Source organism: Streptosporangium nanhuense (assembly GCF_059358815.1).
Genome location: NZ_JCADBG010000027.1, coordinates 1 through 57,076, shown reverse-complemented (window position 1 = coordinate 57,076; position 57,076 = coordinate 1). Strand labels below are relative to the sequence as shown.

At 72.2% G+C, this 57,076-nt stretch carries 49 protein-coding genes, 2 tRNA genes and 2 riboswitches (1 of these 53 cut by a window edge); of the genes, 10 read left to right on the top strand and 41 right to left on the bottom strand.

Features of this window, described 5'->3' with window-relative positions:
• Both ybiA and AC5L38_RS37135 read left to right on the top strand, forming a co-directional pair.
• On the top strand, positions 1 to 323 hold the 3' portion of the coding sequence (ybiA, locus tag AC5L38_RS37140) for a riboflavin biosynthesis intermediates N-glycosidase (RefSeq protein WP_495247492.1). Its footprint begins 250 nt before the window's first position; only the last 323 of its 573 coding nucleotides appear in the window; its start codon lies beyond the left edge, outside the window; the stop codon is at positions 321 to 323.
• Positions 324 to 416: 93 nt separating this feature from the next.
• Positions 417 to 2,030, top strand: a complete 1,614-nt coding sequence (locus tag AC5L38_RS37135; protein WP_495247491.1) for a tannase/feruloyl esterase family alpha/beta hydrolase — start codon at positions 417 to 419, stop codon at positions 2,028 to 2,030.
• 288 nt (positions 2,031 to 2,318) lie between these two features.
• Here the strand turns inward: AC5L38_RS37135 and AC5L38_RS37130 are convergent, their stop codons facing one another.
• The 3 genes from AC5L38_RS37130 to AC5L38_RS37120 all read right to left on the bottom strand — a co-directional run bounded on the left by AC5L38_RS37130 (position 2,319) and on the right by AC5L38_RS37120 (position 7,212).
• Positions 2,319 to 2,765: a VOC family protein gene (locus tag AC5L38_RS37130; RefSeq protein WP_389913750.1), complete on the bottom strand. Its 447-nt coding sequence runs from the start codon at positions 2,763 to 2,765 to the stop codon at positions 2,319 to 2,321.
• Between the two features lie 145 nt (positions 2,766 to 2,910).
• Positions 2,911 to 5,634, bottom strand: coding sequence for a helix-turn-helix transcriptional regulator (locus tag AC5L38_RS37125; RefSeq protein ID WP_495247490.1), 2,724 nt, complete (start codon positions 5,632 to 5,634; stop codon positions 2,911 to 2,913).
• Positions 5,635 to 5,841: 207 nt separating this feature from the next.
• Positions 5,842 to 7,212, bottom strand: a complete 1,371-nt coding sequence (locus AC5L38_RS37120; RefSeq protein WP_495247489.1) for a dihydrolipoyl dehydrogenase family protein — start codon at positions 7,210 to 7,212, stop codon at positions 5,842 to 5,844.
• Positions 7,213 to 7,448: 236 nt separating this feature from the next.
• Here AC5L38_RS37120 and AC5L38_RS37115 point away from each other — a divergent pair, with 236 nt between their 5' ends.
• On the top strand, positions 7,449 to 7,994 hold the full coding sequence (locus AC5L38_RS37115) for a DUF308 domain-containing protein (RefSeq protein ID WP_495247488.1): 546 nt from the start codon (positions 7,449 to 7,451) through the stop codon (positions 7,992 to 7,994).
• A gap of 172 nt (positions 7,995 to 8,166) precedes the next feature.
• Here AC5L38_RS37115 and AC5L38_RS37110 read toward each other — a convergent pair whose 3' ends face one another.
• The 3 genes from AC5L38_RS37110 to AC5L38_RS37100 all read right to left on the bottom strand — a co-directional run bounded on the left by AC5L38_RS37110 (position 8,167) and on the right by AC5L38_RS37100 (position 9,845).
• Entirely contained in the window at positions 8,167 to 8,808 is a 642-nt protein-coding gene (locus AC5L38_RS37110) for a dihydrofolate reductase family protein (RefSeq protein ID WP_495247487.1), read from the bottom strand.
• 227 nt (positions 8,809 to 9,035) lie between these two features.
• Positions 9,036 to 9,419: a VOC family protein gene (locus AC5L38_RS37105; protein ID WP_495247486.1), complete on the bottom strand. Its 384-nt coding sequence runs from the start codon at positions 9,417 to 9,419 to the stop codon at positions 9,036 to 9,038.
• A 352-nt stretch (positions 9,420 to 9,771) separates the two neighbouring features.
• Positions 9,772 to 9,845 (bottom strand) — tRNA-Ile (locus AC5L38_RS37100).
• Positions 9,846 to 10,060: 215 nt separating this feature from the next.
• Between AC5L38_RS37100 and galK the strand changes: the two genes are divergently transcribed.
• Complete coding sequence (gene galK, locus AC5L38_RS37095) at positions 10,061 to 11,083, top strand: galactokinase (RefSeq protein ID WP_495247485.1); 1,023 nt, start codon at positions 10,061 to 10,063, stop codon at positions 11,081 to 11,083.
• A gap of 72 nt (positions 11,084 to 11,155) precedes the next feature.
• Here the strand turns inward: galK and AC5L38_RS37090 are convergent, their stop codons facing one another.
• Positions 11,156 to 11,872 carry a MarR family winged helix-turn-helix transcriptional regulator gene (locus tag AC5L38_RS37090; protein ID WP_495247484.1) on the bottom strand — a complete coding sequence of 239 codons (717 nt, stop codon included), beginning with the start codon at positions 11,870 to 11,872 and terminating at the stop codon, positions 11,156 to 11,158.
• An 80-nt stretch (positions 11,873 to 11,952) separates the two neighbouring features.
• Between AC5L38_RS37090 and AC5L38_RS37085 the strand changes: the two genes are divergently transcribed.
• A complete protein-coding gene (locus tag AC5L38_RS37085; RefSeq protein WP_495247483.1) occupies positions 11,953 to 13,245 on the top strand; it encodes an MFS transporter in 1,293 nt (430 codons plus the stop codon).
• Here the strand turns inward: AC5L38_RS37085 and AC5L38_RS37080 are convergent.
• The 6 genes from AC5L38_RS37080 to AC5L38_RS37055 form a co-directional block, all read right to left on the bottom strand.
• Entirely contained in the window at positions 13,191 to 14,867 is a 1,677-nt protein-coding gene (locus AC5L38_RS37080) for a dipeptide ABC transporter ATP-binding protein (protein ID WP_495247482.1), read from the bottom strand. The genes AC5L38_RS37085 and AC5L38_RS37080 overlap by 55 nt on opposite strands.
• On the bottom strand, positions 14,864 to 15,820 hold the full coding sequence (locus tag AC5L38_RS37075) for an ABC transporter permease (RefSeq protein ID WP_495247481.1): 957 nt from the start codon (positions 15,818 to 15,820) through the stop codon (positions 14,864 to 14,866). Before AC5L38_RS37075 ends, AC5L38_RS37080 begins: the two co-directional genes overlap by 4 nt.
• Positions 15,821 to 15,830: 10 nt before the next feature.
• Complete coding sequence (locus AC5L38_RS37070; RefSeq protein WP_495247480.1) at positions 15,831 to 16,802, bottom strand: ABC transporter permease; 972 nt, start codon at positions 16,800 to 16,802, stop codon at positions 15,831 to 15,833.
• Between the two features lie 4 nt (positions 16,803 to 16,806).
• Positions 16,807 to 18,444: an ABC transporter substrate-binding protein gene (locus AC5L38_RS37065; RefSeq protein WP_495247479.1), complete on the bottom strand. Its 1,638-nt coding sequence runs from the start codon at positions 18,442 to 18,444 to the stop codon at positions 16,807 to 16,809.
• A gap of 74 nt (positions 18,445 to 18,518) precedes the next feature.
• Positions 18,519 to 20,276: an FAD/NAD(P)-binding protein gene (locus AC5L38_RS37060; protein ID WP_495247478.1), complete on the bottom strand. Its 1,758-nt coding sequence runs from the start codon at positions 20,274 to 20,276 to the stop codon at positions 18,519 to 18,521.
• The gene (locus AC5L38_RS37055; protein ID WP_495247477.1) at positions 20,273 to 21,208 is read right to left on the bottom strand and encodes a glutathione S-transferase C-terminal domain-containing protein; all 936 of its coding nucleotides are present in this window, start codon (positions 21,206 to 21,208) and stop codon (positions 20,273 to 20,275) included. Before AC5L38_RS37055 ends, AC5L38_RS37060 begins: the two co-directional genes overlap by 4 nt.
• Before the next feature lie 39 nt (positions 21,209 to 21,247).
• Positions 21,248 to 21,360, bottom strand: a riboswitch (SAM riboswitch).
• Between the two features lie 52 nt (positions 21,361 to 21,412).
• Between AC5L38_RS37055 and AC5L38_RS37050 the strand changes: the two genes are divergently transcribed.
• Positions 21,413 to 21,934, top strand: a complete 522-nt coding sequence (locus AC5L38_RS37050; protein WP_495247476.1) for a DUF402 domain-containing protein — start codon at positions 21,413 to 21,415, stop codon at positions 21,932 to 21,934.
• Positions 21,935 to 22,045: 111 nt separating this feature from the next.
• On the opposite strand, the gene AC5L38_RS37045 is transcribed toward AC5L38_RS37050, so the two are convergent.
• Positions 22,046 to 22,807, bottom strand: coding sequence for an ABC transporter permease (locus AC5L38_RS37045; RefSeq protein ID WP_495247475.1), 762 nt, complete (start codon positions 22,805 to 22,807; stop codon positions 22,046 to 22,048).
• Positions 22,800 to 23,753 (bottom strand): ATP-binding cassette domain-containing protein, encoded by a 954-nt coding sequence (locus AC5L38_RS37040; protein ID WP_495247474.1) that lies wholly within the window; start codon positions 23,751 to 23,753, stop codon positions 22,800 to 22,802. Before AC5L38_RS37040 ends, AC5L38_RS37045 begins: the two co-directional genes overlap by 8 nt.
• 100 nt (positions 23,754 to 23,853) lie before the next feature.
• On the opposite strand from AC5L38_RS37040, the gene AC5L38_RS37035 reads away from it, so the two are divergent.
• A complete protein-coding gene (locus tag AC5L38_RS37035) occupies positions 23,854 to 24,591 on the top strand; it encodes a TetR/AcrR family transcriptional regulator (protein WP_495247473.1) in 738 nt (245 codons plus the stop codon).
• Positions 24,592 to 24,762: 171 nt separating this feature from the next.
• Here AC5L38_RS37035 and AC5L38_RS37030 read toward each other — a convergent pair whose 3' ends face one another.
• From AC5L38_RS37030 to AC5L38_RS37000, 7 genes are all read right to left on the bottom strand, one after another.
• Positions 24,763 to 25,536 (bottom strand): enoyl-CoA hydratase-related protein, encoded by a 774-nt coding sequence (locus AC5L38_RS37030; RefSeq protein ID WP_495247472.1) that lies wholly within the window; start codon positions 25,534 to 25,536, stop codon positions 24,763 to 24,765.
• 59 nt (positions 25,537 to 25,595) lie between these two features.
• The gene (locus tag AC5L38_RS37025; protein ID WP_495247471.1) at positions 25,596 to 26,363 is read right to left on the bottom strand and encodes an ABC transporter ATP-binding protein; all 768 of its coding nucleotides are present in this window, start codon (positions 26,361 to 26,363) and stop codon (positions 25,596 to 25,598) included.
• A gap of 43 nt (positions 26,364 to 26,406) precedes the next feature.
• Complete coding sequence (locus AC5L38_RS37020) at positions 26,407 to 27,129, bottom strand: ABC transporter permease (RefSeq protein WP_495247470.1); 723 nt, start codon at positions 27,127 to 27,129, stop codon at positions 26,407 to 26,409.
• Positions 27,130 to 27,559: 430 nt separating this feature from the next.
• Positions 27,560 to 28,645, bottom strand: a complete 1,086-nt coding sequence (locus AC5L38_RS37015) for an ABC transporter substrate-binding protein (RefSeq protein ID WP_495247469.1) — start codon at positions 28,643 to 28,645, stop codon at positions 27,560 to 27,562.
• Positions 28,645 to 29,820 carry an agmatinase family protein gene (locus AC5L38_RS37010; RefSeq protein WP_495247468.1) on the bottom strand — a complete coding sequence of 392 codons (1,176 nt, stop codon included), beginning with the start codon at positions 29,818 to 29,820 and terminating at the stop codon, positions 28,645 to 28,647. The genes AC5L38_RS37015 and AC5L38_RS37010 overlap by 1 nt, the downstream gene beginning before the upstream one ends.
• Positions 29,821 to 29,870: 50 nt before the next feature.
• A riboswitch (guanidine-I (ykkC/yxkD leader) is annotated at positions 29,871 to 30,009 on the bottom strand.
• A 47-nt stretch (positions 30,010 to 30,056) separates the two neighbouring features.
• Positions 30,057 to 31,178 carry a nitric oxide synthase oxygenase gene (locus AC5L38_RS37005; RefSeq protein WP_495247467.1) on the bottom strand — a complete coding sequence of 374 codons (1,122 nt, stop codon included), beginning with the start codon at positions 31,176 to 31,178 and terminating at the stop codon, positions 30,057 to 30,059.
• A gap of 443 nt (positions 31,179 to 31,621) precedes the next feature.
• Positions 31,622 to 31,697 (bottom strand) — tRNA-Asn (locus tag AC5L38_RS37000).
• 170 nt (positions 31,698 to 31,867) lie between these two features.
• On the opposite strand from AC5L38_RS37000, the gene AC5L38_RS36995 reads away from it, so the two are divergent.
• On the top strand, positions 31,868 to 32,179 hold the full coding sequence (locus AC5L38_RS36995; RefSeq protein ID WP_495247466.1) for a YtxH domain-containing protein: 312 nt from the start codon (positions 31,868 to 31,870) through the stop codon (positions 32,177 to 32,179).
• A gap of 239 nt (positions 32,180 to 32,418) precedes the next feature.
• Here AC5L38_RS36995 and AC5L38_RS36990 read toward each other — a convergent pair whose 3' ends face one another.
• From AC5L38_RS36990 to dnaG, 4 genes are all read right to left on the bottom strand, one after another.
• Complete coding sequence (locus AC5L38_RS36990) at positions 32,419 to 32,880, bottom strand: hypothetical protein (RefSeq protein ID WP_495247465.1); 462 nt, start codon at positions 32,878 to 32,880, stop codon at positions 32,419 to 32,421.
• Entirely contained in the window at positions 32,877 to 34,178 is a 1,302-nt protein-coding gene (locus AC5L38_RS36985; protein WP_495247464.1) for an MGH1-like glycoside hydrolase domain-containing protein, read from the bottom strand. The genes AC5L38_RS36990 and AC5L38_RS36985 overlap by 4 nt, the downstream gene beginning before the upstream one ends.
• Positions 34,179 to 34,549: 371 nt before the next feature.
• Entirely contained in the window at positions 34,550 to 35,686 is a 1,137-nt protein-coding gene (rpoD, locus tag AC5L38_RS36980; protein ID WP_435292675.1) for an RNA polymerase sigma factor RpoD, read from the bottom strand.
• A 304-nt stretch (positions 35,687 to 35,990) separates the two neighbouring features.
• Positions 35,991 to 37,844, bottom strand: coding sequence for a DNA primase (gene dnaG / locus AC5L38_RS36975; protein WP_495247463.1), 1,854 nt, complete (start codon positions 37,842 to 37,844; stop codon positions 35,991 to 35,993).
• Between the two features lie 246 nt (positions 37,845 to 38,090).
• Between dnaG and AC5L38_RS36970 the strand changes: the two genes are divergently transcribed.
• Complete coding sequence (locus tag AC5L38_RS36970; protein ID WP_495247558.1) at positions 38,091 to 38,930, top strand: M23 family metallopeptidase; 840 nt, start codon at positions 38,091 to 38,093, stop codon at positions 38,928 to 38,930.
• Between the two features lie 23 nt (positions 38,931 to 38,953).
• Here the strand turns inward: AC5L38_RS36970 and AC5L38_RS36965 are convergent, their stop codons facing one another.
• The 11 genes from AC5L38_RS36965 to AC5L38_RS36915 form a co-directional block, all read right to left on the bottom strand.
• Positions 38,954 to 40,186, bottom strand: coding sequence for a deoxyguanosinetriphosphate triphosphohydrolase (locus AC5L38_RS36965; RefSeq protein WP_495247462.1), 1,233 nt, complete (start codon positions 40,184 to 40,186; stop codon positions 38,954 to 38,956).
• Between the two features lie 305 nt (positions 40,187 to 40,491).
• On the bottom strand, positions 40,492 to 43,134 hold the full coding sequence (gene ppdK, locus AC5L38_RS36960) for a pyruvate, phosphate dikinase (RefSeq protein ID WP_495247461.1): 2,643 nt from the start codon (positions 43,132 to 43,134) through the stop codon (positions 40,492 to 40,494).
• A gap of 245 nt (positions 43,135 to 43,379) precedes the next feature.
• The gene (locus tag AC5L38_RS36955) at positions 43,380 to 44,591 is read right to left on the bottom strand and encodes a sensor histidine kinase (protein ID WP_495247460.1); all 1,212 of its coding nucleotides are present in this window, start codon (positions 44,589 to 44,591) and stop codon (positions 43,380 to 43,382) included.
• Positions 44,588 to 45,259, bottom strand: coding sequence for a response regulator transcription factor (locus tag AC5L38_RS36950; protein WP_495247459.1), 672 nt, complete (start codon positions 45,257 to 45,259; stop codon positions 44,588 to 44,590). Before AC5L38_RS36950 ends, AC5L38_RS36955 begins: the two co-directional genes overlap by 4 nt.
• A 93-nt stretch (positions 45,260 to 45,352) precedes the next feature.
• Positions 45,353 to 46,252 carry a S1C family serine protease gene (locus AC5L38_RS36945; RefSeq protein ID WP_495247458.1) on the bottom strand — a complete coding sequence of 300 codons (900 nt, stop codon included), beginning with the start codon at positions 46,250 to 46,252 and terminating at the stop codon, positions 45,353 to 45,355.
• Between the two features lie 10 nt (positions 46,253 to 46,262).
• Entirely contained in the window at positions 46,263 to 47,213 is a 951-nt protein-coding gene (locus AC5L38_RS36940; protein ID WP_495247457.1) for a VWA domain-containing protein, read from the bottom strand.
• Positions 47,210 to 48,139 (bottom strand): DUF58 domain-containing protein, encoded by a 930-nt coding sequence (locus AC5L38_RS36935; protein ID WP_495247456.1) that lies wholly within the window; start codon positions 48,137 to 48,139, stop codon positions 47,210 to 47,212. Before AC5L38_RS36935 ends, AC5L38_RS36940 begins: the two co-directional genes overlap by 4 nt.
• On the bottom strand, positions 48,139 to 49,140 hold the full coding sequence (locus AC5L38_RS36930; RefSeq protein WP_495247557.1) for an AAA family ATPase: 1,002 nt from the start codon (positions 49,138 to 49,140) through the stop codon (positions 48,139 to 48,141). The genes AC5L38_RS36935 and AC5L38_RS36930 overlap by 1 nt, the downstream gene beginning before the upstream one ends.
• Before the next feature lie 26 nt (positions 49,141 to 49,166).
• Complete coding sequence (locus AC5L38_RS36925; protein ID WP_495247455.1) at positions 49,167 to 49,340, bottom strand: hypothetical protein; 174 nt, start codon at positions 49,338 to 49,340, stop codon at positions 49,167 to 49,169.
• 194 nt (positions 49,341 to 49,534) lie between these two features.
• Entirely contained in the window at positions 49,535 to 50,920 is a 1,386-nt protein-coding gene (locus AC5L38_RS36920) for a glycine--tRNA ligase (RefSeq protein ID WP_495247454.1), read from the bottom strand.
• Positions 50,921 to 51,063: 143 nt separating this feature from the next.
• Positions 51,064 to 51,342: an antibiotic biosynthesis monooxygenase family protein gene (locus AC5L38_RS36915; protein ID WP_350977776.1), complete on the bottom strand. Its 279-nt coding sequence runs from the start codon at positions 51,340 to 51,342 to the stop codon at positions 51,064 to 51,066.
• Between the two features lie 67 nt (positions 51,343 to 51,409).
• Here AC5L38_RS36915 and AC5L38_RS36910 point away from each other — a divergent pair, with 67 nt between their 5' ends.
• Positions 51,410 to 51,799, top strand: coding sequence for a DUF6703 family protein (locus AC5L38_RS36910; protein ID WP_495247453.1), 390 nt, complete (start codon positions 51,410 to 51,412; stop codon positions 51,797 to 51,799).
• 48 nt (positions 51,800 to 51,847) lie between these two features.
• Here AC5L38_RS36910 and AC5L38_RS36905 read toward each other — a convergent pair whose 3' ends face one another.
• From AC5L38_RS36905 to AC5L38_RS36890, 4 genes are all read right to left on the bottom strand, one after another.
• The gene (locus AC5L38_RS36905) at positions 51,848 to 53,392 is read right to left on the bottom strand and encodes an aldehyde dehydrogenase family protein (RefSeq protein ID WP_495247452.1); all 1,545 of its coding nucleotides are present in this window, start codon (positions 53,390 to 53,392) and stop codon (positions 51,848 to 51,850) included.
• Positions 53,393 to 53,403: 11 nt separating this feature from the next.
• On the bottom strand, positions 53,404 to 55,134 hold the full coding sequence (gene gcl / locus AC5L38_RS36900; RefSeq protein ID WP_495247451.1) for a glyoxylate carboligase: 1,731 nt from the start codon (positions 55,132 to 55,134) through the stop codon (positions 53,404 to 53,406).
• Entirely contained in the window at positions 55,131 to 56,000 is an 870-nt protein-coding gene (locus AC5L38_RS36895) for a 2-hydroxy-3-oxopropionate reductase (protein WP_495247450.1), read from the bottom strand. Before AC5L38_RS36895 ends, gcl begins: the two co-directional genes overlap by 4 nt.
• A 141-nt stretch (positions 56,001 to 56,141) precedes the next feature.
• A complete protein-coding gene (locus AC5L38_RS36890) occupies positions 56,142 to 56,927 on the bottom strand; it encodes a hydroxypyruvate isomerase family protein (RefSeq protein WP_495247449.1) in 786 nt (261 codons plus the stop codon).
• Positions 56,928 to 57,076: the final 149 nt, after the last annotated feature.

Here is a 57,076-nt window from a genome sequence, read left to right as displayed (position 1 = left end):
TCCTCGCCGCCGAGCACCCCGGCGAGGCCAAGAGGCTCGGCCGCGAGGTCCTCGGCTTCGACGGGGCCGTGTGGGACGAGCACCGCTACGAGATCGTGGTGCGCGGCAACGTCGCCAAGTTCGGCGAGCACCCCGAGCTGAGGGATTTCCTGCTCGGCACCCGCTCCCGCGTCCTGGTCGAGGCCAGCCCCGTCGACCGGATCTGGGGCATCGGGCTCACCGGCGACGACGAGCGCGCCGCCTCCCCCGCCACGTGGCGGGGCCTGAACCTGCTCGGCTTCGCCCTCATGGACGCCCGCGACGCCCTGGACGCCACACCGTGAGCACGTCCCGCCCCCCGCGAGCCCCCGGCCAGGGTGCACCCCAGGGTGGTGCCCTGGGGTGAGACCCGCGGGTCCCGGGTGAGCATGTCGGGCATGAAACGACGCTTGATCGCCCTGATGGCGGCGGCAGTACCGGCGCTGGCGCTGCTGGTTCCGACGGCCGCCGGCGCCGTCGCCCGCGACAGCGGCCCCGTGGCCGCCACGACCTGTGCCGCGGTTCCCGTCTCGGCGCCCTCCGGCACCAAGGTGGAGTCGGTGAAGGCGGTCGCCAACCCCGGCGGAACCGTCACGTTCCCCGCCGCTCCCCCGCTGCACCCCCGGGAGGAGACGCTCACCGACGTACCGGCCTGGTGCGACATCACCGTCACGGTGAGCCACCCGGGCGCGAGGGACCACGTCAACATCAGGATCTCGCTGCCCCAGGACAGGAAGAGGTGGACCGGACGGTTCCAGGCCACCGGCGGCAGCGCCTACCTCGCCGGTGACCTCAGCGGCGCTCCGCTGGCCCGCGCGGTGAAGGCCGGCTACGTCGCCGCGGCCACCGACGCCGGTGTCGGCGCGAACCCGCTCGACGTCAGCGGCTGGGCCCTCACCCCGGCCGGCGAGGTCGACACCCCGCTGCTGAGGAACTTCGCCTCCCGCTCGCTGCACGACATGGCCGTCATCGGCAAGGACGTGGCGAAGAGGTTCTACGACCGGCCCGTGAGCTACTCGTACTGGAACGGCTGCTCGACCGGCGGCCGCCAGGGGTACGCGGAGGCCCAGGACCACCCGACGGACTTCGACGGGATCCTGGCCAAGGCCCCGGCGATCGGCTGGGACCGGTTCGCGGTCGCCACGCTCTGGTCGCAGGCCGTCTTCAACGAGGAGAAGGTCGCGCCCACCTCGTGTGAGCTGGCGGCTTTCAACACCGCCGCCGTCAAGGCCTGCGACTCCCTCGACGGGGTCAAGGACGGCATCGTCGACAACCCCCGGAAGTGCGGCTGGGACCCCCGGCGGCTGACCGGCACGAAGATCGTCTGTGAGGGCGGCGAGATCACGATCTCCCGCGCCACCGCCGACGCGGTGCGCAAGATCTGGGCCGGACCGGTCTCCTCCTCCGGCCGGAGGCTCTGGTACGGGCCGAACAAGGGCGCGAGCCTCGATGCCCTGGCCACTCCCGGCACGCCGTTCTTCGTCGCCGACTCCTGGGTCAGGTACTTCGTGAAGCGGAACCCGGCGTTCGACACCACGAAGCTCACCTACACGTCGTTCGCGCAGGTCTTCCGCGCGTCGCAGCTGCGGTTCAACGACGTCATCGGCACCGACGACCCGAACCTGTCCGCGTTCGCGAAGGCGGGCGGCAAGCTGCTGAGCTGGCACGGCCAGAACGACGAGCTGGTGCCCACCGAGGGCACGATCGCCTACCGCGAGCGGGTCAACCAGGTCCTCGGCGGCAACAAGCGGGTCGACGACTTCTACCGTCTGTTCCTGCTGCCCGGGGTGAACCACTGCGCGGGCGGCACCGGCCCGTACCCGACCGACGACCTGGGCGCGCTGATCGACTGGGTGGAGAAGGGCAAGGCCCCGGCCACCCTCGCCGCCTCGGCCCCCGGCGCCGACGGCAAGACCGTCACGCGCGACGTCTGCCGCTACCCGATGGTGGCCCGCTACACCGGCCACGGCGACACGAACTCGGCCGCGAACTACCGCTGCGTCACCGCCTGACCTCGGCCGCGGCCACCGCGGCCCCCGTCCGGCCTGACGCCTGCCCCTGCCCGGCCTGACACCTGACACCTGACCCCGTCCGGCCTGACACCTGACCCCGTCCGCACGACACGGCGGCCCCGGATTCCCACCGGGGCCGCCGTCTTGGAGCACCGGGGCGGCCGTCTCCGGCGACAGCGATACGCCGGGCCCCGTCAGGGGCCCGGCGTATCGCCTGTCGCCGCCGCCGTCACCCGGTCGGCGCGCCCACGGCCCGGCTTCGACCGGCCCGGTCTCAGCGGCCCGGTCTCAGCGGCCAGGGAAACGCTCGGTGACCTCCTGCAGCAGGAAGCCGTTGCCGTCGGGGTCGCTGAACGAGGCGAACGAGCCGTACGAGGGGCGGCCGGGGTAGAAGCCGGGAACCCGCTTCTCGTTGCCCGCGTGGTGGAAGACGCCGTCCTCGTCGTGGAAGATCTCGCTGACCTCGACGCCACGGCCGACCAGGTCGGCCCGGGCCTCCTCGATGTCGCGCACGATCAGGTGAACGTTCTCCGTCGATCCGGGCGCGGCGGTACCGATGCCCGTGCCCACGACGATCGAGCAGTGGGAGCCCGGCGGGGTGAAGTGCACGACCCGGAAGTCCGGACCGCCGACGTAGTCGAGGTCCTCGCGGAAACCGATCCGCTTGTAGAACTCCTTGGCCCGGTCGACGTCGGCCACCGGCAGCACGATCACCTCAAGCTGGTAGTCCACCATTGTTCCCACTCCTCCACGATCTCGGCGATGCCGTCCGGCATCTGCCGTTCACGATCGCGCGAGGAGCGTGCCGGTCGCCCCAGGGTGACCCCCTGGAGGACGCCCTGGCGACCCCTCGGAGCGGGCCCTGGGGGACGCCCCGGTGTCACCGGTCGCGCAGGGCGGAGGCCAGCTCGCGGCGGGAGCCGATGCCGAGCTTGGTGAAGACCTTGCGCAGGTGCCACTCGACCGTACGCGGGCTGAGGAACAGCACGGCGCCGATCTCCGGATTGGTGCGTCCCGCCACGGCCAGGCGCACGATCTGCGCCTCCTGCGGGGTGAGCTCCTCCCGTACGCCCAGGGTCCGCTTGCGCACCGTCTCTCCGGTGGCGGCCAGTTCCCGGCCGGCCCGCTCGGCGAAGCCGTCCGCGCCGATCGTGGTGAACGCCTCGTGCGCGATCCGCAGCTGCGTCCGGGCGTCGGCCCGCCGGTTCTCGCGCCGCAGCCACTCGCCGTAGAGCAGGCGGGCCCGGGCGGTCTGCAGGCCGAGCCGGGTCGCGGCGAGCCGGTCGATCGCCTCCCGGTAGTGCTCCTCGGCAGCCCCTGCCGGGCCCGCGAGCGCGTCCGCGAGCGCCTGGGCGCCGCGCGCCCAGTTCGTGTCGACGACACCCGTCCGGGCGGCGAGGCGGTCACGTGCCTCGGCCGCGACGGAGTCCTCCCCGCTGCGCGCGGCGGCCTCGACCAGCTCCCCGAGCGTCCACTGCAGGACGGCGAGATCTTCGTGCCCGGCCGCTTCGAGGGCCGCCTCCAGCGCGGACTGGTACTGGCCCAGCCCGTTGAACAGCACCGCCCTGCTGTACCCGGCGACGGCGAGCAACCACCCCAGGCCACCCGCCTCGGCGTTCCCGGCCAGAGCCCTGTTGAGCTCCAGCGCCTGCTCCCTGTCCCCGCGGTACGCGGCCAGGATGACGGCGGTGGCCGGATGCGGGGACGAGCCGGTGGCGTTCCCGATGGCCTCGGCCTCGTCGAGCAGGTCCGACGCGTCGGCGAAGCGGCCGGCGTAGATCAGCGCGGTGGCGCGGAAGGTCAGCGCGCTCGGCAGGAGGGACAGCGCGCCGGTCTCGCGGGCGTGGCCGACGGCCTGTCCGGTCATGGTGAGGAACGCCACGTCGTCCCAGACCTCGTTGATGACCATCCCGCTCAGCCAGACCAGGTCCAGATCGTTGTCCGGGGTGACCGCGGCCAGGGCACGGGTGAACAGCGGGACCGCCGCCGCGTGGCCCTCCAGGCTCCACGTCGTCAGACCCGCCAGGAGCAGACCGGCCGGCTCCTCGCCCTCGGGAACGCCGCGGGCGGCCTCGGCCGCCCGGCGCAGGTCGTCGCCGCCGAACCACCCCGCGTTCACGGCCGCGCCGATCGCCGCCAGGTAGGTCCTCCGGGCCGCGGCGGGATCCAGCGCCTCCAGGCGGCGCGCGGCCGTGAGCAGCGGCGGCCCGGCGGCCCGTCCGGCGTTGAGCGCGAAGGCGACCTGGGCGCGCAGCCGTTCCACCCCGGCCCGCTGCACCGGGTCGAGCGGGCCGAGTTCGGCGGAGGCCAGCAGGTCCGGCACCTCGGCGAGGGCTCCGGAGGCGAATCGGGCCACCGCGGCGGCCAGGGTGCGCCCGGCGCGCCTCGCCGGGTCGGGGGTGAGCTCCGCCGCGCGTTCCAGGAAGGCCGCGGCCGCCGCCCGGCCGCCACGGGCCATCGCCCGGTCGGCCGAGCACTCCAGCTCGGCGGCGACCTCCTCGTCCGGCCCCAGGGCGGCGTGCGCCCGGTGCCAGGCGCGGCGGTCGGGCTCCCGCTCGGGGTCGGTCACCTCGGCGAGCGCCCGGTGCACCGCGCGCAGCTCGGTGGGCTCGGCGGAGCGCCGGCTGGCCGAGCGGACCAGCGGATGGCGGAACCGGGCCCGGGTGCCGAACTCGATCAGGCCCGCGACCGCCGCGGGGGCGGCGGCGTCCGTCCCGACCCCCAGCCGCTCGAGCGCGCGCCACAGCAGCGGCACGTCGCCGACCGGCTCGACGGCGGCGGTGAGCAGCAGCGTGCGGGTGTCCACCGGCAAGGCGGCGATGCGCCGCTGGAAGCCCTCCTCGACCCGGCTCACCAGCGGCGCGTCGCTGTGCCCGCCGAACCCGAACGCCAGCTCCGCCGGGGTGAGGTCGCGCGGCAGTTCGAGCAGGGCCAGCGGGTTGCCGCGCGTCTCGGCGACGATCCGGTCGCGTACCCGAGCATCCACCGGCCCGGGCAGCACGGAGTCCAGCAGCGCCCGCGCGTCCGCGTCCGGCAGCCCCTCGACGCGCAGGTCCGGCAGCCCTTCGAGGATGCGTTCGTCGCCGGGGCTGCGCGCCGCGAAGACCAGGGCGACCGACTCGGAGTCCAGCCGCCGGGCGACGAAGGTCAGCACCACCTCCGACATCCGGTCCATCCACTGCACGTCGTCCACCGTGCAGACCAGCGGCCGCTCCGAGGCGGCCTCGGCGAACAGCCCGAGCACGGCGAGCCCGACGAGCAGCGCATCCGGCGGGTCGCCGGCGCTGAGGCCGAACCCGGTGGCGAGCGCGTCCCGCTGCGGCTCGGGCAGCCGGTCGAGGTGGCCCAGCAGCGGCGCGCAGAGTTGCTGGAGCGCGGAATAGGCGATCTCGCTCTCCGGCTCCACCCCGGCCGCGCGGGCCACCCGGCCGGACGACGCGGCCTCGGTCAGGTAGTCGAGCAGCGCGGTCTTGCCCACCCCGGCCTCGCCGCGCAGCACCAGCACCCGGCTCTGCCCGGCACGGACGTCACGCAGCAGCCGGTCGAGCGCCTCCTGCTCGCGTCGCCGCCCCTGCAGCGCGGAAATCTTGGTGTTGATCGGCACGTCACCCCTCTCGCCGGGGAGGTTACAACACTCCCGCCTCCCGGCGGGCACGCGGGCCGACCGCCGTGACGTGCCGGAACCTCGTACCGGCGTGCCCGGAAAGCTCGTACCGGCGTGCCCGGGAGGCTCGTACCGGCGTGCCCGGGAAGACGGTGATCGGCACTCTCCGGCGAGAGCCGCCGTCCGGGCGGGTGGCGTACCGGCGCCTCAGATGCCGAGGGCGTTGAACAGGTGGAGCCAGATCTCGCTGCGGGTGGGGAACGCCGGGACGGCGTGCCGCAGCCGGCGGACCGGCACCTCGCCGACGATCGCGATGGTGGCCGCCTGCAGGAAGTCGGCGACGGCGGTTCCGGTGATCGTCACGCCGACCAGCACGTCCCTGTCCTCGTCGACCAGGAACCGGCTGGTGCCGCGTGCGCCGCCGGAGAAGGCGCCGCCGGCGTTGCCGTCGGTGGGCACGTCGATCACCCGGACCCTCAGGCCCGCCGCGGCGGCACTGGCCGTGGTGTGCCCGACGGCCGCGACCTGGGGCTCGGTGAAGATCACCCGGGGTGAGTTGGCGCCGTCGGCGACGTGCTCGGCCGTCATGTCCCGGCCCAGGATCCCCCCGGCCGCGATGGCCGCCTGGTACTTGGCCATGTGCGTGAACAGCGCCCGCCCGTTGAGGTCGCCGACCACGTAGAGCCAGTCCAGCCCGGGCACCCGCATGTGCTCGTCGACCGCGACGAAACCGCCGGTCCCGGCGCCGACGGTCTCCAGGCCCAGGCCGGTGGCCTGCGGCGCCCGGCCCGCGGCGACCAGCACCTCGTCGCCGATCGCCGTGCCCCCGTCACCGAGGGTCACCGTCACCTTTCCGCCGTCGCCGTCGCGCCGTACGGCCGTCGCCCGCTGCCCGGTGCGGATGTCCACGCCCTGCTCGGCGAGCGACTCGCCGACCTCGGCGCGGACGAAGTCCTCCTCGCGCGGCAGCAGTCCCCGGTCACCCTCGACCAGGGTGACGCGTGACCCGAGCGACGCGTACGCCTGGCTCATCTCGACGCCGACCACCCCGCCGCCGATCACGATCAACGACCCGGGAATCTCCTGGGACGTCGTCACCTCCCGGTTGGTCCACGGCTTCGCGTCCGCCAGCCCGTCGATGTCGGGCAAGGCGGCGCGGGTACCCCCGGCCAGGATCACCGCGCGGCGCGCCTCGAGGATCTCGTCGCCCACCGCGACCAGCCTCTCCCCCGCCAGCCGGCCCCAGCCGCGGACCAGCGTGATCCCGCGATCCTCCAGCCACGGCACCTGGCCGCTGTCGTCCAGGCCGCCGACCAGCTCGTCCCTGCGGCGCAGCACCGCCGGTACGTCGAGCGGGCCGGTCACCGCCTCGGCGACCCCGGGCACCCGGCGCGCCTCGGCGAGCAGCTCGCCGGGGCGCAGCAGCGCCTTCGACGGCATGCACGCGTAGTAGGAGCACTCCCCGCCGACCTTGTCGCTCTCCACGATCGCCACGTCCAGACCGGCCTCGGCGAGCCTCCCGGCCGCCACCTCGCCACCCGGACCGGCGCCGATCACCACCACGTCGAAACTCCGCATGCCCGAATGCTCGGTCCGGCGGGGGCCCGATCGCCCCCGGGCGAGTCCCTGGTCCTCTCCCTGGGGAGTGCCTGGCGAGCCTGAGGGCCGTAGGCCAGGGTCCTGCCCAGGGCCTCTCCCGGGGGCGGCCGGCCGGTACGGGTTGTCAGGGTGGCTCCCGTACCCCGGAAAGCGGTCTTCCGCATTCCACAGAACCCGTAAGCCGGGAAGCCCGGATAGAAAGCTGAAATCTCCTGATGTCGTCCCTCCTTCGCATCTACCTCGTCCGTGGCCTCATCGCGATCGCCTGGTCGGCCGGTTTCGCCGCCGTCCACACCTCGTTGACGGCCGTCTCGGTGATCCTGCTCATCGCGTACCCGATCATCGACGTCGTCGCCTCGCTGTTCGACGTCCGCGAGGATCCCGGGACCCCGGCCCGCAGGCTGCAGGTGTTCAACACGGCGCTCAGCGCCCTGGCCGCCGCCGGTCTCGGCCTGGCCGCCATCGGCGGCATCGGCACGGTGCTGTTCGTGTTCGGCCTCTGGGCCGTCGTCTCCGGCGTCGCCCAGCTGACCGTGGCCATCCGCCGCCGGAGCCCCGAGCTCGGCCGTCAGTGGCCGATGCTCGTCGCCGGCGCCCTCTCGGTCATCGCCGGTCTCACCTACCTGCCCGCCGCCGTCGGCGACGCCCCCAGCCTGACCGCGCTGATCATGTACACGGCGGCCGGTGGCGCCTTCTTCGTCATCCAGGCAGCGACCCTGGCATGGAAACGGCGCCGCCTGGCGCGGGTCGCCCAAGCCTGACCGCCTCCCTGGCGCGGCGTCACCCAGACCTGGTCGACACCCTCACGCACCGTCACCCAAGCCTGATCGACACCCCGACGCGGTGGCGGCCGGCTCACCCGGCCACCACCGCGTCTTCGTCCGTGGCTCTCGCTCACGCCCCTTCCTGCCGGGACAGGGAAATAGCCGTCGTTCAGCTCGAACCGACGCCGCGGTCCTCGTGCCGCATGTCCCCGGCGACGGGAATTCCCTCACCGAGGCCGTAACGCAGGAGCACGGCCCCCTTGGACGAGGTGACGGGCGGTTCCAGGAGCACCAGGTTGGCGGGCACCGCACCGCCGTCGAAAACCTTCTTGCCGACGCCGAGCACGACGGGAAAGAGCCACAGGTCGAGCCGGTCGAAGAGACGCTCGCGCAGGAGTGTCTGCACCAGGTTCAGGCTTCCGATCACGTGGACGTGCTCGTGCTTGTCACGCAGCTCGCGTACGGCGCTCACCAGGTCGGGCCCCAACTGCGTCGAGCCCGCCCAGCTCAGGTCCGGGTTGCCTCGCGAGGCGACGTACTTCGGGAGGCCGTTGAACAGCGTGGCGGTCCCGCCGTCGACGCCGTCGACCTGGTTCGGCCAGAACCCGGCGAAGATGTCGTAGGTCCTGCGGCCGAGAAGCAGGGCGTCCATGCCCTCCATTCCGGCACCGACGTGCCGGCCGACCGTCTCGTCGAACAGGGGCGCCTGCCATCCCCCGAACGGAAAGCCCTCGGGATCCTCCCCGGAATAACCCGGTGACTGGCCGACGAGATCGAGCGTCGCGAACAGGTCGACGTGGATCATGCCCATGGTGTTCTCCTCGCGTTCCGGTTTGTGTCCCGGCTGACGTGCCGGCGCGAACATAGACCGGCGTCCGGCCGAGAACTCATCGATCGAAGGACCACGGAACGGCGCCGATCAGGCGGGCCAGGCCGACGGCGAGGTTGCGGAGGTCGGCCATGATGCGGGGTGCGCCGCCGGTGCGCACCCGGGAGAGCAGCCGGCGTGTCCGCTTCCGCCGGTGAACGGCCGCACGGTCAGCCGTCGTCGCGGCACAGGCAGAAGGGGTGACCGGCCGGGTCGATGAGCACCCGGACATTGTCTCGCGGCTGTTCCGCGGCGACCGAGGCTCCGAGGGCGACCGCCTCGGCGACCGCGGAGTCCAGGTCTCCGACCTGGAAGTCGAAGTGCATCATCGGACGCTGCCGCCCGTCGACAGGCGGCCAGACGGGAGCCTGGTAACCGGTCGCCTGCTGGAACACGACGTAAACGGATCCCTCAGGAGCCGCGAGAATCGTCGTGCCCGGCTCCTCATGACCGATGGGCCATCCGAGCAGCTCGGAGTAGAACCTCGCCAGAGCGCCGGGATCGGGCGCCTCGATAGCGGTTCCCCACCACATGCCCTCTGTCCGAGATCGCACCGGTGCACCTTCCCACGTGAGCGTCGATGTTGGTCGCGGGGACACGTTATAGCCCGTCGCGGACGTTCCACTTCCGGAACGGCGCCCCATCGGGATCATCGTGACGCACCGCGCCGGACGCACCACGAGCCATCGCCGAACACCGCTTTCGGCCACCGCACCCTGACCCGTACGCCGGCAGAGCACCCCAACCACCTATCCGCCCCAAGGGGACGGCCGTCCCGCCAAACGAGAACACTTCGGCCCGGCACTGCACAGCCACCCGCGAACGGTCGGTGACAGCCGGACACGACGAAGCGCCCTCAACCGCGAACACGCAGGTCAAAGGCGCTTTTCGTATGATCGGAAGGGGTAGGGCGGGCGGGACTCGAACCCGCGACCCAGGGATTATGAGTCCCCTGCTCTAACCGGCTGAGCTACCGCCCCTCGCGCACGCCGTACGCGGCATTCAACCAAACGTAGACGCTGTTCGCACACCTGCCGGGCGCGCCGGGTTCAAGATGTGACCTTCGGTGTGATCAAGCACGGGACCTGGGCCTCGGCGGACTCGCTACCCTACTGGTGAACCTTGTTGAGGAGTGTTGGATCATGCGCGTTGTTGGAGCTTTCAGGGACTCGTACGGCATGGAGCCCGCCGGGGTGTGGCACGCGCCGGGGCGGGTCAACCGTTCGCGCTGCCGTGGGGGGTGACCGCGGCGGTGTCGCCGCGCGAGGACGGGGTGATCAGGCTGCGGTCGCTGCAGGCGGGCGAGCCGGTGACGCTGGCGACGCTCGACGAGGCAGAGGGCTGGGCCCGGTACGTGGCCGGGGTGTTCTGGGTCCTCCGCCGGCAGGGGCAGCGGGTCGGCGGCGCGGACGTGGTGATCGACGGGGACGTACCCCGTGGGGCGGGGCTGTCGTCGAGCGCGGCGCTGGAGGTGGCCGTCGGTACGGCGCTGAACGAGCTGTACGAGCTAGGCCTGACCAAGATGGAGATCGCCCTCGCCGCGCAGAAGGCCGAGAACGACTTCGTGGGCATGCCGTGCGGGATCATGGACCAGGCCGCCTCCGCCCTCGGCGAGGAGGGCAAGGCTCTGTTCATGGACTGCCGGAGCCTCGGGACCAGGAACATCCCCTTCGACCTGGCGAGTCACGGCCTGCAGCTGCTGATCATCAACACCGGGGTGCACCACGAGCTCGCCGACGGGCAGTACGCCCGCCGCCGCAAGGACTGCGAGAACGCCGCCGAGCGCCTGGGCGTCGACGCGCTGCGCGACGTCACGGACCTGGCGGGCGCCCTCGCGAAGCTGACCGGCGACGAGCGCAGGCGCACCCAGCACGTGGTGACGGAGAACCACCGGGTCGAGGCGGTGATCGGGCTGCTGCGGGCCGGGGCGGTGCGGGAGATCGGGCCGCTGCTGAACGCCTCGCACCTGTCGCTGCGCGACCAGTTCGAGGTGTCCTGTGCCGAGCTGGACGTGGCCGTGGAGTCGGCGGTCAGGGGCGGGGCACGAGGGGCGCGGATGACCGGCGGCGGGTTCGGCGGGTCGGCGATCGCGCTGGTCGCCGACGACCGGGTGGAGTCCGTGCGGGAGTCGGTGACCGGGGCCTACGCCGAGCGCGGCTGGGCCGAACCGGATATCTACCCGGCGACCCCGGCCCCGGGAGCCCGCCGGCTGCTCTGACCGGCCCGTCCGGGCGAACGCCCCGTCAGGCGCCTCGTGGGCGGGCAGGAACATCACCCGGCGGGGCGGCCCTCATGCCGACAACCCCTTGCCGGGTTCGGCGTGCGATTTTCTCCCTCTCGTCCCCGTCCCTGAATCCGTCCCCGTCCCTGAATCCGTCCCCGTCCCTGAATCCGTCCCCGTCCCTGAACCCGTACCCGTCCCTGAATCCGTACCCGAGCCGGAAACCGCCCCCGCCCTCGAATCCGTACCCGAGCCGGAAGCCGACGGCCAGTCCGGCATCAGCGGCGGCCCGTCCCGCTCCACGGCGCCGACCATCCGGCGCAGGAGGTTGTCGAGGACCTCGCGCTCCCCCGGGTCGAGCGGGCCGAGCAGCGCCCGCTCCGAGAGGTCGCCCTGGTCCATGCGCTCCTGCCAGACGGCGCGCCCGGCGGGGGTCAGCGCGACGAGCAGGCGGCGGCGGTCGCCGGGGTCGTGCACGCGGTCGACGTATCCGGCCTGCTCCAGCCGGTCGAGCCGGTTGGTCAGCGTGGCCGGGTGGGTGTCGAGCCACCCGGCCAGCAGCGAGGGGGTCACCCGGTAGGGCGGCCCGGCCGCGACCAGGAAGTGGAGGACGTCGAACTCCCAGGTCTTGAGCCCTCCGGCGGTCAGCCAGGCGTCCCTGTTCCGTTTGAGCAGCCGCACGAGCCCCTGCATGCGCGTGACGATCCCCTCGATCTGCGGGTCGAGGTCGGACAGCTCCCGGGACCAGTGCGCGATGTGCCGGTCGATGGAGTCAGGCTCTGGCATGCCCAAAGGGTAGCGCCGCTCTCCGCCTCACCCCTTTAATACGAATGCATATATTATGATTTCGTAGTATCTTCTCGTTCATGCCCCCTTCATCCGGGCCCTGGGCCCCCCTGCGAGATCCTCGCTTCCGCCTGTTGTGGACCGGCCAGACCCTCTCGCACGTCGGCGACTCCATCACCGTCGTGGCCCTCGCGCTGGCGATCGTCACCGCGACGGGCTCGGCCACCGACCTCGGCGTGGTCCTGGCCGCCCAGTCGATCGCCATGGTGGCGCTGATGCTGCCCGGCGGTGTCTGGGCCGACCGTCTCCCGCGCCGCCGCGTGATGATGGGCGCGGACGTGGTGCGCGGGCTCGCCCACGCCGCCATGGGCTTCGAGCTGGTCACCGGCACGGTCGACATCGTCCACCTGGCGGTGCTGGCCGCGGTCTCGGGGGCCGGGTCCGCGTTCTTCCTGCCCGCCACGACCGGTCTGGTGCCCGCCACCGTGGCGGCGGAGCACCTCCCCAGGGCGAACGCGCTCATGGCGATCGCCCAGCGCGGGTCGATGCTGCTCGGCCCGGGGATCGCCACCGCCCTCGCCCTGACCGCCGGTCCCGGCTGGGCACTGCTCCTGGACGCCCTGACGTTCGCGGCCAGCGCGGTGCTGCTGGGCCGGCTCCGGCTCGCGCCGATCCCGCCCGCGCCGCGCGAGCGGTTCACCAGGCAGCTGGCCGAGGGCTGGGCGCAGCTGCGCCGCCACCGGTGGTACTGGACGAACCTCGTCGGCCACTCCATGTGGAACCTCAGCCGCTGCGCCCTGGTCACGATCGGGCCCGTGATCGCCGTCACGAGCCTCGGCGGCGAGCTCGCCTGGGGCACGATCGTGCAGGGCGGCACGGTCGGCGCCCTGTGCGGCGCGCTGCTGGCGCTCCGGGTGAGACCGCGAAAGCCCCTGGTCGTGGCCAATCTCGCGCTCTCGCTCGGCGCCCTGCCCCTGGTCCTGCTCGCCGCCGGGGCACCAGCGCTGACCGTCGCGGCGGCCTACGGGCTGATGACCGGCGGCCTGGCGTTCATGTCCCCCATGTGGGAGACCGCCGTGCAGGAGCACATCCCGGCCGAGGCGATCTCACGGGTGTCCGCGTACGACTGGCTGCTCTCCCTCGGGTTGAATCCCCTCGGCATGGCCCTGGCCGGGCCACTGGCCGGTGCGGTGGGCACGGCGCCCACCCTGTACGGGGCGGCGGCGCTGCTGGCGGTCTCCTGCCTGGGGGTGCTGCTCCTTCCCGACATCCGCGGCCTCCGTCAGGGCCGTCAGGACTGTCAGGGCCGTCAGGGCCGTCAGGGCTCTGCCGACACCAGCTTGGGCACCGCGCCGAGCAGCTCGCGGGTGTAGTCGTGCCGGGGCAGGAAGAACACCTCGTCCACGTGTCCCTCCTCCACGACCTGTCCCCCGCGCATGACCAGCACCCGGTCGGCGACGTGGTGGACCACCCCGAGGTCGTGCGAGATGAAGACCAGCGCGGTCCCGTAGGCGGCCTGGATCTCCGCGAGCAGGTCGAGCACCTGGGCCTGGATCGACACGTCCAGCGCGGATACCGGCTCGTCGCAGACGAGCACGTCGGGACGGGTCGCGAGGGCCCTGGCGATGGCCACCCGCTGGCGCTGGCCGCCGGACAGGCGCCGGGGGTGCCGGCCGGCGACGTCCGCGGGGAGGCCGACCCGCTCCAGCAGCTCGGCCACCCGGCCGGAGAGGGCCCCGCGCGAGGAGCCGTGCCTGAAGGGGAGGCCGCGCGAGAAGCCGCTCTCGGAGGAGACGTCACGCGGGGAGCCGCCGCGGAGGGGTTCGGCGACCAGGCGGCCCACCGTGTAGCGGGGGTCGAAGGAGTCGAGCGGGTTCTGGGAGATCACCTGGATGCGGGACCTGCGGGAACGCCGCCCGCGCTCGCGGACCCCCGACCAGGGCTCGCCGCCCAGCCGGACCTCCCCCGAGGCGGGTTCGAGCAGCCCGAGGACGAGCCGGGCGACCGTGGTCTTGCCCGACCCCGACTCCCCCACGATGCCGAGCGTCTCCCCCGGGTAGAGCTCGAAGGACACGTCGTCGACCACCGTGCGCGCGCCGTACGCGGCCGACAGCCCCGAGACCTCCAGGACCGGCGCGGTGTGGTCGACGGTCCGGTCCGGCAGCGGGGTGCGCAGCGCGATCCCCCCGGAGGCGATGGCCGACAGGCGGGTGCCACGCGAGGCCGCGGAGGGGACGGCGGCGAGCAGCAGCCTGGTGTAGTCGTGCCGGGGCTCGGACAGCACGCGCCCCGTCGGCCCCTCCTCGACGACCACCCCGTCCTTCATGACCAGTACGCGGTCGGCGACGGCGGAGACCACGGCGAGGTCGTGACTGATCATGAGCAGCGCGGTGCCCTCGGCCTTGCGGGCGGCGAGCAGGCGCAGGATCTGGGCCTGCACGGTGACGTCGAGCGCGGTCGTCGGCTCGTCGGCGATGATCAGCGGCGGGGCCGCGGCGATGGCGGAGGCGATCAGGGCGCGCTGGCGCAGCCCGCCGGACAGCTGGTGGGCGTACTGCCGGGCCCGCACCTCCGGTTCCGGCACCCCGACCGCCTCCAGCAGCTCGATCACCCTCTCCCTGCGGGCGGCGCGGGGGACGACGTCGTGGGTGGCGAGCACCTCGGCGATCTCGTCGCCGACGGTACGGAGCGGGTCGAGCGAGGTCAGCGCGTCCTGGAGCACCAGCCCTGCGAACCGGCCGCGCAGCCGCCGCCAGTCGCGGGCGCCGAACCTGAGCGCGTCCCGGCCGTTCACCGCGAACCGGGAGGCCGTGACCTCGGCGCCGGGACCGGCCAGCCCGACCAGCGTCCTGGCCGTGACGCTCTTGCCGGAGCCGGACTCCCCGACGATCGCCACGCACTCGCCCGCCTCGATCGACAGGCTCACTCCCCGTACGGCCCGCACCCCGGCCCTGGGAAAGCCGGCCCGCAGGTCCTCGACGTCGATGAGGCTCAACGGTTTCTCCCCTCGAAACGGCGCTGCAGGCGGCGCCCGACGAGTGTCAGGCTGATGACGGTCAGGGTGACGGAGAGCCCGGGGAAGAACACGGTCCACCAGGCGACGCGCAGGTAGTTGCGGGCCTCCGACAGCATCGAGCCCCATTCGGGACTGGGCGGCTGCGGGCCCATGCCGAGGAAGCTGAGCCCGGAGGTGGCGATGATGGCGGTGCCCATGCCGATGGTGGCGAGCACCGGCAGGGGCCCGAGCACGTTGGGCAGCACGTGGCGGGCGACCAGCACCGGCCTGGCCAGGCCGAAGGTGACCGCCTGCTCGACGTAGCCGGAGCGGCGCACCACGAACGTCTGGGCGCGGATCACCCGGGCGTAGTTGGGGATCTGCGCGATGCCGATCGCGAGGATGACGTTGCCGGTGCCGGGACCGGTGATGGCGATGACCAGCAGGGCGAGCAGCAGTTCGGGGAAGGTCGCCACGACGTCGAACAGGCGGCTGAGCAGCTCGTCGACGTAGCGGGGGGACAGCCCGGCCAGGATGCCCAGCAGGGTGCCGGCCCCGGCGGCGAGCAGGACGGCGGCGGCGCCGATGCTCAGCGAGTGCCCGGCGCCGTGCACGACGCGCGACAGCACGTCGCGGCCGAGGTGGTCGGTGCCGAACCAGTGCTGGGCGCTCGGCCCGGCGAGCGCGTGCAGCGGGTCGGCGGCCAGCGGGTCGACCCCGGTCAGGACGCCGGGCGCCACGGCGGCGACCGCGGCGACCGCCAGGAACAGCAGCGGCACGACCGGCGGCGCCCTGAAGCCGTACCGGCGCCCGGCCTGGGCCGGGGCGACGGCCGCGACACCGGGAACCTCCGTGATCGTCGTCATCGGCTCCTCCCCAGGCGGTACGGCGGCCGTGACACCACCGGCTCCTTCCACGACGAGCACGACGAGCGCGACCGGCACGACCGGCACGACGGGACCGTCATCGGCTCCTCCTCAGGCGGGGGTCGATCGCGAGGTAGGCGAGGTCGACGATCGTGCTGACCGTCACGTAGGCGAAGGCGGAGATCAGCACGACCGCCATCACCATGGGCATGTCCTTGCTGTTCACCGCGCCGACGGTGACCTGGCCGAGCCCCGGACGGCCGAAGACGGCCTCCACGATGATCGCGCCGCCGAGCAGGTAGCCCGTGAACCAGCCGGTGAGGGTGACGGCCGGGAGCAGGGCGTGGCGCAGGGCGTGCCGGGCGACGAGCCGCCACTCGGTGATGCCGCGCGAGCGGGCGGTCACCGCGAACGGCTCCTCCAGCGCCCGTTCCAGACCCTCGCGGAGCACCTGGCCGAGCACCCCGGCGATCTGCAGCCCGAGCGCGAGCCCCGGCAGCACGAGGGAGATGAGCCCGCTGTCCCCGGAGACGGGGAACCAGCCGAGCGTGAAGGAGAAGACGGCGAGCAGCAGGATGCCGATGAGGAACGGCGGGACCGAGACGACGACCAGCTCCGACAGCCCGGCCAGGCCGCCGAGCCAGGAGCGGCGTCCGGCGGTGGTCAGGGCGAGCACCAGGGCCAGGACGACCCCGAAGATCGCGGCGGTGAGCGCGAGCTGGATCGTCGGCAGGATCTGGGAGGACAGGATCTCGCCGACGCCGCGCTGCAGGATGTAGGAGTGGCCCAGGTCCCCCTGGAGCAGGCGGAGCAGATAGTCGCCGTACTGCTGGAGCGGGGAGCGGTCCAGCCCCCACTCGGCGATGATCTGCGCCCGCCGCTCGGGGGTGTCGAGGCCGTCGCCGATGAGCACGTCGACCGTGTCGCCGGGCACGAGCATCAGCGCGAGGTAGGCCGCGGTGGCGGCGGCCCAGAGCACGGCGACGCCCGCTCCGAGCCGCCGGACCACCGGGCCGAGCCACCCGGCGGCGGCCAGCCCCCGCCGCCGGGTGAGTGTGAGGGTGCTCACGTGTTCACGTCCCTGTCCGGACGTCGTAAGCACTGTTGGGAGTGCCGGAGACCGGCTCGAAGGTGATCCCGGTGACCCCGGCGCCGTAGGCGATCTGGTCGGCGGGCACGTACACCGGGAGCAGGATCGCCTCGTCGGTGACGACGATCTTCTGCACCTTCGCGTAGAGCTCCTTGCGCTCGGCGAGGTCGGCGGTGGCCGACGCGTCGGCGAGCAGCTTGTCCAGCTCGGCGCTGCCGAACTTCGTGCGGTTGATCGCGGCGTCCTTCGCCAGGATCAGGTTGAGCGCCGCCCCGGCGTCGGTGTCGCCGCGCGAGTTCTCGAAGAGCTCGTACTCGTTGTCGTCGATGGCCTTCTGCGCGGTGCCCTGGTCCACGATCTTGACCTGGAAGTCGATCCCGGCGCTCTGCTTGACGGCCGCCTGGACGGCCTGGGCGAGGACGTCGCGGCGGTCGCGGACGAACGGGGCGGCGTTGACGGTCCGCACGGTCAGCCTCCTGCCGTCCTTGACCCGGAAGCCCTCGGCGTCGCGCTCCTTCCAGCCCGCCTCGTCGAGCAGCTGGTTGGCCCGCGCCGGGTCGTTGCCGAAGGTCTTCTCCAGCGAGGGGTCGTAGAACTGCGGGCTGCCCTGTCCGATGACGCTCCAGGCCCGCTTGGCGGTGCCCTGGTAGACGGAGTTGAGCACCGCGTCCACGTCGACGGCGTCGCGGAAGGCCTCGCGGACCCGCTTGTCGTCGAACGGGGGGCGGGAGGTGTTGAAGTAGTAGGAGAACGCGCTGCCGGAGTTGAGGCTGGTCTCCAGCTTCAGCTGCGGGTCGCTCTTGATGAGGCCGATCTCGGTGGCGGGCACGCCCTCGATCACCTGCACCTGCCCGGAGGTGAGCGCGCCGACCCGGACCGCCGCCTCGGGCAGGAAGCGGTAGGTGATCTCGGCCAGGTGCGCGGGGCCCTGGTGGGCGGAGCCGGTGGGCGGCCAGTTGTAGTTCGGGTTGCGCTTGTAGTGGACCTCCTGGCCGGGGGTGAACCGGTCGAGGATGAACGGCCCGGTGCCGACCACGTCGACGCCGCCCGCCTTGAGGTCCTTGGCGTTCTTCAGCGACTTCGGGGAGACCTGGCCGGCGTACGGGGCGGAGAGGAAGTCGAGGAACAATCCGTCGGGGGCCTTCAGGGTGACCTTCAGGGTGTGCGGCGCGGTCGCCTCGGCCCTGTCGAAGTTGCGCAGCTGGATGGCGCTGACCGCGGCGTTGTAGCCGGGCGAGACGAGCTGGTCGAGGTTGGCCTTCACCGAGGCGGCGTCGAACTTCTCGCCGTCGTGGAAGGTGACGTCGTCGCGGAGCTCGAAGGTGTAGGTGAGCTCGTCCTCGGACACCTTCCAGGACTTGGCCAGCCAGGGCAGGAACTCGCCGTTCCTCCCCCGGGCGATCAGGGTGTCGAACTGGTTGTGGACCAGCAGGCGGGCCTTGTTCTGGCCCCACTGGTGCGGGTTGAAGGTGATCGGCTGCGTCTCCACCGCCCACACGAGCGACCCGCCGTCGCCGCCCCCCTCGCCACCGGCCGCCGTGCTCGGGGCCCCGCTCCCGGCCCCGCACGCCGCGAGCGCCAGCACCCCGGCGAGCGTCAGGGCGCCCCATCGCAACTTCACGTTCTTCTCCTCGCGCTTTCCTACTGCCTGGTTCTGTACTACGGGCTCTGATGCGGCGTTCCGGTTGGAGCGCTTCATGCGACGTGCCGTCTTATCTGGGTTCCGGCGGCCTCGGACAGCACGATCCGGGCGAGGGCGTCGGCGTGGCGGAAGAGCGGGGCGTTGAGACGGGGCCTGGCGAAGCCGCCGGTGGCCCGGCCGCCGACGACCCAGGGGCCGAAGGCGAACCTGCGGGGGTGCGGGGTGCCCGACCTGTCGAGCAGGCGCCGGTCGGCGGGCCGTACGTTCACCAGGCCCGACTCCTCGTCGAGCTCGCCCCGGTCGCGGAGCGCGGTGATGAGCGGGTCGACGGCCCGGCTCACGCTGGGCGCGGGCAGCCTGGCCTCGACGAGGGTGGTGGCCGCCACGCCGCCGGGCACGGTGGGGCTCTGCGCCCGCCAGCGCCCGTCGTGGTGGTCGACCTTGAGGTCCGCGCCGAGGAAGGTGACCACCCCGGCCCTGGCCAGGGCGCGCAGCTCCTCCAGCCGGGGTCCCGGCGGGCCGCTGGCGAGGTGGCTGAAGAACCCGCCGAACCACGGGTCGAAGATGCCCGCCTCGGCGAGGACGCCGTAGACGGAGAGCAACCCGAGGATCATCGCGTGGTCGGCGCTGTGCGCGGGGTCGGAGCGTCGCCGCAGGTCGGCGGCGAGATAGCCGTGCATCCACTTCCGCAGGCCCGCCTGGTCGCCGAACCGGATGCCGGTCAGCGGCCGGTCGAGCCGGTCGAAGTCGAGCCGGTCGAGGTGCCGAGGCACGGTCTCGCGGATCAGTTTGCGCATCCCGAGACTGCGCCACTCCTCGGCCGCGTAGACCTCCTCGAACTCCGCCCATCCCCGCTTGGCGCGCCCGGGGTGGGCGGTGACGAGCTCGTGGTAGTACGCGAAGGCCAGCTCCTTGGCGACCAGCGGCCACACGTCCCTGCGGAAGTCCCACGGCCCCTCGCCCAGCGCCTCGCGGGTGAGGAAGCGCGGCACCGGCGGGCGGGTGCCCGTGAAGGGGTAACCGGTCTTGGAGTGGTACGGCACGCCGCGCCGCGACCCCACGTGCAGGAGCGGCTCGCGCCCGTTGGGCAGGTAGACCAGCTCCCCGTCGTACTCGCGGACGAACCGGCCGCCCCGGCCCGAGGTGAGCAGCACCATCAGGTCGACGAAGGCCAGCCCCATCCCCCGCATGATCACCGGTTCCCCGGCGGGGATGCCGTCCAGGTCGAGGTCCGCCGCGTAGCCGGTGGGCAGGTAGCGCAGCCCCGCGCGCGCCGCCAGGCCGGCCAGCGCGCCCTCCTCCCTGGTCGGGGTCACGTCGCCGTGCCCCTGGGCCAGGATCACCGCGTCCGCCTCGATCGTCCGGCCGTCCTCCAGCGTCACCACCTGGCCGCCGGGGACGTCGGCGAGGTCGACGGCGCGGGCGTCGTGCACGTGCACCCGGACGCCGCGCGGGGCGTTCGCCACCGCCTGCCGGAAGACGTGGGAGAGGTAGCCGTTCTGCACCGGGCGGGAGGCGAACCGGCCCGGGTCGCCGCCGAGCCACTCGGCCAGCGTGGGTCCTGGCCGGATCGGCCCCTCGCAGCGCACCGACTCGTCGGTGAAGAGCGTCACGTCGGCGGCGGCGGAGTTCATCCAGAGCAGGTCCGGCTGGTCGTGGCGCCAGACGCGCCCGCCGCCCGGCGGGTGGGGGTCGATCACGTGGACGTCCAGCGACGGCCAGCCGAGCAGGTCGGCGGCGTTGGCGCAGATGCGCTCCACCAGGCAGGTGCCCGTCGGCCCCGCGCCGACGACGGCGATCGAGGCGCTCATACGGCGGCTCTGCGGTGCGGCTGGTCCCAGTCGGCGCGCAGTGGCTCGACCGGGATCCGCCAGGCGTCGGTCTCGCCCTTCCAGGGGGAGATGGCCGTGAAGTCGGTGTTCTCGCGGAAGGCGGGGTGGGCGTACAGGTCCCTGGCGTAGTCCCACAGGTTGGGGAAGGCGGTCAGCGGGCGCTCGCTGATCCTGGCCGCCGGGTTGTCGCTCAGGTCGAAGCGGAGCAGGGTCGGCCAGAGCCGCACGTCCGGCTCGGTGATCCCCGAGCCGAACAGGAACCTGCGGTCGGCCAGGCGGTCGTCCAGCTCATCGAGGAAGGCGACCACGGACGCGCGCGCCTCGGTGTACGCGGTCTCGGTGGTGGCCGCCGCCACGCGGCCCGCCGCCGTGTTGACGATGTCGTGGATCCTCGTGTTGAGCTCGTCGATCTCCGGCCTGAGCTCCTCGGGGTAGAGGTCGGCCTCGGGGTCGCCGCCGAACCGGGTGGCCAGGTCGATCGTGATGTCGGGGAAGTTGTTGCTGACGATGCGGCCGGTCGTCCTGTCCCACAGGACCGGCACCGAGACGTGCCCGTCGAAGCCGGGCTCGGTCGCCTCGTACGCCTGCCGCAGGATGGTGAACCCGTTGACCGGGTCGGCGCCGCGCCGCTCGCGGAACGCCCACCCGCGGCCGTCGCGCTCGTCGTCGACGTAGGAGAGCGAGACCACGTCCTGGAGTCCCTTGAGGGAGCGCACGATGGCCGCGCGCTGCGCGTACGGACAGACCGCCGCGACGTAGAGGTGGTAGCGGCCCGGCTCGGCGGGGAAGGCGGGTGTGCCGATGCGCCCCTGGAAGGGGTAGCGCGGGCCGGGCCTGCCACCGGGCCGGTAGTGGCCGTGGGTGCCGAGGTCGACGGGGCTCGCGTGGTTCAGTGTGCTGGTCTTCGACATGTGGCACTCCCGGGCATGTCTCGGTGACCCTGGTGAGGGGGTCCGCGCTTGCGGCACGCCCACCGTGCCGCCAGGTCTCCCCCGGGGGCACCCCGCCGCGGTGCGAGGGTTGCCGGTCAGCCGGCCGGGGCTTCTCACTGACACTCTTAACCTATTTAGAAGGTAGGAAATACATAGATCTCTGTCAAGCCTTAGTGTTGGGGAATGTCCTATGAGAGCGTGAATGTGGTCTATCGCAAGTACGACGGATCACTGCACTGGCACCACCGCGGCCTGCTGCTCGGCGAGGACGAGTACGGAGTGTGGACGGGCTGCGTGGCCGACTCCAGCGGCTACAAGGGCGACGGGGACGCGGTCGCCTGGCCGCATCCGTTCGTGATGCTCTTCCCCCGCGACGCCTGGTGGACGGCCGCCTTCAACGCCGCCCCGCACAAGTACGAGATCTACTGCGACATCTCCACGGTGCCGGAGTGGAGGGACGGCGAGGTCACCATGGTCGACCTGGACCTCGACGTGATCCGGATCCGCCGCAACCTGCTGAAGGGCCGCCCGAGCAAGGTCTTCCTGGACGATGAGGACGAGTTCGAGGAGCACCGGGTGAAGTACGCCTACCCGTCCGACGTGGTGGAGAGCGCCCGCGCCTCGGCCGCCTGGCTGATGGAGGCCGTCGGCGCCGGCACCGCCCCCTTCGGCGCCGCGCCGCGCTGGCTCGCCCTGGTCACCTGAGCCCCGGCCGTTCGATCGTCCGGGGTCCGGCGCGGCGCGTCCCGTACGGACGGCAGTGCCGGGGGCGCCCTTCCGGCACGGCCCCCGGCACTCCCCCGCCCTCTCGCGGTCTCAGCGGGTGCGGTTGCGGAACAGCCTGCCGGAGAGGACCGCCGAGACCAGCAGGAAGCCGCCGCACCAGGCCAGCGCCTTCCACGGGTCGCTCCCCACCGGCCGGTCGAGCAGCAGACCGCGCACGGACTCGATGATCGGCGTGGCCGGCTGGTTCTCCGCGAACCCGTGCAGCCACGCGGGCATGGTGTGCACCGGGACGAAGGCGCTGCTCGGGTAGGGCAGGAACATCACCAGGAAGGTGAAGCCGCCCGCCGCCTCCGGCGTCCTGGACAGCAGGCCGACCACGGCCGAGACCGCGGAGACGGCCAGCACGAACACCACCAGGACGCCCGTCGCCGCGGCCCAGCCGGCCAGGCCCGCCTCCGCCCGGAAGCCGAGCAGGAACGCGACGGCGAACACGATGGCGAGCGAGGTGAGGTTGCGCACGGTGCTGGCGGCCACGTGCCCGCCCAGGAACGCCCCGCCGCCGACGTCCATCGACCTGAACCTGTCGACGATCCCCCGGCTCATGTCATGGCTGACGGCGACCGCGGTGAGCGAGGCTCCGTAGGAGGCGCACATGACGAGGATGCCGGGGACGGCGTAGGTGACGTAGTCGACGCCGGTCTGGATCGCGCCGCCGAACAGGTAGACGAACAGCAGCATGACCAGGACGGGCATCAGGAACGAGGTGAGCAGCGCGTCGAGGTTGCGCAGCGACAGGCGGACGGCACGGCCGGTCATGACCGGCCAGGCGACCCAGGCGGCAAGGTCAGACACCGGCCCGCTCCCCGTCCTTCAGCTCCCTGTTCGTCAGCGCGAGGAACGCGTCGTCGAGCGTGGCGCCCCGCACGGTGAACCTCTCGACCGCCGAACGCCCCGGGTCCACCTCGTCCAGCAGGGCACGGATCCCCGCGGCGCTCCCGTCCGTGGCCGCCCCGACGGTCAGCCTGCCGGGATCGGTGTGGACGGCACGCGCCCCGAGAAGGCGCGTCACCTCGGCGAACGACCGGGCGTCGGCCAGGACGAGGTCCAGCCGCCAGGCGGCGACCCTCGCCTTGAGCTCGTCGGCGGTGCCCTCCGCCACCACCCTCCCGCCGTCGAGCAGCGCGATCCTGTCGGCCAGGCTGTCGGCCTCCTCCAGGTACTGGGTGGTGAGGAAGACCGTGGTGCCCGAGCCGGCGAGGCGGGTGATCACCTCCCACATCGCCTGCCTGCTCCGCACGTCGAGCCCCGTGGTCGGCTCGTCGAGGAAGATCACCGACGGCGCGCCGACCAACCCCGCGGCCAGGTCCAGGCGTCGCCACATGCCCCCCGAGTACGTGCCGACCCGCCGCCTTCCCGCCTCGGCCAGGTCGAACCGCTCCAGCAGCTCGGCCGCCCTGCGGCGGGCCCCTCCGCGTGACAGGCCGGACAGGCGGCCCATCATCCGCAGGTTCTCCTCGCCGGTGAGCAGTTCGTCGACCGCCGCGTGCTGGCCTGTCAGGCTGATGGCGCGGCGGACGCGGCGGCGGTCGCGCACGACGTCGAACCCGGCGACCGTGGCCCGTCCCGCGTCCGGCGTGACCAGCGTCGCCAGGGTGCGCACGGTCGTCGTCTTGCCCGCGCCGTTGGAACCGAGCAGCGCGTACACGCTGCCCTTGGCCACGCGCAGGTCGACGCCGGTCAGGACGGCGACCCGGCCGTAGGACTTGGTGAGGCCGCTCACCTCTATGGCTGGCTCCACTACCCCTCCTGTGTATGACGTACGCTCTACTGTTTATGGCATACGCGGCATTGCGTAAGGTATACACTCGCAGGAAAGGACGGTCAAGCCCGGGAGCGCGATGGAAGTGCCGGAGAGCGTGGAGATCGCCTGGGGCCTGCGCGAGCGGCCGGGCAAGGGGCCCAAGCGCACCCTGAGCCTGGAGCACATCGTGGAGGCCGCCCTGCGGGTGGGCTCGGCGGAGGGGCTCGCCGCGGTCTCGATGAGCAAGATCGCCACCGAGCTCGACGTCTCCACGATGGCGCTCTACCGCTACGTCTCCTCCAAGGGCGACCTGCTCATGCTCATCACGGACGCGGTGCTCGGCCCGCCTCCCCCGCTCCCGGAACCCGGCGACGACTGGCGGCACGGCGTCCACCGCTGGGCCTCCGCCATGCGCGCCGCCCTGCAGCGGCACCCCTGGTCGCTGCGCATCCCCATCACGGGCCCGGGGATCATGCCCAACCACGTCGCCTGGCTGGAGGCCGGACTGCGCTGCCTGCGCGGCACCGGGCTCGACCCGGGCACGAAGACGGCGGCGCTGCTGCTGGTCAACGGCTTCGTCAGGACCGAGGTCGGGCTCCTGGCCGATCTCCAGGAGTCCTTCGACGCCTCAAAGGTCACCGACGAGGAGGCGCTGTCCGGCTACGGCCGGGCGCTCTCCAAGCTGACCGACGCCGAGCGCTTCCCCGAGATCCACGAGCTTCTCGAGGCCCGGGTCTTCGACATGTCCAGCGGCCCCGAGGACGAGTTCCTCTTCGGCATGGACCGCATCCTCGACGGCCTCGCGGTGCTCGTGACCGGAGAACCGCCCACCTGATCCGGGACGGCCCCACGCCCGGCCCGCGCGCGAAGAGACCTGCGGGAGCGAGAACCCGGGTCGCCTGAAAGGACCTGCCGGGGACCTGCAGGGGCGGGAAGCCGGGTCGCGTAAAAGGACCTGCCGGGGCGGGAACTCGGGACGCCCCTCCCGGCTCGCGTAAGAAAGGACCTACAGGGGCGGGAACCCCGGGGCGCGGCGCTCGACGAAGCTGGCGACGCCCTCGACGAAGTCCGGCCGGCCGAAGGACTCGGCCATCAGGCGCGTCGCGGCCTTCTCCGACGTCTCCAGGCTCTGCTGCCAGTCACCCCAGACCTGACGCTTGATCACCGCCATCGAGGCCGGGGAGCTGTGCGTCGCCAGCTCGTGGGCGTAGGCCAGCGTCTCCTCCATCAGCCTCTCCCCGGGCACCGACCGGCCGGCCAGGCCCAGCTCGTACGCCTCGGCGCCGGTGAAGGTACGGCCCGACAGCAGCAGGTCCATCGCCTTGGCCTGACCGGCCAGGCGGGGCAGGACCCACGACATGCCGTACTCGGCGATCAGGCCGCGCCGGGCGAAGGCGGTGGTCCACTTGGCCTCTGCGGCGGTGAAGACCAGGTCGCAGAGCAGGGCGTGGACCATGCCGAGCCCGGCACAGGCGCCGTTGACGGCGGCGATGATCGGCTTGCGGACCGTGGTCGGGAAGGTGGTGGGGCGCGGGTCGGGCTGCCCCGCGTAGGAGCCGTCCTGAAGGGAGGTGAGCGTCTGGAAGTCCGCCCCGGCGCAGAAGCCCCGCCCCGCGCCGGTGACCACGATCACCCGGACCTCGGGGTTCTTCTCGGCCTCGGCCAGCTGGTCGAAGTAGCGGCGGCCCATCTCGTCGGTCCAGGCGTTGAGCCGGTCCGGGCGGTTGAACGTCAGCGTCAGCACGCCCCGCTCGATCGACGACAGCACCAGATCGACCATCCCGCATCCCCCTCGAAAGCCCACCGGGACACCCGCCCGGAGAGACACAGAATATCGTTCTACACCTTTTCCCTCTCCGGCGTCAGCATGTGCGAGCGGACCAGATCCTCGACCGTGGCACGCAGGCCGAGGAAGGAGGAGGTCCGCTTGACCGCGAGGGCCCGGTAGGCGGGCAGGCCGATCGGGACCTCGGCGGCGACCCTGCCCGGACCGCAGGCGAAGACGAGCACCCGCTGGGCGAGCAGGACGGCCTCCTCCACGTCGTGGGTGACCATCAGCACGGTCGTGCCCGTGTCGCGCCACACCTCGCGCAGGAAGAGCTGCATGTCCTCCTTGGTCTGGACGTCCAGCGCCCCGAAGGGCTCGTCCAGCAGCAGCACGGCCGGCTCGCACGCCAGCGCCCTCGCGATCGCCACCCGCTGGCGCTGCCCGCCGGACAGCTGCCGGGGCAGCGCGCCCGCCAGGGCCGACAGCCCGACCTCGCCGAGATACCAGCGGACCCGCCGCTCCCGGTCCGCCCGGGAGATCGGCAGCAGCCGCAGCCCGAAGGCCACGTTCTCGGCGACGGTGAGGAAGGGGAACAGCGCGCCCGACTGGAAGACCAGCCCGCGCTCGGGCCCCGGGCCCGTGACGGGCGCCCCGTCGAGCGAGATGGATCCCGCGCTCGACGGGGTGAGCCCGGCGATCAGCGACAGCAGCGTCGACTTCCCCGAGCCGCTCGCCCCGACCACGCACACGAACTCGCCCGGCTCCATCGACAGGTCGATGCCGTCCAGGACGCGCGTGGTCCCGTAGTCCTTGGCCACGCCGCGCAGCACGAGGGTCATGCCGCCCACCTCCGGAAGCCGCTCGGGACCTGTGACGCGGACCTCACACCACCCACCTCCCGAGACGATCGCGCAGGACGCGCAGCGCCACGTCGATCAGCAGGCCGACGACCCCGATCACGATGAGCACCGCGAAGATCTTGTCGGTCTGCAGGAACCGCTGGGCCCGGACGATCCGGTAGCCGAGCCCCGACTCGGCCGCGATCAGCTCGGCCACCACCACGAAGTTCCACGCGGCGGCGGCGTTGATCCGCGCCGCGTCCACGACCGCCGGGAGCGCGTACGGCCAGATCACCTTCCTGAGGATCTCGCCGCGCCGGGCCCCGAGGGTGGCCGCGGCCTGGCCCAGCTCGCCGGGCACCCGCCGTACGGCGTCGGCGACCATCAGCGTGTTGAAGAACACCACGCCCAGCACGAGAATCGCGATCTTGGAAGGCTCGCCGAGACCCAGCCAGATGATCAGCAGGGGGATGAAGGCGGCGGCCGGCATGTAGCGGAGCAGGCCGACGACCGGTTCCAGCAGCGCCAGCGCCACGGCCGAGGTGCCCATCGCGACGCCCAGCGGCACCGAGACCAGCACCGCCAGCCCGAACCCGGCGCCGACCCTGCCGAGGCTGGCGAGGGTGTCGTCGAGCAGCTGCCCGGTGCCCAGCATCTCCGCGAACGCCTCCAGGACGGCCAGCGGGGAGGGCAGGAAGGTGGGATCGACCAGCTCCGCCGAGCTGACGGCGGCCCAGAGGGCGAGCGGGAACAGCACCGAGGCCACTCGCAGGCCCCAGCGGGCCCGGACGGACGGGCCCCGCCCACCTGATCGGCCCCGTCCCGCGACCGGCCCGCTGCCTTCAACCGGTCCCGGCCCTTCGGCCGGCTCTTTCCCCTCGCCCGGCTCTTTCCCCTCGCCCGGTTCTCTCCCCTCGCCCGGTTCTCTCCCGCCGGACGGGTCGGGACCGGAAGCGGGGCGTCGTCTCCGGAGGCGTCCCGGCCGGTCCGAACGGCGGGGCAGCGGCTCCCAGTCCCGTCGCCCCGCGTCGGGAGACGCGACGGGTTCCGCGGTCCGCGCGCTCATCAGGGCCTCGACCTTCCGGGCGGCGAGCAGGGCGAGCCGGACCCGCCCCGGCCACAACCGGTCGTCCCCCGGCGTCGTCTCCATGTCGGCGCTCCCGCTGTTCTCGCAGTTCTCACGGCTGTTGCGACCCTCACGGCTTGAGACTCCTGACGAATTTCGGCTCGAACAGGCCGTCCAGCGAGGGCTCGGTGTCGGCCAGGCCCGAGTCGACGAGGAACTTCGCGATCAGGGCGGCCTGGTTGTCGAGGTGGTCGCCGGTGTCACCGGGCTCGAAGGCGGCGAGGTTGTCCTCCAGGGAGAAGATCGTGGTCCCCGCGTCGTAGCTCGCGTAGTCGGCCTCGCTCACCCCCGCCCGCTTGGCCATGATCGCGGTGGCGTCGGCCTTGTTGGCGGCGATCCACTCCAGGGTCTCGAACCAGGTCTTCACCAGCGCCTGCACCTCCTGCGGCCGCTCGGCGACGAGCGGGGCGGCCACCACCAGATGGTCGGGGATGGCCCCGGGGAAGTCCTTGGAGGTGGCGATCGCCGTCGAACCCGGCAGTTCCAGGGCGGTGGTGGTGAAGGGCGCGAACACGCCGACAGCGTCCACCTGGCCCGCTTTGAAGGCCGCGGCGGCGGCGTCGGTCGGCAGCGGCTTGAAGGTGACGTCCTTCTCGGTGAGCCCCGCCTTGCGCAGCGCGAGCAGCAGCAGGTAGTGGTCGACCGTCCCCTGCTCGGCCGCGACGGTCTTCCCCTTCAGGTCGGCCACCGTGGAGACGCCGGACCTGGCGATGATCTGGTCGTTGCCGGTGGAGTTGTCGTTGACCAGCACGATCGTCTGCTTCGCCCCGCCGGACACCGAGGCGATGGTGTCGTTGAGCGTCTGGCTGTTGGCGTCGACGTTGCCGGTGGCCAGCGCGGTCAGGCTGTCGGTGTAGCTGTCGAAGTACTTCAGCTCGACCTCGAGGCCGTTCTTGGCGAACAACCCCTTCTCCTGGGCGACCTGCCAGGGAAACCAGCCGGGCCAGGCGGAGAAGCCCAGCGTGAGGACCTTCTTCCCGCCGGAGGCCGCGGGCTCGGCGGTTCCTCCCGGGGCGGACGCGCACGCCGCGCAGGCGGCGAGCAGGCAGAGCGGGACGAGCAGGCGAAGCGAGACCGACGACCGGAGCGAACGGAGCGGGCCGGTCAGGCGGAGCGAACGGAGTGGGCGGAACAGGACGAGCGGGCGGCGGAGCATCAGGAGGCTCCCTTCCTCGCGGGCAGGTGCCCGGAACGGACCAGGCAGCCGAGGGTGTCGCAGATGACGCGGGTGGCGATCAACGAGGTGATCTCCGCGTTGTCGTAGGGCGGCGAGCACTCCACGACCTCGATCCCGGCCAGCGGCGCCGCGTCGGCGATGATCTGGATGAACTTCAGGACCTCGCGCGGCAGGAAACCGCCGGGTTCCGGCCAGCCGGTGCCGGGGACGAACGCGGCGTCCAGGCAGTCGACGTCGAAGGAGAGCCACACGGCCTCGGCGTCCTTCCAGGCGACCTCCAGCGCGCGCTCGGCCGCCGCCTCGATGCCCATCTCCACGCAGTCGGTGACCGTCATGATCGTGGTGCCGCGCTCGCGGCCGACCTTCACCCCCGGCCGGGGCGCCTGCCAGCCGCCGATGCCGATCTGCACCAGGTTCTGCGGCGGCACGTTGGGGATGTCGGTCGCGTGGAACCACGGCGTGGTGTGCATACGTTCGTCGAGGTCGGTCTCTTGCGTGTCCACGTGCCGGTCGAAGTGGATGATCCCGAGGTTGCCCGACAGGTGCTCGGCCACGCCGCGCACGGTCGGGTACCCGATGGAGTGGTCACCGCCCAGGACGACCGGGAACGCCCCGCTGGAGTAGACGTGCGAGACGGCCTTGGAGATCTGGTCGAAGGTCTTCTCGATGTTGCCGGGGATGGTGAACACGTCCCCGAGATCGGCCATCGTGATCGACTCGCGCAGGTCCACCCCCAGCTCGAAGCTGTAGGGCCCGTACAGGGCGGAGATCTTCCTGATGCCCTGCGGGCCGAACCGGGTGCCCGAACGGTAGGTCGTGCCGCCGTCGAACGGCGCGCCCAGGATCGCCACGTCGTACTCACCGCAGCGCCGCACGTCCTCGACGTACGGGGCCTTGAGGAAGGTGTTGATCCCCGCGAAGTGCGGCAGCTCGCCCCGGGAGAAGGTCGGGATGCGCCGGTCGACGATGGAGTCGGCGCCCTGCAGGCCCACCTCCAGGGCCCAGGCGATCTCGCGTTCCCAGTTGGTGGTGGGCAGTTCGGCCTCGCGGTCGACGGCGAAGCGGGCCTCGGGGCCGTACCGGTCAGGCCCCGAGGGGGCCGCGCCGGAGGGGCCCTGGCGGGCGGGGTCGGAAGCGGACGGGTGCCAGTGCATGGAGCTCCGATCAGCTCGGAACCCGGCCGGAGGGCAGCCGGGATCGGCCGGCCTCCCGGGCTTTTGTCCCGCCGTGGAACGGCCGCACGGCCGCCTGCACCTCTCGGACCAGTCCCGCGCCGACGCCGTACGACCTCACGATCGTGAACGCCCGGCGTCGGCGGCGGCGGAACCCTAGGTGCGCCCCACCATGAGGTGGGTCACTGCAAGTGCATCGCCGGTACGTTTCCTCTGGATTAACCCCCTGTTGCAGTCCAGTGACCGAGTGCACGTGCCAGGGAGTCCGGATGGTGGACGAAGTTCGGCGACAGCAGCCGATCCTCGTAGTAGCGGTGGAAGACCGGCGTGGCCGAGGACGACATGGGGGGCACGATCCAGGTCCAGTCGGCCGGGCAGACCCGTCCCTCCCTCTTCTCGCGCTCCACGTGCATCAGGAAGTGCCTGGACTCGGTGTGGTGGTCCGTCATCGTCACTCCCGCCCGCTCGAAGGAGTGCAGCACCGCCACGTTCAGCTCCACCAGCGCGTAGTCCCGCCAGAGCGATCGGTCACTTTCGGTGTCCAGTCCCATGCGCCGGGCGATGACCGGCATCAGGTCGTAGCGGTCGGTGTCGGCCAGGTTGCGGGCGCCGATCTCGGTGCCCATGTACCAGCCGTTGAACGGGGCCGCCCGGTAGCAGACCCCGCCGATCTCCAGGCACATGTTCGAGATGACCGGCACCGCGTGCCAGCGCAGTCCCAGCTCCTCGAACCACCGGTAGGCGGGATGCGAGAGCGCGACCTCCAGCACGGCGTCGCCGGGGATCGTGGACAGCAGCGGCGGCCCGTCCCCCATCGAGACCGCCAGCGGGAGGACGTCGAAGGGGCTTCCGGGCCCGCCGGGCCAGCCCAGCTCGCGCAGCATCGCGGTGAAACCGGTGTAACGAGGGTCACCGACGACCGAGCCGTCCTCCATCGCGTACCCGGCGTAGCGGATCAGCTGCTCGTTCCAGATCCGCGGCCCCGGGGCCCCAGGCCGGTCCTGGGGGAAGACGGTGATCGTCGGGCGGATCCGGCGGTTCGGCGCCGCGTCCCGCAGGTGGTTCACGCACTCGACGGCGACACCCTCGGCCGTGGTGACGTGCCGCCGGTCGCGCACCCGCAGCGAGCGCCAGTACAGGCGCCCGATGCACCTGCCGCTGTTGCGCCAGGCCACCCGGGCGCCGAAGATCAGCTCACCGGGAGTGTGGGTGTACGTCCCGCTCCTGGCGATCTCCTGCCGGACCTCGCGCAGGCGTTCCCGCAGGACTCCCGCCCCGGGATTCTCGGCGTGGAACAGCCTGAGATAGTCCTCGGCCGCCGCCACGTCGACCGGGGGCACCTCGGGGGCGCCACCGGGGGCACAAAGAACACCGGAGACACCGGGAACACCGGGAACACCGGGAACACCAGGGGCACCGGGAACACCAGGGACACCGGGAACATCGAGGACACCCGGGACGTCGCGGACCGGATCCGGCGCACGCCGCCGGGACCTTCGCCAGGTCAGCACAGAAAGACCGCCAATTGTGGCTCACGGGCACGACGACCGTTCCGGGCGGCGCGGTGCCCTGAACGCGGCGGCCCTTCCCCGCTGCGATCGCTGTTGTCCGCGGCAGCCACGCACCGAATCACTCACCGCGATCAGGGCGGCACCGGGCGCAGCGTTCCTCATTTTCTGTGATTCACCGTGGTTTGTCCGGCGAATCGCGAGGTGAGGGGCCCGCCGAATCGGAGCGGGATACGGCGAAGGCCCCGGAAGCGGGGCTTCCGGGGCCTTTCAGCTGGCTCCCGCGATAGGACTCGAACCTATAACCTGCCGGTTAACAGCCGGCTGCTCTGCCGATTGAGCTACACGGGATTGCGCTTTGCGCTGGTCGGACCGGGTGTTCCCCGTTCCTTGCGGCGCAGGAATAGATTAGCGCACTCCATGGGTGTGTGTCGCATCGATACTCCGGGGTAGGTGCGAGACGAGGCGATCCGCGAGTGATCACAGGACAGGGTCCGCGGAACATGCTTGTGGAGGTGGACATGCGTTATCGATTGATGCTCGGAGTGGGGTTCGCGGTCGGCTACATCCTGGGAAGCCGCGCCGGACGGGAGCGTTACGAGCAGATCAAGCAGCTGGCCCAGCGGGTCTCCGACAACCCCACCGTGCAGGAGACGGCCGGCCTGATGGGCGCCAAGGTCTCCAAGGCGACGGGCGTGGCCAGGACCAAGGTGAGCGACGTGGCGAGGAACCGGCTGCCGTTCCTGCGCTCGGCCAACGGCTGGCACGGCGACGAGCACGACGAGACGGGCACCGGCTGGCCGGAGAACCAGAGGACCAACGCCCCCTACTGATCTCGCCGCCGCCGAACCATCGGCATTCACGGGCCGGGAACGGCCCGCCGGATGCGAAAGGCCCCTGGCGGGGCCTTTCGCGTGTCCGGGGCCGATTTCCTCGGGCGCCAGGGCTCCGGCGTGTCGCCTCGGGGGCTTCTCGAACGCCAGGGCTCCGGCGTGTCACCTCAGGGCACCTTCCCGGACGTTACGGCTCCGGCCATGTCATCCTCAGGCACCCCTCGAACGCCGGGCGCCTCTCAGACTCCGAAGCTCCGGCGTGTCTCCTCAAGCGCCTGCTCCGCGAGGGCGCGCAGGCCGGGGTCCTCCGGATCGAGGCCGGAGTCGAAGACGAACTCCCAGACCAGCCGGTCGTCGTCGGTCCTCCTCGCCACCAGCCGCACTCCCCCTCGCGCGTCCAGCGGGACGTACTGGTTGACCACGATGGAGGCGGTCACCCGCTCCCGCACGGCCTCGGGGATCCGGCCGGGCTCGGGCAGCAGCGCCCGGTGCGACCGCCCGTCGGTGGTGCCGACCGTCAGCCCCTCCTCGTCCCACACCCCGCGATCCACCCGGAACCAGGGCAGGCGTTCGCCGCCCAGATAGAGGGCCTTGTCCGCGGCGATCACGTAGCCGTCGGGCCCCTCGGCGTAGGCGAGCACCCGGTCGCCGGGGACGACGGCCGCGCGGACCTCTGAGGGCATGCGATTGAAGAGCTTCACCGCTCCACGGTATCCGCCAGCAGGTCGAGGGTGAGCGCGGCCGACCAGGAGAAGTCCCGGCTGCCCCGCCCGCTGCCGTCGAAGGGGTCGAAGCACTCGCGGAAACCCGCCTGCCGTACGAGGCGCAGGGTGCCCGAGCCGAGCAGCCGCGCCAGTCCCGACAGGTCGTGCGCGCCCGCCGCCCGCCGCAGCAGCCAGTTGGTGTTCACCCAGGACGGCCCGCGCCAGTAGCAGGACCGGTCGAACTGCTGGGCGCGGATCTCGCAGCTCGGCACCGGGTATCCGGCGGCCCCCATGAAACGGGCCGACTCCAGCACCCTCACCAGCTCCGCGACCCGGTCGGCGGGCATCTCCTGGTCGAGCATCGGCCCGAAGCAGCCGACCGTGCAGACGGGGCTGAGCCGCCCGCCGCGCAGGTCGCGGGCGCGGAAGACGCCGTCGTCCCACAGACGTTCCAGCAGCGCCGCGCGGATCCGCTCCGCCGCCTCCCGGTGCGGGCCCGCGTCCGCGCCCGCCACCGGGGCCAGCTCGGCGAGCGCCTGGCAGGAGGCGAGCCAGATCCCGTTGAACATCGGGTCCTCGACCGCGAACGGATGCTCGTCCCGCAGGTAGGCCGGGTCGTAGCCGGAGTTCCGGTAGCCCAGGACGAGGGCCATGTAGCGGTCGTGGCGGCTGTCGGGAGGCCGTTCGGAGGGCTCCTCGCGCCGGTGGTAGGCGTGGCGCACCGAGGGCAGCGCCTCCAGCGGCGCGTCCCAGGCGGGGCTGTCGTCCATCCCGGACTCCCACGGGTGCACGATCGCGGCCAGCCCTCCCCCGCCGAGGTCCCTGGAGGTGGCGAGGTAGTCGTGCTGGGCGGCCAGCATCGGGTAGATCCGCCGTACGAGGGCCACGGCCGTGTCGCGGTCGGCCGCGTGCCGCCATATCCACCACAGGGCCAGCGCGTGCAGCGGCGGCTGCGTCAGCCCGGAGGTGCACACGGCGTTGGGAGAGGCCGGGTGCTCCGGGGAGCGCCAGACCGAGGGGCCGGGGAAGTAGCCCTCCGCCTCGACGGGGTGGAAGACGATGTGCGGCACCATCCCGGTGCCCCACTGCCCCGCCAGCAGGCTGATCAGCTCGGTTCCGGCCCTGCGGGTGTCCCAGCGGGCCAGGCCGATCGCGACGAAGGTGGAGTCCCAGTTCCACTGGTGCGGGTAGAGGCCGGGCGCGGGAACGGTCGCGGACCCCGTCCAGTTCGCGTCGAGCACGGACCACGCCTCGCGCCCGAGCGCGGCGTCGTCAACCGCCGCTCGCGACTCCATCCGCCCAGTCTGCGCCTGTATCGGCCAGGAGAACAGCCCGGCCCGCCTCGAATGCGCCGAAGACGGGTGACGTACGGCCCCAGGAACCCGCCCGGAAGCCCGGAGACAGGGGCTCCCAGGGCGGCCGTCGCAAACGGCACGGCCCCGGAAAACGGGATCCCCTGGATGATCGCGGCGGTGCGCCCCCGAACAGCGCGGCCCCTTGAAAGGCGGCCTCCGGACGGCGCGGCTTCCCGGACGACGGCCTCGGACAACGGCCTTCGAACGACGCGGGCCCCGAACCTCGGTCTCGGACGACGGGCCCCGACAACGGCCCCGAACGGCGCGGGCCCCGGGAACGGAGGTTCCCGGGGCCCGCGCCGTGTGGCTCCTCAGTCGAGGTAGTCGCGAAGCATCTGCGCCCGCGTCGGGTGCCTGAGCTTGGCGAGGGTCTTCGACTCGATCTGCCGGATGCGCTCGCGCGTCACGCCGAACTCCCGGCCGACCTCCTCCAGGGTCCGGGGATGCCCGTCCGCGAGCCCGAAGCGCAGCTGGATGATGCGCTGCTCGCGATCGGAGAGGGTCGCGAGGATGTCGTCGAGCTGGTCCTGCAGCATGATGAAGGCCGCCGCCTCCATCGGCACCACCGCGTCCGCGTCCTCGATGAAGTCTCCGAGGTCGGAGTCCTCCTCACCGATCGGCGACTGCAACGACACCGGCTCCTGGGCGATCCGCTGGATCTCGATCACCCGGTCGATCGGCAGGTCCATCTCCATGGCGATCTCCTCGGGCGCGGGCTCGCGGCCGAGATCCTGGTGGAGCTGGCGCTGGACCCGTACCAGCTTGTTGATCGTCTCGACCATGTGCACCGGAATCCGAATGGTGCGCGCCTGGTCCGCGATGGCCCTGGTGATCGCCTGGCGAATCCACCAGGTGGCATATGTGGAGAACTTGTAGCCCTTGGTGTAGTCGAATTTCTCGACCGCCCGGATGAGCCCGAGGTTGCCCTCCTGGATGAGATCCAGGAACAGCATCCCGCGTCCCACATATCTTTTGGCGATTGACACGACCAGCCGCAGATTGGCCTCGATCAGCCGCTGCTTGGCCCGCGTGCCCTGCCAGGCGAGCTCCTTGAACTCCGGGAAGACCAGGCGCGAGACGACGCTGGTCAGCTTGTCCTCGGCGAACAGGCCCGCCTCGATGGACTTGGCGAGCTCCACCTCCTCCTCGGCCGTGAGCAAGGGAACGCGACCGATCTCCCGCAGGTAGATGCGGACAAGATCGCTGGTCGGGGCCCTCTTTCCGACATCCTCCTCATCGGGCCGGGCGGGTTCCTCATCGCCCTGGGGCTCGAGGACCTCCACTCCGTGCTCGGCGAGCATCCGGACGACGCGTTCGAGCGCGTCGGACGGCAGCTCGGACTTGTCGAGAGCGGCGGCCACGTCATCGACCGTGACGCTTCCGCGCTCTCTTCCCTTCGTGACGAGGTCGGCCACCTGGTCTACCGATGGCGGCCCACTTGGCAGCACCGATGCACCCACGGGAGACAGTCTGCTGTATTGGGTCCCCTAAATGGCAGACCTATTTTTGTCACCGGAGGTAAGGCCCCGATCATTATCGGATCGAGACCTTATTCGGGTTTGGTGTAATCAACCCGCGGATATTAATGCCATTTACGCCGTCAGCTCCCACGGACGCGATCCATGCCCACCCGCCACCGCCGTTCCAGTACGCCGACGCGATCCACGCGCACCCGGCGCCACCGTTCCGGTGCGCCGTCGGCTCCCGGCGGCGTGGTCCGTGCGCACCCGCCGCCGCCGTTCCGGCGCGCCGTCAGCTGCCGGCGGCGCGGTCCTTGAGCACCCGCCGCTGCTGTTCCAGCGCGACCAGCTCTCCGAACAACCGGTTGTACTCCTGCTGCTCCTCGACCGGGTTCGTCCGCTGCATCCTCGACTTGAGCTGCTCGATGGCCCGCGCCACCGAGACGAGCTCCAGGGCCGCCAGCATGGCCGAGGCGTAGCGCTCCTCGCTCGCCAGGTCGGCCCGCAACTCCTCCACGGCGAAGCGGGTGACGACCCCGCGCAGGGAGTCCTCGGCCCCGCCGAGCAGCAGGTCGACCCACTCGCGCCCGCCCTGCCCCGCCGTGGCGGTGCCGCCGGAGTCGACGATCAGCCGGTAGAGGGCCGCGTGCTCGGCGAGCGTGAACGCCTCCGCGCCCAGCGCCTCGAAGCCCGGCCCGAGCAGCGCGGGACGCTGCACGGCCAGCCGCAGCACCTCCGCCTCGGTGCGGACGCCGGGGTCGGTGAGGTCGGCGACCTTGCGGGGCCCCGCGGGGCGCTGGGCGCGCGGCTGGGCCGCCGCCGAGGAGACCTCGGTGATCCGGTCGAGGACGAAGCGCTCGTTGTTGAAGCCCAGCCACCGGTCGAGGTCGACGGCGTACAGCTGGCGCAGGGATCTGTCCTTGATGCCGGCCACGATCGGGGCGGCGGCGTCGAGGGCGGAGAGGCGTCCCTCGTTGGTGCTCACGTCGTAGCGGGAGATCACGCTGCGGATGGCGAACGCGAACAGCGGCTCGCGCCCGGCGATCAGGTCGCGCACGGCCGCCTCGCCGTGCCTGACGCGCAGGTCGCACGGGTCGAGGCCGTCGGCCTGCACGGCGACGAAGGTCTGGGTGACGAACTTCTGCTCGTCGGCGAAGGCGCGCAGGGCCGCCTTCTGGCCCGCCGCGTCGCCGTCGAAGGTGAAGACCACCTCGCCGTGCGACCCCGACTGGTCGAGCAGCAGCCGCCGGAGCACCTTGATGTGCTCCTCGCCGAACGCGGTGCCGCAGGTGGCCACCGCCGTCGGCACGCCCGACAGGTGACAGGCCATCACGTCGGTGTAGCCCTCGACGATCACGGCCTGGGAGCGCTTGGAGATCTCACGCTTGGCCAGGTCGACGCCGTAGAGGACCTCGCTCTTCTTGTAGAGCGGGCTTTCCGGGGTGTTCAGGTATTTCGGCCCGTCTTCGGCTTCGTTCAATTTCCGTGCGCCGAAACCGATGACATCGCCGGTTATGTCGCGGATGGGCCAGACCAGTCGTCCCCTGAAACGGTCGATCGGGCCGCGCCGCCCCTCCTTGGCCAGCCCGCCCTTGATCAGCTCCGCGGTGGTGAAGCCCCGGGCCATCAGGTGCCGCGAGAGGGCCTCCCACTCGGCGGGGGCGTACCCGACGCCGAAGCGCTCGGCGTCGACCCGCTCGAACCCGCGCTCCGACAGGAACCTGCGCCCGATCGCGGCGTCGGGGGCGGACAGCTTCGAGACGTAGAACTCCGCCGCCGCCTTGTGGGCCTCGATCAGACGGATGCGCTCGCCCTGCTCGCGCCCGGGGACGTAGCCGCCCTGCTCGTAGCGGAGCTGGACGCCCGCCCGGTTGGCCAGCCGCTCGACCGCCTCGCCGAACGACAGGTGCTCCAGGCGCCGGACGAAGGTGATGACGTCACCGCCCTCGGCGCAGCCGAAGCAGTACCAGTATCCCCGGGTGGGGGTCACGTTGAAGGACGGGCTCTTCTCCTCATGGAAGGGGCAGAGCCCTTTCAGGTTGCCGCCGCCCGCGTTGCGGAGCTGGATGTGCTCGCCCACGATGTCGGCGATCGGTGAGCGCTCCCGTACGAGCGCGATGTCCTCATCACTGATCCGGCCTGCCACGCCGCGAGTCTAGTCCGGCCCTCCGACAGGTCGGGGCGACGAGCCGCCCCGCACCCCGCTCCTGTCTTCCGGCAGGCCGGGACACCACCACCGGGACAGGAGGGACGGGGAGGGACAGGAGGAACGACGACTTTCCCGAAGTGGTCGTGACCAATCAGGACGTCGGTTACAAAGGTAAAGGCGGATTCTCGATAATGTACGCGGGTGGAGATCATGCGATCGGGGCACATAGCACGATTGGCCGCTGTGACCGGCGCGGTGCTCGTCACCGGGGCCTGCGCGTCGCCGGGCGGGGTCGCGGGCATCGGCACGGTGGCCCCGACCCCCGGAGCGGAGTCCGCCGCCGGGTCGCCGGCCTCGTCGGTCACCGCGACCATGCCCGCGGCGACCCCGAGCCCGGCCCGGCAGACGGCGGTCGACCGCCCCAAGGCCGACCCCCCGGTGCGCGTCCCGCCGCCGAAGGTTTCCAAGCACACCTACGCCTTCCCGGTGAAGGGCTGCTCGGTCACCTACGAGAGCAGGCTCCTGGTGTTGCCCAAGACCACGATCTGGGCGGGCAAGGGCTGCGCGTTCGTCTCGCCGGTGAACGGCGTGGTCGACGAGGTCAACGCCAAGAACCGGTGGACGCCCTCCACCGACCGCGGCGCCGACCGTGAGGGCCGGTTCGTCACGGTCGTCGGCGACGACGGCGTGCGCTACCTCGGCGGCCACCTGGACAAGATCGCCACGGGGATCAGGCCGGGGCTGCGCGTCAGCGCCGGTCAGGTCCTGGGCCAGGTCGGCAACTCGGGCAACGCCCGCTCGACCGCCAGCAACCTCTACTTCGCCATCTCCTGGAAGACCCCGTCCTCGATGTGGTGGGTGCGCCGGGGCATGGTCAAGCCCTGGAACTACCTGGACGCCTGGCTGAAGGGCAACCCCACGCTCTCCCCCGGCGATGAGATGCGTGCCGTGATGAACCAGACGGGGGTGGCCCCCCGGTGCTTCACCCTGTGCGCGTCGAAGCCGCAGCCGACGAAGAAGCCCACCAGGAAGCCGAAGCCCCAGGAGCCCGTGCAGATCCCGCTGGTCGGCACCGGCACCTGACGCACGGAACGTGACACGACCCGTCAGCGGCCCGCCAGGGCGCGGTGCCAGGCGACCGCGGAGGTGTCGGTGAGCGAGGCGATCTGGTCGATGACCACGCGGAGCCGTCCGGCGTCGCCGCCGGCCCTGGTGAAGGCGGGCTTGAACGCGGGCTCCAGGGTGCCGGGGGCGCCCAGCATGATGTGGTGGGCCAGGTCGTGGATCAGCTCGCGCTGCCTGGCCTGGTTGGCGTTGTGCGCGTCGCTGGCCATCACGTAGTGGGCCGTGACCCCCTTGAGCAGCGCGCACTGCAGCCGGGTGGCCCTGGGCACGATCAGGTCGGCGCTGTAGCGCCCGGCCGCCGGTCCGTACGCCTCGCGGGTGGCGACCTCCGCGGACTTGCAGAAGTGGCCGATGAGCGAGCTGGTCAGCCCCTTGATCGCGGCGAGGTCGGCGAGTGAGCGGTCGAAGTGGCGCGGCCAGAGCGGCTGGGTGATCAGGCGTCCGAAGAGGTCCTCCAGCTCGCCGGGCTCGGCGTCGGGGGCGTACCACTCGCGGGTGGTCGCGCAGACCTCGCGGCGCTCCGCCGGGTCGCGCATCGCCTCCAGCACCACGCTGCCGGAGTGCAGGGCGTCCTCCAGGTCGTGCACGGAGTAGGCGACGTCGTCGGCCCAGTCCATGATCTGGGCCTCGAAGCTGACCTGTCCCTCGGGCGCACCCTCCCTGATCCACTCGAAGACCGGCATGTCGTCGTCGTAGACGCAGTACTTGGCACTCGTCTCGCGGGTCCACGGGTATTTGACGGCGGCGTCCAGGGAGGCGCGGGTGAGGTTGAGCCCGGCACTGCGGCCGTCCTCGGTGACGACCTTGGCCTCCAGCCGGGTCAGCAGGCGCAGGCTCTGCGCGTTGCCCTCGAAGCCCCCGCACCCGGCGGCCACCTCGTTGAGCGCCGTCTCACCGTTGTGCCCGAACGGCGGGTGGCCGAGGTCGTGGGCCAGGCACGCGGTCTCCACCAGATCGGGGTTGCGGCCGAGTGTCTCCCCCATCTCGCGGCCGATCTGCGCGCACTCCAGGGAGTGGGTCAGGCGGGTGCGGGGGATGTGCTGGCCACTGCCGAAGGTCTCTCCGGGACCGACGACCTGCGTCTTGGCGGCGAGCCTGCGGAGCCCGGCGCTGTGCAGCACCCGCGCCCGGTCGCGCTCGAACGAGCTTCGTTCGGGGTTGCCGGGAGGTTCCGGCACCCACCTGGCCTGATCGTGTTCGTCGTAGCCATGCATAAGTGCCCTGATTTTATCCGCGAAAGGGCCCTCCCATGCCGAACGGCGAGAAAACACCTGGTTACCGGGCATGCGCCGCCGTTCCCCGCCTCTCCCCACCCGTCCCCGCCCGTCCGTGTCGAGGGCGGCCCGTTGGAAGAGGTACGACCGAGTTGGGCGCGCACCCGGGCCCGCGGCCGCCCCGGTGAGGGCGGGACGGCCGCGGGGACCGGCTCGGCGGGACGTCACCTCCGGCGGTGCCGGAGCGCCCCGCGAAGCGGACGGGGATCAGCGGACGCGAAGCCGCCCCGCGAAGCGGACGGGGGTCAGCGGGTGTCGGAGCCGCCGCACACCAGGGTGGCGCGGGCGGCCTCCAGGCGGGCGACCGGGATGCGGAACGGCGAGCAGGACACGTAGTCGAGACCGGCCTGGTGGCAGAAGTGGATCGAGTCCGGGTCGCCGCCGTGCTCGCCGCAGATGCCCAGCTTCAGGTCGGGACGGGTCGCGCGGCCCCGCTCGACGGCGATCTCGACGAGCCTGCCGACTCCGTCGCGGTCCAGGGTCTCGAACGGGGAGACACCGAAGACGCCCAGCTCCAGATACTTGGCGAAGAAGGCGGCCTCGACGTCGTCCCGGGAGAAACCCCAGGTCATCTGGGTCAGGTCGTTGGTGCCGAAGGAGAAGAACTGGGCGGCCTCGGCGATCTGGCCGGCGGTCAGCGCCGCGCGGGGCACCTCGATCATCGTGCCGATCAGCGCGTCGACGCCGGTCTCCTCCAGGATCTGCCGCGCCTCGTCCTTGACGTGCTCCAGCTCCTGTACGGCGGCCACCAGCGGAATCATGATCTCCGGGCGGCTGCCGGGCACGGCCCTGGCCGCCTCCGCGATCGCCCGGACCTGCATGGCGAAGACGCCGGGGATGACCAGGCCGAGCCGGACGCCGCGCAGGCCCAGCATCGGGTTCTCCTCGTGGAGCCGCTTGAGCGCGATCAGCAGCTTGCGGTCCTTCTCCTCCACCGCGTCGCCGGCGAGGGCGACCTTCACCGACAGCTCGGTGTAGTCGGGCAGGAACTCGTGCAGCGGCGGGTCGATCAGGCGGATCGTGACGGGCAGGCCCTCCATCGCCTGGAAGATCTTCGCGAAGTCCGCCCGCTGCAGCGGCTCCAGCGCGGCCAGCGCCCGCTCGCGCTCCTCCGCGGAGGTGGCCAGCACCAGGTCCTCGACCAGGGCGCGGCGCTCGCCGAGGAACATGTGCTCGGTGCGGCAGAGCCCGATGCCCTGGGCGCCGAACCTGCGCGCCCTGGCGGAGTCCTCGCCGGTGTCGGCGTTGGCGCGCACGTCCATCCGGCGTACCTCGTCGGCGTGGGACATGATCCGGTGCACGGCGCGGACGAGCTCGTCGTCCCGGTCGCCCGAGCCCTCGAAGTACTCCACGACCGGGGAGGGGACCACCGGCACCTCGCCGAGGTAGACGGCCCCGCTGGTGCCGTCGATGGAGATGACGTCGCCCTCGGAGACCACGAGGCCGGAGGCGGTGGTGAACGTGCGGTCCGCGGCGGAGACGTCCAGCTCCTCGGCGCCGCAGACGCAGGTCTTGCCCATGCCCCTGGCGACCACGGCGGCGTGCGAGGTCTTGCCCCCGCGGCTCGTCAGCACGCCCTGGGCGGCGATCATCCCGGCCAGGTCGTCGGGGTTGGTCTCGCGGCGGACCAGGATGACGGCCTCGCCCTCCCCGGCGAGCTCGACGGCCCGTTCCGTGGAGAAGACGGCCTTGCCGACGGCCGCGCCCGGCGAGGCGTTCATCCCCCTGGCGATCACCTTGCTGCCGGCGTCCTCGGCGAACCTGGGGAACATGAGCTGGGCGAGCTGGTCGCCGGTCACCCGCGTCACGGCCTCGTCGAGGTCGATCACGCCCTGGTCGACGAGCTGCACGGCGATGCGGAACGCGGCGCCCGGGGTTCGTTTGCCCACCCGGGTCTGGAGCATCCAGAGCTTGCCGCGCTCGACCGTGAACTCGATGTCGCACAGGTCGCGGTAGTGGTCCTCCAGCGTCTTCATCGTCCGCATGAGCTCGTCGTAGACGCTTTTGTCGATGCCCTCCAGCTCCTGCAGCCGCATGGTGTTGCGGATGCCCGCGACCACGTCCTCGCCCTGGGCGTTCTGCAGGTAGTCGCCGTACACGCCCTGCTGGCCGCTGCCGGGGTCGCGGGTGAAGGCCACCCCGGTGCCGGAGTCCATGCCGCAGTTGCCGAAGACCATCGAGCAGACGCTGACCGCGGTGCCCAGGTCGGCCGGGATGCGCTCCTGGCGGCGGTACAGGACCGCGCGCGGGGCGTTCCACGACGCGAACACCGCCTCCACCGCCATGCGCATCTGCAGGTGCGGGTCGGAGGGGAAGTCCTCGCCCGTCTTGGCCCGCACGATCTCCTTGTACGTCGCGACCAGGCGCCTGAGGTCGGCCGCCTCCAGTTCCAGGTCGTCGCGGCCGCCCTTGAGCTCCTCCAGGGCGTTGTCGAAGAGCTCGCCGTCGATGTCCTGGACGGTCTTGCCGAACATCTGGATGAGGCGCCGGTAGGAGTCCCAGGCGAAGCGCTCGTTGCCGCCGGCCTGTTTGGCCAGCCCGTGCACCGAGTCGTCGTTGAGCCCGATGTTGAGGACGGTCTCCATCATGCCGGGCATCGAGAACGCGGCTCCGGAGCGCACGCTCACCAGGAGCGGGTCGTCGGCCTGGCCCAGCCGGCGGCCCATCGTGGCCTCCAGGGCGGCCAGGTGCTCGGAGACCTCCTCCTGCATCCCCTCGGGAGAGATGCCGTTCGCGAGGAAGCTCCGGCACGCCTCGGTGGTGATGGTGAAGCCGGGGGGCACCGGCAGCCCGAGGTTGGTCATCTCGGCGAGGTTCGCCCCCTTGCCGCCGAGCAGGTCCCTGAGATCTTTGTTGCCCTCGGTGAAGTCGTAAACGTACTTCGGCACGGTTGCTCCTTCTGCGACTTCAAACGCCGTCTGGTTCCGCCTCCCTCCGGACTCTACCGACGAACAAGGCGACGAAACGGCACACACCTCGCGAAGCGACATTGTCGCAGCTCAGAGCGGGTAAACCGGTCTAATCCAATTCAAATCAAGACCAAATACGAGAGGATATCGATCGTCCAGAAAATTGGTTTACACCAATTGGTATAAACCAATTCCCCGCGCATTCAAACCCGTTCACGGCCGGTTCAGCGACCCGCCAGGCCCGCCTCGGCGAGGGGGTTCAGGTCGGGAACCTCCCCCTCCGCGGGACCCTCGCCGGGCGGCAGCCACAGCACGAACACACTCCCCTCGCCCAGCCGGGAGAACAGGCGCACGTACCCGCCGTGCGACTCCACGATCTGGCGGACGATCGCCAGGCCCAGCCCGCTGTGCCGGTCACGGCGGCTGGTCTGGCCGCGCCAGAACCGGTCGAACACCCGCGCGTGGTCGTCCTCGGGCACCCCGGGCCCGGCGTCGCGCACCGCCACCCAGATCCAGCCCTCGGCACGGCCGGCCGCCACGACGACCTCGCTCCCGCCGGGCGCGAGCCGTACCGCGTTGGAGAGCAGGTTGCCCACGGCCCGGCGCAGGGCGTCGTGGTCCCCCACCCCGCGCAGCCCGGCGGGCAGCGTCCTGCGGATCGACAGCCCGCGCCCGGCCGCGAGCGTGGTGAACTCCTCGGCCGCCTCGGCGGCCAGCGCCCCCACGTCCACCTCGGCGTCGGCCAGCGCGGGCGCGGACCGGCGCGCGGTCGCCAGCAGGTCCTCGACCAGGCGGGTCATCCGGGTGGTGGCCCGGTCCACGATGGCCACCGCGCGCATCCGCTCCTCCTCGGTGCTGTCGGGCGAGGCGAGGACGGCGTCCACGTTGGCCCGGATGATGGCCAGCGGGCTGCGCAGCTCGTGGGAGGCGTCGTCGATCAGCTGCCGCTGCGCCAGGAAGGCTCCCTCCAGGCGGCCGAGCATGGTGTCGACGGTGTCGGCGAGGTCGCGGAGCTCGTCCTTCGGGCCGGTGAGCAGGATCCGCCGCGACAGGTCGGTGCCCTGGATCTCGGCGGCGGCCCTGGTGATCGAGCGCACCGGGCGCAGCACCCGGCCCGAGAGGACCCACCCGATGCCGAAGCTCGCCAGGAAGAGCCCGCCCAGGGTGAGGAACGAGTAGTCGCGCAGGGTCCGCAGGGTGAGCAGGTTGACCGCGTTCTCGACCTCGGCGAGCTCGACGACGGGGGCCTTGCCGACGTAGCGCTCGGTGTCGACGCTGTAGAGCTTGGCCTGCTGGACGGTGTAGGGCCGCTCCTCGGCGCTCCTGGCCACGGCGACGTACAGCAGGCCGATGACCAGCGCGGTGAGCAGGAACAGCAGGCTGGAGTACAGGACGGTCAGCCGGAAGCGGATCGTCTGCACGAAGGAGAGCCTCATGTGTCCTCCCGTAACCGGTAGCCCTTGCTGACCACGGTCTCGATCACGGCGTCGGCGCCGAGCTTGCGCCGCAGGTTCCCGACCGTCACCCGCACGGTGTTGGTGAACGGGTCGGTGTGCTCGTCCCAGACGTGCTCCAGCAGCTCCTCGGCGGAGACGACGTGCCCGGGGCGGGTCATCAGGTAGTGCAGGACCCCGAACTCCTTGGGGGTCAGGCCCAGCTCGCGCCCGGTCGAGTGGGCCTCCACCCGGGAGGTGTCCAGCCGCAGCGCCCCCACCTGAAGGATCGCGGTGCCGCCGCCCGGCTCCCTGCGCAGCAGCGCGCGGACGCGGGCCAGGAGTTCGGGGAAGGCGAACGGTTTGACCAGGTAGTCGTCGGCGCCCTCGTCCAGCCCCCTGACCCGGTCGTCCAGCCGGTCCCGCGCGGTCACCATGATGATCCGCACCGCCTGGCCCTGGTCGGTCCCGCGCAGTGCCCGGCACACCTCGAAACCGTCCCCTCCGGGCAGGTTGAGGTCGAGAAGGACCAGGTCGTAGGAGTTGACCTGGAGCTTCTCGCGCGCCTGGGCCACGTCGTAGGCGACGTCGACCGCGTACCCGGCCCGGACGAGCCCCACGCGCAGGGCGTCGACCAGGTCTTCCTCATCTTCGACAACGAGCAGTCGCATGGTACGAACCTAGGTCGTGCGCGGCCGGAAACGCGGATGCCACCGCCATGCCGCGCTCGCGTTCGCGTTCCTGTGCGCACCGTCCACCCGCGCTCACTCCCGGATGATTCGTTCGGCGACGGGAGCGGCCCGATCGATGGGGATGGCGAAACCGATGCCGATGGACCCGGCGCCCCGCCGCGAGAGCGTCGCGATCGCGGTGTTGACCCCGATCACCTCGCCCCTGGCGTTGACCAGCGGGCCCCCCGAGTTGCCGGGGTTGATGGAGGCGTCGGTCTGCAGCGCGGTCTGCCCGCGCCCGCCCAGCCGCACCTGGCGGTCGAGGGCGCTGACGATGCCGCCGGTGACCGTGCCCGCCAGTCCCAGCGGGGAACCGACGGCCAGCACCTGGTCCCCCACCGCGAGGTCCGCGGACCTCCCCAGCTCCGCTGGGACCAGCCCGCGGGCGTCGTCCACCCTGAGCACCGCGAGGTCGTAGGCCTCGTCGGTGCCCACGACGGTGGCGGGCAGCCGCCGCCCGTCGCCGAGCACGACGGTGACGCTCGCGCCACCGGCCAGGACGTGCGCGTTGGTGAGCAGGTGCCCGGCACCGTCGATCACGAAGCCGGAGCCAGAGCCCCGGCCCGACTCGACCGACACGACGCTCGGCAGCACCTTGGCCGCCGTGCCGCTGAGGCCGCCCGCCGGACTTGACGGGCCGGACGGGCCGGACGGGCCGGACGGGCCCGCGGTGGATCGGGGCAGCGCCACGGGAGCGGGCCGCTCCTCCCCCGCCAGCCGGGCCGCCGCGACGCCCGACGCGCCGCCGGTGACCAGGGCGACGAGCGCGGCGGCGACCAGGACGCGTCCCGTTCCCGCCCCGCGCGCGACGGTCACCCGGCCCGCCGGTGGGCCGGTCTCCTCCGGCGGCGCGGCCGGGGGCGGGTCCCCCGGCGTGAAACCCGGCCCGCGGGGCCGCCCGAGCCCGGGGGGCCGATCGTGTGACGTCACCATGGCCGACTCCTCAAAGGATCCTCGAGAACCAGAACAGGGAGGTCCCGGCCGCCACGACCGCGCCGAGCAGGGCCACCCCCACGAACCACGGCCAGACCTCCTGCCGCTCGGTCCGGTAGCCCACCGAGCTGCCGATGTCGTCGTAGACCGCCCGCAACTCGCCGCCGGAGGCCGCCTCGTAGAACCCTCCGCCGGTGCTCTCCGCCAGCTCGCGCAGCGCCGGGCCGTCCACCGGCACCCGCGTCTCCCGGCCGCCCATCTGGATCGTGCCATCGGAGGTGCCGTACGCGATGGTCGAGACCGGTACGCGCCGGGAGGCCGCCTCCCGCGCGGCCAGCTCCGGCGTCCGGCCCATGGTGCTCGACCCGTCGGACATCAGCACGATGTGGGCGGGCGGCCGCTCCTGGCCCGCCTCCCGCCCCTCCAGGGCCTCGATCGCGTCCAGGGACGAGAACACCGCCTCGCCGATGGCCGTACCGGAGTCCGTGGTGAGCCGGTCGATCGCGGACAGCACCGCCGCCCTGTCGGCGGTGGGCGGCACGCTCACCGAGGCGGAGGACGAGAACGTGACCAGGCCCAGGTTGAACCGGGCGGGCAGGTCCCCGACGAACCGCCGCGCGGCCTCCCGGGCCGCCGCGAACCGGTTCGGCACCACGTCCGTGGCCTGCATCGACGCCGAGACGTCGAACGCCACGATGATCGTCGCCTGCTCCCTCGGGACCCGCATCTCGGCCGTCGGCCGCGCGAACCCGACGACGAGAAGCACCAGCATCCCCATGAACGCCGCGGCGGGCACGTGCCTGCGCCACCCGGGCCCCCTGGGCGCGAGCTTGTCCAGCAGGTCCAGGTTGGTGAACCGCAGGGCGTACCGGCTGCGCCGCAGATACATGACGACGTACAGAGCCGCGATCATCAGGGCGGGGACCAGCAGCCACAACCAGACGGGAGACAGGAACGTCATGCCGCACCTCCTCTCATGCCCTGCGCGCCACGGGCCCGCGCCAGGCGGCGCCGCAGCATGACGTGACGGACCAGGTCGCGGACCCAGTCGCGGTCGGTGTCCAGGCGCAGGTGCGCGGCCCCGCACCGGCGCAGGGCGGTCGCGATGGCCGCCCGCTGGCCCGCGGCGGCCTCGGCGTAGCGCTCGCGAAGGCGGGCGCCGGCCGTGGAGACCTCCCTGCGGCGGCCGGTCTCCGGGTCGACGAGGGTGAGCACGCCCACGTCGGGCAGGGTCAGCTCCCTGGGGTCGACGACCTCCACCGCGAGGAGCTGGTGGCGGAGCGCAAGGTGGCGCAGCGGCCTCTCCCAGGTCTCAGGGGGGTCGAGGAAGTCCGAGACGACGACCACGAGCCCGCGGCGGCGCACGACCCGGCGCAGGTCGTCGGCGGCCGGGCCGACGCGCGGCGCCGGGACGCCCGGCTCGGTGCGCGGCAGCGAGAACACGGCGTTCAGCAGCGCCATGAGATGCGGGCGCCCGCTCCTGGCGGGGAAGCGCCGGACCTCGCCGCCGTGCAGGAGGTGCGCCCCGACCCGGTTGCCCGTCCGCTCGGTGAGGAACCCGACCGCCGCGACGGCGGCGAGCGCGAGTTCCCGCTTCTCCATCAGCGCGGTGCCGAAGTCCATGCTGGCGCTGGCGTCGAGCAGCACCCAGGTCTCCAGCTCCCGATCGGCGATCATGTCCCGCACGTGCGGCTCCGTCGTGCGGGCGGTGACGTTCCAGTCCATCCGGCGCACGTCGTCACCCGGCGCGTACGGCCTCGCCTCGGCGAGCTCGCCGCCCGGGCCCGGGGTGAGCCCCCGGTGGTCGCCCTGGAGCAGCCCGTCCAGGCGCCTGACGACCGTCAGCTCCAGCCGCCGGAGCACCCGCTCGGACAGCAGGTGCCGCATCAGGCCGCCTCTCCCTGCCCGGGGGCGATCCTGGGCATCGGGATCGCCGCGGCCACCCGGTCCACGATGTGCCGGGGGGAGACGTCGTCGGCCAGCGCGTCGAACGACGGCACCAGCCGGTGCGCGATGACGTCACCGGCCAGGTCCGCGACGTCCTCGGGCAGCACGTAGTCGCGCCCGCGCAGCAGCGCCAGCGCGCGGGCCGCGGCGACCAGGCCGAGCGTCGCGCGGGGGCTCGCGCCGAAGGCGAGCAGCGGGGCGACGTCCGCCAGCCCGAACCGCGCGGGCTCCCGGGTCGCGTATACCAGCCGGACCGCGTACTCGGCGACGGCGTGGTGGACGAAGACCTCGTCCACGGCCGCCTGGAGCTCCAGCAGCCGCTGCGCGTCGAGCACCCGCCGGGAGGCCGGCCGGCCGGTGCTCATCCTGTAGAGGATCGCGAGCTCCTCCGACTCGCTCGGGTACCCCACGTCGATCTTCATCAGGAAGCGGTCCCGCTGGGCCTCGGGCAGGTGGTAGACCCCCTCCGACTCGATCGGGTTCTGGGTCGCCAGGACCAGGAACGGGGCGGGCACCGGGTGGGTGCGTCCGCCGATGCTCACCTGGCGCTCGGCCATCACCTCCAACAGCGCCGACTGGACCTTGGCCGGAGCCCTGTTGATCTCGTCGGCGAGCACGAAGTTGGCCATCACCGGGCCCAGCTCGATGTCGAAGCTCTCCGTGGACGGCCGGTAGATGCGGGTGCCGACGATGTCGGCGGGCACCAGGTCGGGCGTGAACTGGATCCGGGCGAACGAGCCGCCCACCACACCGGCGAGCGTCTCGGCCGCCAGCGTCTTGGCGATGCCGGGAACCCCCTCCAGGAGGCAGTGCCCCCGGGCGAGGACCGCGACGAGCAGGCGCTCGACCATGCGGTCCTGGCCGACGATCACCCGCTTGACCTCGAACAGCGCCCGCCCGAGCACGGCGCTCTCCGCTCTGTCGTCTTCGACCTCCCTCATGTGGTCGGCGCGCCCGGTGTACTCGCTCACGGGGCGATCGCGGAGGTCGGGGCCGGGCAGTCGTCGACGAGCAGCCGCAGCTCGATCGCGCCGTGGGCGGGTCGCGGGTCGGCGTGAGCGGCACTCCCGGTGAGCAGGAAGACGACCCCGCCGAGGGCCACCACCCCCGGAACGGTCTTCCAAGGTGATACGCGTGCCATCGTTCTCCCCTTCGTCGAACGAACGATCACCCTGATGTCATCAGAGACCTCCGAAAACCGCCGTAAGCCTGCTTTTTATCTCGTCTTTCGCCCCGGTCCGGCCGGTGGGGAGAGGGCCGGGGCCGGGAAAGGCGACGGCCGGCGGCCCCCTGGTGTGGGGGCCGCCGGCCGTGGCCGGTCGGGCGGGGCCGACCTCAGTCGTTGAGGTGCTGGCGGAGGTAGGAGTCGACCTGGTCGAGAGCCACGCGCTTCTGGGCCATCGAGTCGCGCTCGCGGATGGTCACCGCCTGGTCGTCGAGCGTGTCGAAGTCGACGGTGATGCAGAACGGCGTGCCGATCTCGTCCTGGCGGCGGTAGCGGCGGCCGATCGCCCCCGCGTCGTCGAACTCCACGTTCCAGCGGCGGCGGAGCTGGGCGGCCAGGTCCTTGGCCTTGGGCGACAGGTCGGCGTTGCGCGACAGCGGAAGCACCGCGACCTTGACCGGCGCGAGCCGGTGGTCGAGGCGCATGACCGTGCGCTTCTCCATGACGCCCTTGGCGTTGGGCGCCTCGTCCTCGGTGTAGGCGTCGATCAGGAAGGTGAGCGTGGCCCGGTCGACACCGGCGGCCGGCTCGATGACGTACGGGACGTAGCGCTCGCCGGTGTCCTGCTCGAAGAAGCTCAGGTCGGTGCCGGAGGCCTTGCCGTGCGCGGTCAGGTCGAAGTCGGTGCGGTTGGCGATGCCCTCGAGCTCGCCCCACTCGGTGCCGGTGAAGTTGAAGCGGTACTCGATGTCGACGGTCCGCTTGGAGTAGTGGGAGAGCTTCTCCTGCGGGTGCTCGTAGATGCGCAGGTTGTCCTGGTTGATGCCCAGGTCGGTGTACCAGCGGAAGCGCTCGTCGATCCAGTACTGGTGCCACTCCTCGTCGCTGCCCGGCTTGACGAAGAACTCCATCTCCATCTGCTCGAACTCGCGGGTGCGGAAGATGAAGTTGCCCGGGGTGATCTCGTTGCGGAACGACTTGCCGATCTGGCCGATGCCGAACGGGACCTTCCTGCGCGCCGACTGCTGCACGTTGAGGTAGTTGATGAAGATGCCCTGGGCGGTCTCGGGACGCAGGTAGGCGAGGCCCGACTCGTCCTCGACCGCGCCGAGGTAGGTCTTCAGCAGGCCGCTGAACTGCTTCGGCGTGGTGAAGGCGCCCTTGGTGCCGCAGTTGGGGCAGGTGATGTCGGCCAGGCCGCCCGCCGCGGGCTTGCCGTGCTTTTCCTGGTAAGCCTCTTCAAGGTGGTCGGCCCGGTAGCGCTTGTGGCACGACTGGCACTCGGTCAGCGGGTCCGTGAAGGTCTCCACGTGGCCGCTGGCCTGCCACACCTCGCGGGCCAGGATCACCGAGGAGTCGAGACCGACCACGTCGTCACGTCCCTGCACCACGGTCTTCCACCACTGCCGCTTCACGTTGTTCTTGAGCTCCACGCCCAGCGGACCGTAGTCCCACGACGCGCGCAGGCCGCCGTAGATCTCGCTGGAGGGGTACACAAGACCACGCCGCTTGGCGAGGCTGACGATGGTGTCCATGATGTCCGTACGGCGTGCCATAAGGGAAAATCTCCATCCGGCTGGAGGTCGGCGAGGAATTGATTGAGCCTCCAGCTTAGGGGAGACCGACCCTCGGGACGTGCGGATAAACCATGCCGCCCCCCTGGCCCCGGCAAAGCTTCGCCCGTGCGGAGGGCGGGCCGTCAGGGGCGCTCGACGTCCTCGAACGCGCTCGGCTCATTGATCATGAGTGTCATCAGCGGATACATCGCCATCCGCGCCGCGCCCAGCGCCCTCCGGTAGAACCCGGCGCCCTCCCACTCGCTGACCAGCGCCCACAGCTCCGGCTCGTCCACCGACCTCGACACCCGGCCGCGCACGTAGCCCGGCTGCCCGGCCAGGGTGTCGACGATCTCGTGGGCCCGGAGGGTGAACTCCTCGGCCTGGCCCGGCGGCACCGAGTAACGGATGAGAGCAAGCATCCGCCCAGCATGCCAGAGCCGGTCCCCGGGCATGTCGCGGCGGGCGCGGTGGCGTTAGGCTCGACCCGTGGCCGACAAGCGTCCAGAACGCCCCGCGCACCCGCTGGCACAGCCCCGCCCCAGGCAGGGCAAGCGCCCGCTGCCCCCGGGTGAGCAGTTCTTCACACCGGGGGCGACCGGCCTGCGGCGGAAGGTCGAGCGGCGCAGCGCGGCCCCGCTCGTCTTCCTGTTCCAGCTCCCCCGGTGGATCGCCCCGGTGGCGCTGGTCATCCTCCTCCTGGCCGGATTCGCGGTGCCGTCCTTCTGGGGCGGCGTCGCCGTGCTTCCGGTGATCGGGTTCGTCTGCTGGCTCGCCTACATGTCGTGGCCGTCCCTGGGGTCCGGGGGGCGTCTGCTGCGCGTCGCGCTGCTCACCTTCCTGATCCTGCTCGCCGCCGACCGCTTCGGCGCCTTCTGAGAGCCTTCCCCTGGCGCCGGGGCCTTTCCCGGGCGCCCTCCCCTGCCGTCAGCGGGACGTGGGCAGGAGGGTGTAGCCGGGGAAGTTTCCCGGCAGTCGCTCGGTGTCGGGCCCCTGGGTGACGGCCCGGACGAGCAGCTCCCCGCCGACGAAGGCCCCCCGCCAGGAGGCGCCGAGCCCGCCGAACAGCTCCTCCCGGTCACCGCGCGAGCGGGGCGCGTTGACGCCCACCTTGAACGCCCGCACCTCCGGGGCCAGCCGCCTGACGGTCTCCTCGTCGTCGCAGGAGATCGTGGCGACCAGCGCGCCGTTGCTGGCGTTCATCGCGGCCAGCAGCTCGGCCTCGGTGTCGACCAGCACGACGGTGTCGACCGGCCCGAAGGGCTCGGCGTGGAAGAGCGGGGACGAGCGGGGCGGCGCGAGGACGGCGACGGGCGCCAGGTAGCCCGAGGTGTCCTGGCCGGGCAGGAACAGCCCGTCGTCGAGGGAGCCCCGGTAGAGGGGGATCCCGCCCTTGGCCACCGCCTCGTCCACCTGGTCGGCGAGCTCCTTGACCTTGGCACCGGTGATCAGCGGGCCGAAGTCGAGCTCGGGCGGCGGGTCGTCGGCCCCCTCCACGGCCAGCGGGTGGCCGAAGCGCACCGACCGGACCGCCGGCAGGTAGGCGGTGAGGAACTCGTGGAACAGCGAGCGCTGCACCACGAAGCGCGGGTAGGCGGTGCAGCGCTGCTTGGCGTAGTCGAAGCTCTTGCGGATCTGCCCGGTCAGCAGCTCCCAGTTGCCGTACTCCCACACCCCCCAGCAGTTGAGCCCCTCCTGCTCCAGGACGTGCCGGTGGCCGAGGTCGGCGAGCGAGGTGGCCACCTGCCCGCCCGCGTCGCGCCCGCCGACGAAGGAGACGCAGCCCAGCTCCTTGCCGCGCACCAGCGCCGGGGAGAGCTCGGCGCCCCCGCCGCTGACGAGGGTGAACGGCAGCCCCTCCTGGGCGGCGAGCGCCGTCGCGAGGGTGAGGCAGGCCAGCCCGCCGTCGGTGGGCGCCTTGGCGATGACCGCGTTGCCCGCGAGGGCCTGCACGAGCATGGCGTGCATCAGCACGCTCATCGGGTAGTTCCAGCTGGCGATGTTGCTGACCGGGCCGGCCAGGGGGACGCGGCCGGCGACCATCCGGTCGATCTCGCCGACGTACCAGCGCACCCCCTCGATGCACCGGTCGACGTCGGCCGCGGCGAGCTTCCACGGCTTGCCGATCTCCCAGACCAGCAGCAGGGTGAGCAGGTCGCGGTGGGCGGTCATCGCGTCCAGCGCCGCCGTGACGCGGGCCTTGCGCTCGGCGAGCGGCACGTGGCGCCAGAGCCGGTGCTCGTCGAGCCCGGCCCGCACCGCGCGCAGGGCGGTGGCCCTGTCGAGGCGGGGCGGGCCGGCGATGGCGGTGCCGTCCACCGGCGAGACGGCCGGTTCCGGACGGCCGTCGCGCTGCCAGAAGCCGCCCCAGTGGTTGAGCACCCGGTCGTCGTGGAAGGCCTGGGGCGCCGCCGCCACGCACCGGTCGTAGGCGTCGGACCAGGCCGACCCCGGCTTGAGCATGAGTGACATGAGCGGTCTCCTCAGTCGGACCAGTCGATGGCCAGGGCGAGCTCCTGCTCGGGCAGCGGCTCGAACTCCTTGATCGCGTCGAGTGAGGGGCCCATGGCCGCGTTCGCCTCTCTCTCGACCATGACCTCGACCAGCACCGGGAGCCGCTGCCGGTCGGACTCGGCGCTCGCCCAGGCCAGCGCGTCGCTGATCTCGCCGGGCAGCTCGACGCGCCGGGCCGGGCAGCCGAACGCCTCCATGAGCTTCACGTGGTCGACACCGCCCTCGCCGTAGTGGAGGTCGACGGCGTAGTTCATGTCGTAGGGGATCTCGGCCTGGCGGATCAGCCCGAGATACTCGTTGTTGATCATCACGATAACGAACGGGATGTGGTACTGGGCGGCGACGGCGATCTCCTCCATCAGGAACTGGAAGGAGTAGTCGCCCGCCACGGCCACCACCTGCCGCTCCGGGTAGGCGCACTTGACGCCCATGGCGGCCGGCACCTCCCAGCCCAGCGGCCCGGCCTGCCCGCAGACGAGGTAGCGGCGCGGGAGGTAGGTCTTCTGGAACTGCCCCGACCAGATCTGGTAGAGGCCGATCGCGGTGACGAACGTCGTGTCGGGGCCGTAGAAGTCGTTCAGCTCCCGGAAGACCCTCGGCGGCTTGATCGGCACGTCGTCGAAGTCGTCGCGCCGCAGCAGCGTGCCGCGCAGCTCGGCGACCCGTGCGGGCCACCGCCCGGGACGGCGGGCCTCGGTGCGGCCGGCCGCCTCCGCGGCCAGGGCCGCCAGCGTGGGCCGGGCGTGGCCGACCACGCCCAGGTCGGGCTCGAAGACCTTGCCGATCTGGGTGGGCTCGATGTCGACGTGGATGAACTTGCGGCCCCGGCGGTAGGTGTCGAGGTCGCCGGTGTGCCGGTCGCCGAACCTGGCGCCCACCGCCAGCACCAGGTCGCTCTCCAGCAGCGCCGCGTTGCCCCAGCGCGTCTGGGTCTGGATGCCCGCCATGCCGGCGAACAGGGGGTGGTCCTCGGGGAAGGCCCCCTTGCCCATCAGCGTCACCTGGACCGGAACCTGCAGGTGCTCGGCGAGCGCGCGCAGCTCGGCGGCGGCGTCGGCGATGACCACCCCGCCGCCGGCCAGGACGAGGGGCCGCCGGGCGGCCAGGAGCATGTCGATCGCCGCCCGGACCGCCGGGGCCGTGGGCTGCGGGACATCGACGGGAAGCGGGGCGTCGATCTCCGGGTCGTACAGGCAGGTGCCGCGCTGCACGTCGATCGGCAGGTCGATCAGGACGGGGCCGGGCCGCCCGGACCTGGCGATCCTGAAGGCCTCCCTGAACACCCACGGGGCCTGGGCCGGCTCCTTGAGCTGGACCGCCCACTTGGTGACGGGCTTGGCGATCTCCACGATGTCGACCGCCTGGAACGCCTCCTGGTGGAGCTTGTCGCGCGCCGCCTGTCCGGTGATGCAGATCATCGGGATGGAGTCGGCGAGGGCGGTGTAGAGGCCGGTGATCATGTTGGTGCCGGCCGGTCCCGAGGTGCCGATGCAGACGCCGACGTTGCCCGTGACCCGGGCCCAGCCGTCGGCGGCGTGGGTGCCGCCCTCCTCGTGGCGGACGGTGACGTTGCGTATGTCGCTGTGCTGGAGCGCCGCGTAGAGCGGGAGGATCGCCGCGCCCGGGATGCCGAAGACGGTGTCGACGCCTTCGGACTCCAGGACGGCCACCACGGCCTCCATACAGGGGATCCGCTTCACTGGTTGATCCTTTCGATCACCTTGAGCAGGGCGGAGTGGTCGAGGGAGCCGTGCCCCTGGGCGCGGGCCGCGGCGATGAGCTGGGCGACCAGCCCGGTGAGCGGGAGCGAGACGCCCGCCTCCCGCGCCGCGGCGACGGCGATGCCCATGTCCTTGTGGTGCAGGTCGATCCGGAAGCCGGGCGCGAACTCGCGCCTGATCATGGAGTGCCGCTTGAGGTCGAGGATGCGGGAGCCCGCCAGCCCGCCGGCCAGGACGTCGAGCCCGCCGGCGGGGTCGACCCCCGAGGCCTCCAGCAGCACGATCGCCTCGGCGACGAGGCCGTAGACGCCCCCGACGACGAGCTGGTTGGCGGCCTTCACGGTCTGTCCCGCGCCGGCGGGGCCCACGTGCACGATCGTCGTGCCGACGACCGCGAGGATCGGGCGTACGGCGGCGAAGTCGGCGGAGGCGCCTCCGACCATGATCGAGAGGGTGCCGTCGACCGCGCCGCGCTCCCCGCCGCTCACCGGGGCGTCCAGCGCCCTGATGCCCTTGACGGCCGCGGCCTGCGCGACCCGGCGGGAGGTCTCGGGCCGCACGGTGCTCATGTCGATGTGGATCAGCCCCCGCCTGCCCTGCTGGAGCAGCCCGTCGTCGCCGAAGGCCACCTCCTCCACCTGGGGCGAGTCGGGCAGCATGGTGATCACGACCTCCGCCTGCGCGACGGCCTCCGCGACGCTGCCCGCGGACTTGCCGCCGGCCACGGCGAGGGCGTCCGTCCGCTCGGCGCTCGTGTCGTAGCCGACGACGGTGTGCCCGGCCCTGACCAGGTTGGCGGCCATCGGGCTGCCCATGATCCCCAGGCCGATGAATCCGATGTTCATGAGCGGCTCACCGCTCCTCCCTCGCTCAGCGTTCATCGATACCTCCGAGGTGGGGACCCCGGGCTCCGGCCCGGGGTCGGGGGGCGCGGCCGGTCACCGCGCGCGATCCGGTGGTGTGTCCTGTACGGCCCGTGCGGGAGGTCAAGCGTCCCTCCAGCCGAAGCTGCTGGCGCTGGGACCGGCGGGGCGATACTCGAGCCCGACGTGGCCCCGGTATCCCGAGGCCTCCAGGCGCTCGAAGATCTGGTCGTACGGCATGGCGCCGGAGCCCGGCTGTCCCCGGCCGGGGTCGTCGGCGATCTGGACGTGGCCGAACCGGTGGGCGCTCGTGCCGATGAGGGCGAGCACGTCCTCGCCCATCCGGTGCAGGTGGTAGAGGTCGGCGAGGAAGGCGACGTTGTCGGCGCCCACCTGGTCGATCACCTCGAAGGCCGCCGCGGAGGAGGTGATCGGGTAGTCGGGGCTCTCGTGGGAGTTGAGCGCCTCGACCACGACCGTGGCGCCGACCCCGGCCGCCGCCTTCGCCGCGAGGGAGAGGTTGGACAGCGCCAGCTCGCGCTGGGCCTCCGGCGACAGCCCCGCCACGCTGTTTCCGTAGAGGGCGTTGAGCACCCGGCAGCCGAGCGCTCCGGCCAGGCCCGCCGCGACCTCGACGTTGGCCTGGAACCTGGCCGAGCCGTCGGGCCGCGACAGCAGGCCCCGCTCCCCCGCCGCCATGTCGCCGGCGTCGAAGTTGAGGCCGACCAGGCGCACCCCGGCCTCCTCGATCGCCCGCCGCAGGGCGTCGATCTCGCGGTCGGCCGGGCAGGGGACGGCGAAGGGCCACCAGAGCTCGACCGCGTCGAAGCCCGCCCTGGCCGCCGCCTCGAAACGCTCCGGCAGCGGCAGCTCGGTGAAGAGGATGGAGAGGTTGACGTCGAACCTCACGGCGCCTCCCCCACGCCCGTGGAGACCTTCGGGGACGGCCCGTCGAGCGTGCCCGTCTCGGCCAGTGCCGACCGCATCAGGCGGGCGGTCTCGCTCGGGGTCCGGCCGACGCGGACGCCGACCTTCTCCAGGGCGTCCTTCTTGGCCTG

Coding starts and splice junctions, on each gene's coding strand:
- AC5L38_RS37135 (WP_495247491.1), top strand. CDS start 417: ATGAAACGACGCTTGATCGCCCTGATGGCGGCGGCAGTACCGGCGCTG.
- AC5L38_RS37130 (WP_389913750.1), bottom strand. CDS start 2,765: ATGGTGGACTACCAGCTTGAGGTGATCGTGCTGCCGGTGGCCGACGTC.
- AC5L38_RS37120 (WP_495247489.1), bottom strand. CDS start 7,212: ATGCGGAGTTTCGACGTGGTGGTGATCGGCGCCGGTCCGGGTGGCGAG.
- AC5L38_RS37115 (WP_495247488.1), top strand. CDS start 7,449: ATGTCGTCCCTCCTTCGCATCTACCTCGTCCGTGGCCTCATCGCGATC.
- AC5L38_RS37110 (WP_495247487.1), bottom strand. CDS start 8,808: ATGGGCATGATCCACGTCGACCTGTTCGCGACGCTCGATCTCGTCGGC.
- AC5L38_RS37090 (WP_495247484.1), bottom strand. CDS start 11,872: ATGCCAGAGCCTGACTCCATCGACCGGCACATCGCGCACTGGTCCCGG.
- AC5L38_RS37085 (WP_495247483.1), top strand. CDS start 11,953: ATGCCCCCTTCATCCGGGCCCTGGGCCCCCCTGCGAGATCCTCGCTTC.
- AC5L38_RS37060 (WP_495247478.1), bottom strand. CDS start 20,276: ATGAGCGCCTCGATCGCCGTCGTCGGCGCGGGGCCGACGGGCACCTGC.
- AC5L38_RS37055 (WP_495247477.1), bottom strand. CDS start 21,208: ATGTCGAAGACCAGCACACTGAACCACGCGAGCCCCGTCGACCTCGGC.
- AC5L38_RS37050 (WP_495247476.1), top strand. CDS start 21,413: ATGTCCTATGAGAGCGTGAATGTGGTCTATCGCAAGTACGACGGATCA.
- AC5L38_RS37035 (WP_495247473.1), top strand. CDS start 23,854: ATGGAAGTGCCGGAGAGCGTGGAGATCGCCTGGGGCCTGCGCGAGCGG.
- AC5L38_RS37030 (WP_495247472.1), bottom strand. CDS start 25,536: ATGGTCGATCTGGTGCTGTCGTCGATCGAGCGGGGCGTGCTGACGCTG.
- AC5L38_RS37025 (WP_495247471.1), bottom strand. CDS start 26,363: ATGACCCTCGTGCTGCGCGGCGTGGCCAAGGACTACGGGACCACGCGC.
- AC5L38_RS37015 (WP_495247469.1), bottom strand. CDS start 28,645: ATGCTCCGCCGCCCGCTCGTCCTGTTCCGCCCACTCCGTTCGCTCCGC.
- AC5L38_RS37010 (WP_495247468.1), bottom strand. CDS start 29,820: ATGCACTGGCACCCGTCCGCTTCCGACCCCGCCCGCCAGGGCCCCTCC.
- AC5L38_RS36995 (WP_495247466.1), top strand. CDS start 31,868: ATGCGTTATCGATTGATGCTCGGAGTGGGGTTCGCGGTCGGCTACATC.
- AC5L38_RS36985 (WP_495247464.1), bottom strand. CDS start 34,178: ATGGAGTCGCGAGCGGCGGTTGACGACGCCGCGCTCGGGCGCGAGGCG.
- AC5L38_RS36965 (WP_495247462.1), bottom strand. CDS start 40,186: ATGCATGGCTACGACGAACACGATCAGGCCAGGTGGGTGCCGGAACCT.
- AC5L38_RS36955 (WP_495247460.1), bottom strand. CDS start 44,591: ATGAGGCTCTCCTTCGTGCAGACGATCCGCTTCCGGCTGACCGTCCTG.
- AC5L38_RS36950 (WP_495247459.1), bottom strand. CDS start 45,259: ATGCGACTGCTCGTTGTCGAAGATGAGGAAGACCTGGTCGACGCCCTG.
- AC5L38_RS36945 (WP_495247458.1), bottom strand. CDS start 46,252: ATGGTGACGTCACACGATCGGCCCCCCGGGCTCGGGCGGCCCCGCGGG.
- AC5L38_RS36940 (WP_495247457.1), bottom strand. CDS start 47,213: ATGACGTTCCTGTCTCCCGTCTGGTTGTGGCTGCTGGTCCCCGCCCTG.
- AC5L38_RS36935 (WP_495247456.1), bottom strand. CDS start 48,139: ATGCGGCACCTGCTGTCCGAGCGGGTGCTCCGGCGGCTGGAGCTGACG.
- AC5L38_RS36930 (WP_495247557.1), bottom strand. CDS start 49,140: ATGAGGGAGGTCGAAGACGACAGAGCGGAGAGCGCCGTGCTCGGGCGG.
- AC5L38_RS36925 (WP_495247455.1), bottom strand. CDS start 49,340: ATGGCACGCGTATCACCTTGGAAGACCGTTCCGGGGGTGGTGGCCCTC.
- AC5L38_RS36920 (WP_495247454.1), bottom strand. CDS start 50,920: ATGGCACGCCGTACGGACATCATGGACACCATCGTCAGCCTCGCCAAG.
- AC5L38_RS36915 (WP_350977776.1), bottom strand. CDS start 51,342: ATGCTTGCTCTCATCCGTTACTCGGTGCCGCCGGGCCAGGCCGAGGAG.
- AC5L38_RS36905 (WP_495247452.1), bottom strand. CDS start 53,392: ATGTCACTCATGCTCAAGCCGGGGTCGGCCTGGTCCGACGCCTACGAC.
- AC5L38_RS36895 (WP_495247450.1), bottom strand. CDS start 56,000: ATGAACATCGGATTCATCGGCCTGGGGATCATGGGCAGCCCGATGGCC.